The sequence below is a fragment of the Kribbella solani genome, assembly GCF_014205295.1.
GTDB classification, from domain to species: Bacteria; Actinomycetota; Actinomycetes; order Propionibacteriales; family Kribbellaceae; genus Kribbella; species Kribbella solani.
In genome coordinates, this window is the sequence record NZ_JACHNF010000001.1 from 1,717,823 (window position 1) to 1,772,968 (window position 55,146).

At 68.3% G+C, this 55,146-nt stretch carries 58 protein-coding genes (2 of these 58 only partly in view); 18 read left to right on the forward strand and 40 right to left on the reverse strand.

The features are described 5' to 3' along the window. Positions 1 to 694 carry the 5' portion of a class I tRNA ligase family protein gene (locus tag HDA44_RS07560; protein WP_184832458.1) on the reverse strand. 815 nt of this gene lie to the left of the window's left edge, so the window shows 694 of its 1,509 coding nt (coding positions 1-694); it begins with the start codon at positions 692 to 694; its stop codon lies off the left edge, out of view. Between the two features lie 202 nt (positions 695 to 896). Between HDA44_RS07560 and HDA44_RS07565 the strand changes: the two genes are divergently transcribed. After that, positions 897 to 1,436: a GNAT family N-acetyltransferase gene (locus HDA44_RS07565; protein ID WP_184832459.1), complete on the forward strand. Its 540-nt coding sequence runs from the start codon at positions 897 to 899 to the stop codon at positions 1,434 to 1,436. 87 nt (positions 1,437 to 1,523) lie between these two features. Continuing rightward, a complete protein-coding gene (locus HDA44_RS07570) occupies positions 1,524 to 2,270 on the forward strand; it encodes a class I SAM-dependent methyltransferase (RefSeq protein WP_184832460.1) in 747 nt (248 codons plus the stop codon). 78 nt (positions 2,271 to 2,348) lie between these two features. Here the strand turns inward: HDA44_RS07570 and HDA44_RS07575 are convergent, their stop codons facing one another. From HDA44_RS07575 to HDA44_RS07605, 8 genes are all read right to left on the reverse strand, one after another. Next, positions 2,349 to 3,089 (reverse strand): dienelactone hydrolase family protein, encoded by a 741-nt coding sequence (locus HDA44_RS07575; RefSeq protein WP_184832462.1) that lies wholly within the window; start codon positions 3,087 to 3,089, stop codon positions 2,349 to 2,351. Between the two features lie 743 nt (positions 3,090 to 3,832). After that, entirely contained in the window at positions 3,833 to 4,192 is a 360-nt protein-coding gene (locus HDA44_RS07580; RefSeq protein ID WP_184832464.1) for a methyltransferase domain-containing protein, read from the reverse strand. A 194-nt stretch (positions 4,193 to 4,386) separates the two neighbouring features. Next, a complete protein-coding gene (locus HDA44_RS07585) occupies positions 4,387 to 5,565 on the reverse strand; it encodes a serine hydrolase domain-containing protein (protein ID WP_184832466.1) in 1,179 nt (392 codons plus the stop codon). Between the two features lie 40 nt (positions 5,566 to 5,605). Then, positions 5,606 to 5,776, reverse strand: coding sequence for a DUF3626 domain-containing protein (locus HDA44_RS38830; RefSeq protein WP_202887990.1), 171 nt, complete (start codon positions 5,774 to 5,776; stop codon positions 5,606 to 5,608). Further along, positions 5,736 to 5,945: a DUF3626 domain-containing protein gene (locus HDA44_RS38835; RefSeq protein ID WP_202887251.1), complete on the reverse strand. Its 210-nt coding sequence runs from the start codon at positions 5,943 to 5,945 to the stop codon at positions 5,736 to 5,738. The genes HDA44_RS38830 and HDA44_RS38835 overlap by 41 nt, the downstream gene beginning before the upstream one ends. 73 nt (positions 5,946 to 6,018) lie before the next feature. After that, a complete protein-coding gene (locus HDA44_RS07595; protein WP_184832468.1) occupies positions 6,019 to 6,429 on the reverse strand; it encodes an NUDIX domain-containing protein in 411 nt (136 codons plus the stop codon). Further along, the gene (locus HDA44_RS07600) at positions 6,429 to 6,824 is read right to left on the reverse strand and encodes a tautomerase family protein (RefSeq protein WP_184832471.1); all 396 of its coding nucleotides are present in this window, start codon (positions 6,822 to 6,824) and stop codon (positions 6,429 to 6,431) included. Before HDA44_RS07600 ends, HDA44_RS07595 begins: the two co-directional genes overlap by 1 nt. A 35-nt stretch (positions 6,825 to 6,859) precedes the next feature. Beyond that, positions 6,860 to 7,699, reverse strand: coding sequence for a phosphotransferase (locus HDA44_RS07605; RefSeq protein WP_184832473.1), 840 nt, complete (start codon positions 7,697 to 7,699; stop codon positions 6,860 to 6,862). 73 nt (positions 7,700 to 7,772) lie between these two features. Between HDA44_RS07605 and HDA44_RS07610 the strand changes: the two genes are divergently transcribed. Further along, positions 7,773 to 8,747 carry an aldo/keto reductase gene (locus HDA44_RS07610; RefSeq protein ID WP_184832475.1) on the forward strand — a complete coding sequence of 325 codons (975 nt, stop codon included), beginning with the start codon at positions 7,773 to 7,775 and terminating at the stop codon, positions 8,745 to 8,747. Here the strand turns inward: HDA44_RS07610 and HDA44_RS07615 are convergent. The 3 genes from HDA44_RS07615 to HDA44_RS07625 form a co-directional block, all read right to left on the reverse strand. Continuing rightward, positions 8,737 to 9,291 carry an isochorismatase family protein gene (locus HDA44_RS07615; protein WP_184832477.1) on the reverse strand — a complete coding sequence of 185 codons (555 nt, stop codon included), beginning with the start codon at positions 9,289 to 9,291 and terminating at the stop codon, positions 8,737 to 8,739. The two genes, HDA44_RS07610 and HDA44_RS07615, sit on opposite strands and share 11 nt — an antisense overlap. Before the next feature lie 110 nt (positions 9,292 to 9,401). Next, entirely contained in the window at positions 9,402 to 9,692 is a 291-nt protein-coding gene (locus HDA44_RS07620) for a DUF1905 domain-containing protein (protein WP_184832479.1), read from the reverse strand. Positions 9,693 to 9,714: 22 nt separating this feature from the next. Next, positions 9,715 to 10,662, reverse strand: coding sequence for a helix-turn-helix transcriptional regulator (locus HDA44_RS07625; RefSeq protein ID WP_184832481.1), 948 nt, complete (start codon positions 10,660 to 10,662; stop codon positions 9,715 to 9,717). Positions 10,663 to 10,757: 95 nt separating this feature from the next. Between HDA44_RS07625 and HDA44_RS07630 the strand changes: the two genes are divergently transcribed. From HDA44_RS07630 to HDA44_RS07640, 3 genes are all read left to right on the forward strand, one after another. After that, a complete protein-coding gene (locus HDA44_RS07630; RefSeq protein WP_184832483.1) occupies positions 10,758 to 11,696 on the forward strand; it encodes a helix-turn-helix transcriptional regulator in 939 nt (312 codons plus the stop codon). Between the two features lie 124 nt (positions 11,697 to 11,820). After that, the gene (locus tag HDA44_RS07635; RefSeq protein ID WP_184832485.1) at positions 11,821 to 12,708 is read left to right on the forward strand and encodes an LppU/SCO3897 family protein; all 888 of its coding nucleotides are present in this window, start codon (positions 11,821 to 11,823) and stop codon (positions 12,706 to 12,708) included. 488 nt (positions 12,709 to 13,196) lie between these two features. Further along, a complete protein-coding gene (locus HDA44_RS07640) occupies positions 13,197 to 13,985 on the forward strand; it encodes a sugar nucleotide-binding protein (RefSeq protein ID WP_184832487.1) in 789 nt (262 codons plus the stop codon). A gap of 25 nt (positions 13,986 to 14,010) precedes the next feature. On the opposite strand, the gene HDA44_RS07645 is transcribed toward HDA44_RS07640, so the two are convergent. The 3 genes from HDA44_RS07645 to HDA44_RS07655 form a co-directional block, all read right to left on the reverse strand. Then, on the reverse strand, positions 14,011 to 14,439 hold the full coding sequence (locus tag HDA44_RS07645) for an OsmC family protein (protein ID WP_184832489.1): 429 nt from the start codon (positions 14,437 to 14,439) through the stop codon (positions 14,011 to 14,013). 34 nt (positions 14,440 to 14,473) lie between these two features. After that, complete coding sequence (locus HDA44_RS07650) at positions 14,474 to 15,124, reverse strand: SDR family oxidoreductase (RefSeq protein ID WP_184832490.1); 651 nt, start codon at positions 15,122 to 15,124, stop codon at positions 14,474 to 14,476. A gap of 96 nt (positions 15,125 to 15,220) precedes the next feature. Then, on the reverse strand, positions 15,221 to 17,128 hold the full coding sequence (locus tag HDA44_RS07655) for an acetate--CoA ligase (RefSeq protein WP_272956406.1): 1,908 nt from the start codon (positions 17,126 to 17,128) through the stop codon (positions 15,221 to 15,223). A gap of 17 nt (positions 17,129 to 17,145) precedes the next feature. Here HDA44_RS07655 and HDA44_RS07660 point away from each other — a divergent pair, with 17 nt between their 5' ends. Further along, positions 17,146 to 18,066 (forward strand): threonine/serine dehydratase, encoded by a 921-nt coding sequence (locus HDA44_RS07660; protein ID WP_184832491.1) that lies wholly within the window; start codon positions 17,146 to 17,148, stop codon positions 18,064 to 18,066. A gap of 10 nt (positions 18,067 to 18,076) precedes the next feature. Here HDA44_RS07660 and HDA44_RS07665 read toward each other — a convergent pair whose 3' ends face one another. Then, positions 18,077 to 18,703 carry a rhomboid family intramembrane serine protease gene (locus HDA44_RS07665; RefSeq protein WP_184832492.1) on the reverse strand — a complete coding sequence of 209 codons (627 nt, stop codon included), beginning with the start codon at positions 18,701 to 18,703 and terminating at the stop codon, positions 18,077 to 18,079. Between the two features lie 109 nt (positions 18,704 to 18,812). On the opposite strand from HDA44_RS07665, the gene HDA44_RS07670 reads away from it, so the two are divergent. Beyond that, on the forward strand, positions 18,813 to 20,012 hold the full coding sequence (locus tag HDA44_RS07670; protein WP_184832493.1) for a Cmx/CmrA family chloramphenicol efflux MFS transporter: 1,200 nt from the start codon (positions 18,813 to 18,815) through the stop codon (positions 20,010 to 20,012). Here the strand turns inward: HDA44_RS07670 and HDA44_RS07675 are convergent. Further along, complete coding sequence (locus tag HDA44_RS07675) at positions 19,954 to 21,360, reverse strand: APC family permease (RefSeq protein WP_184832494.1); 1,407 nt, start codon at positions 21,358 to 21,360, stop codon at positions 19,954 to 19,956. The two genes, HDA44_RS07670 and HDA44_RS07675, sit on opposite strands and share 59 nt — an antisense overlap. A gap of 124 nt (positions 21,361 to 21,484) precedes the next feature. On the opposite strand from HDA44_RS07675, the gene HDA44_RS07680 reads away from it, so the two are divergent. After that, complete coding sequence (locus tag HDA44_RS07680) at positions 21,485 to 22,465, forward strand: DUF389 domain-containing protein (protein ID WP_184843073.1); 981 nt, start codon at positions 21,485 to 21,487, stop codon at positions 22,463 to 22,465. A 191-nt stretch (positions 22,466 to 22,656) separates the two neighbouring features. Continuing rightward, the gene (locus tag HDA44_RS07685; protein ID WP_184832495.1) at positions 22,657 to 23,631 is read left to right on the forward strand and encodes a helix-turn-helix domain-containing protein; all 975 of its coding nucleotides are present in this window, start codon (positions 22,657 to 22,659) and stop codon (positions 23,629 to 23,631) included. Here the strand turns inward: HDA44_RS07685 and HDA44_RS07690 are convergent. From HDA44_RS07690 to HDA44_RS07700, 3 genes are all read right to left on the reverse strand, one after another. Then, complete coding sequence (locus HDA44_RS07690) at positions 23,628 to 24,269, reverse strand: HNH endonuclease family protein (RefSeq protein WP_238352388.1); 642 nt, start codon at positions 24,267 to 24,269, stop codon at positions 23,628 to 23,630. The genes HDA44_RS07685 and HDA44_RS07690 overlap by 4 nt on opposite strands. Positions 24,270 to 24,374: 105 nt before the next feature. Further along, positions 24,375 to 25,136 (reverse strand): peroxide stress protein YaaA, encoded by a 762-nt coding sequence (locus tag HDA44_RS07695; protein WP_184832497.1) that lies wholly within the window; start codon positions 25,134 to 25,136, stop codon positions 24,375 to 24,377. Then, positions 25,133 to 26,077, reverse strand: coding sequence for an aldo/keto reductase (locus HDA44_RS07700; protein ID WP_202887257.1), 945 nt, complete (start codon positions 26,075 to 26,077; stop codon positions 25,133 to 25,135). The genes HDA44_RS07695 and HDA44_RS07700 overlap by 4 nt, the downstream gene beginning before the upstream one ends. 34 nt (positions 26,078 to 26,111) lie before the next feature. Here HDA44_RS07700 and pepN point away from each other — a divergent pair, with 34 nt between their 5' ends. Then, complete coding sequence (gene pepN, locus HDA44_RS07705; RefSeq protein ID WP_184832499.1) at positions 26,112 to 28,565, forward strand: aminopeptidase N; 2,454 nt, start codon at positions 26,112 to 26,114, stop codon at positions 28,563 to 28,565. 250 nt (positions 28,566 to 28,815) lie between these two features. Then, a complete protein-coding gene (gene sepH, locus HDA44_RS07710; protein ID WP_184832501.1) occupies positions 28,816 to 30,774 on the forward strand; it encodes a septation protein SepH in 1,959 nt (652 codons plus the stop codon). Between the two features lie 119 nt (positions 30,775 to 30,893). Here sepH and HDA44_RS07715 read toward each other — a convergent pair whose 3' ends face one another. Continuing rightward, a complete protein-coding gene (locus tag HDA44_RS07715) occupies positions 30,894 to 31,322 on the reverse strand; it encodes an MFS transporter (protein ID WP_202887259.1) in 429 nt (142 codons plus the stop codon). Continuing rightward, positions 31,319 to 32,152, reverse strand: coding sequence for an oxidoreductase (locus HDA44_RS07720; protein ID WP_184832503.1), 834 nt, complete (start codon positions 32,150 to 32,152; stop codon positions 31,319 to 31,321). The genes HDA44_RS07715 and HDA44_RS07720 overlap by 4 nt, the downstream gene beginning before the upstream one ends. 144 nt (positions 32,153 to 32,296) lie before the next feature. Here HDA44_RS07720 and HDA44_RS38840 point away from each other — a divergent pair, with 144 nt between their 5' ends. Continuing rightward, on the forward strand, positions 32,297 to 32,998 hold the full coding sequence (locus HDA44_RS38840; protein ID WP_184832505.1) for a GbsR/MarR family transcriptional regulator: 702 nt from the start codon (positions 32,297 to 32,299) through the stop codon (positions 32,996 to 32,998). Positions 32,999 to 33,293: 295 nt separating this feature from the next. Continuing rightward, entirely contained in the window at positions 33,294 to 33,731 is a 438-nt protein-coding gene (locus tag HDA44_RS07730; protein WP_184832507.1) for a hypothetical protein, read from the forward strand. A gap of 155 nt (positions 33,732 to 33,886) precedes the next feature. Here the strand turns inward: HDA44_RS07730 and HDA44_RS07735 are convergent, their stop codons facing one another. Next, positions 33,887 to 34,318, reverse strand: a complete 432-nt coding sequence (locus tag HDA44_RS07735; protein WP_184832509.1) for a winged helix-turn-helix transcriptional regulator — start codon at positions 34,316 to 34,318, stop codon at positions 33,887 to 33,889. A gap of 56 nt (positions 34,319 to 34,374) precedes the next feature. Here HDA44_RS07735 and HDA44_RS07740 point away from each other — a divergent pair, with 56 nt between their 5' ends. Continuing rightward, a complete protein-coding gene (locus tag HDA44_RS07740; protein WP_184832511.1) occupies positions 34,375 to 35,172 on the forward strand; it encodes an NAD(P)H-binding protein in 798 nt (265 codons plus the stop codon). Positions 35,173 to 35,182: 10 nt separating this feature from the next. Here HDA44_RS07740 and HDA44_RS07745 read toward each other — a convergent pair whose 3' ends face one another. The 7 genes from HDA44_RS07745 to HDA44_RS07775 are packed head-to-tail and all read right to left on the reverse strand — an operon-like array spanning position 35,183 to position 42,391. Continuing rightward, on the reverse strand, positions 35,183 to 35,740 hold the full coding sequence (locus HDA44_RS07745; protein WP_184832513.1) for a GNAT family N-acetyltransferase: 558 nt from the start codon (positions 35,738 to 35,740) through the stop codon (positions 35,183 to 35,185). Then, positions 35,737 to 37,005: an ROK family transcriptional regulator gene (locus tag HDA44_RS07750; RefSeq protein WP_184832515.1), complete on the reverse strand. Its 1,269-nt coding sequence runs from the start codon at positions 37,003 to 37,005 to the stop codon at positions 35,737 to 35,739. The genes HDA44_RS07745 and HDA44_RS07750 overlap by 4 nt, the downstream gene beginning before the upstream one ends. 46 nt (positions 37,006 to 37,051) lie before the next feature. Then, on the reverse strand, positions 37,052 to 38,305 hold the full coding sequence (locus tag HDA44_RS07755; protein WP_184832517.1) for an enolase C-terminal domain-like protein: 1,254 nt from the start codon (positions 38,303 to 38,305) through the stop codon (positions 37,052 to 37,054). A gap of 1 nt (position 38,306) precedes the next feature. Then, complete coding sequence (locus tag HDA44_RS07760) at positions 38,307 to 39,182, reverse strand: NAD-dependent epimerase/dehydratase family protein (protein ID WP_337905713.1); 876 nt, start codon at positions 39,180 to 39,182, stop codon at positions 38,307 to 38,309. Further along, the gene (locus HDA44_RS07765; RefSeq protein WP_184832519.1) at positions 39,179 to 40,060 is read right to left on the reverse strand and encodes a carbohydrate ABC transporter permease; all 882 of its coding nucleotides are present in this window, start codon (positions 40,058 to 40,060) and stop codon (positions 39,179 to 39,181) included. Before HDA44_RS07765 ends, HDA44_RS07760 begins: the two co-directional genes overlap by 4 nt. Next, positions 40,057 to 40,932: a carbohydrate ABC transporter permease gene (locus tag HDA44_RS07770; protein ID WP_337905714.1), complete on the reverse strand. Its 876-nt coding sequence runs from the start codon at positions 40,930 to 40,932 to the stop codon at positions 40,057 to 40,059. The genes HDA44_RS07765 and HDA44_RS07770 overlap by 4 nt, the downstream gene beginning before the upstream one ends. A gap of 55 nt (positions 40,933 to 40,987) precedes the next feature. Beyond that, on the reverse strand, positions 40,988 to 42,391 hold the full coding sequence (locus tag HDA44_RS07775; protein WP_184832523.1) for an ABC transporter substrate-binding protein: 1,404 nt from the start codon (positions 42,389 to 42,391) through the stop codon (positions 40,988 to 40,990). A 193-nt stretch (positions 42,392 to 42,584) separates the two neighbouring features. Between HDA44_RS07775 and HDA44_RS07780 the strand changes: the two genes are divergently transcribed. After that, positions 42,585 to 43,061: a GNAT family N-acetyltransferase gene (locus HDA44_RS07780; RefSeq protein ID WP_184832525.1), complete on the forward strand. Its 477-nt coding sequence runs from the start codon at positions 42,585 to 42,587 to the stop codon at positions 43,059 to 43,061. Here the strand turns inward: HDA44_RS07780 and HDA44_RS07785 are convergent. The 3 genes from HDA44_RS07785 to HDA44_RS07795 all read right to left on the reverse strand — a co-directional run bounded on the left by HDA44_RS07785 (position 43,058) and on the right by HDA44_RS07795 (position 45,942). Next, the gene (locus HDA44_RS07785) at positions 43,058 to 44,161 is read right to left on the reverse strand and encodes a DUF4185 domain-containing protein (protein WP_202887260.1); all 1,104 of its coding nucleotides are present in this window, start codon (positions 44,159 to 44,161) and stop codon (positions 43,058 to 43,060) included. The two genes, HDA44_RS07780 and HDA44_RS07785, sit on opposite strands and share 4 nt — an antisense overlap. Positions 44,162 to 44,393: 232 nt before the next feature. After that, entirely contained in the window at positions 44,394 to 45,212 is an 819-nt protein-coding gene (locus tag HDA44_RS07790; protein WP_184832527.1) for a sulfurtransferase, read from the reverse strand. 76 nt (positions 45,213 to 45,288) lie between these two features. Next, entirely contained in the window at positions 45,289 to 45,942 is a 654-nt protein-coding gene (locus HDA44_RS07795; RefSeq protein WP_184832529.1) for a thymidine kinase, read from the reverse strand. A 99-nt stretch (positions 45,943 to 46,041) separates the two neighbouring features. On the opposite strand from HDA44_RS07795, the gene HDA44_RS07800 reads away from it, so the two are divergent. Next, the gene (locus HDA44_RS07800; protein ID WP_184832531.1) at positions 46,042 to 47,685 is read left to right on the forward strand and encodes a S8 family serine peptidase; all 1,644 of its coding nucleotides are present in this window, start codon (positions 46,042 to 46,044) and stop codon (positions 47,683 to 47,685) included. On the opposite strand, the gene HDA44_RS07805 is transcribed toward HDA44_RS07800, so the two are convergent. The 6 genes from HDA44_RS07805 to HDA44_RS07830 all read right to left on the reverse strand — a co-directional run bounded on the left by HDA44_RS07805 (position 47,682) and on the right by HDA44_RS07830 (position 54,256). Next, positions 47,682 to 48,806, reverse strand: coding sequence for an alkaline phosphatase family protein (locus HDA44_RS07805; protein WP_184832533.1), 1,125 nt, complete (start codon positions 48,804 to 48,806; stop codon positions 47,682 to 47,684). The two genes, HDA44_RS07800 and HDA44_RS07805, sit on opposite strands and share 4 nt — an antisense overlap. 4 nt (positions 48,807 to 48,810) lie before the next feature. Beyond that, positions 48,811 to 49,422 carry a DUF5998 family protein gene (locus HDA44_RS07810; RefSeq protein ID WP_184832535.1) on the reverse strand — a complete coding sequence of 204 codons (612 nt, stop codon included), beginning with the start codon at positions 49,420 to 49,422 and terminating at the stop codon, positions 48,811 to 48,813. A gap of 68 nt (positions 49,423 to 49,490) precedes the next feature. Continuing rightward, complete coding sequence (locus tag HDA44_RS07815; protein WP_238352389.1) at positions 49,491 to 51,131, reverse strand: FtsX-like permease family protein; 1,641 nt, start codon at positions 51,129 to 51,131, stop codon at positions 49,491 to 49,493. 5 nt (positions 51,132 to 51,136) lie between these two features. Then, the gene (locus HDA44_RS07820; RefSeq protein ID WP_184832539.1) at positions 51,137 to 51,859 is read right to left on the reverse strand and encodes an ABC transporter ATP-binding protein; all 723 of its coding nucleotides are present in this window, start codon (positions 51,857 to 51,859) and stop codon (positions 51,137 to 51,139) included. Positions 51,860 to 51,975: 116 nt separating this feature from the next. Further along, positions 51,976 to 53,199 carry a cytochrome P450 gene (locus tag HDA44_RS07825; RefSeq protein ID WP_184832541.1) on the reverse strand — a complete coding sequence of 408 codons (1,224 nt, stop codon included), beginning with the start codon at positions 53,197 to 53,199 and terminating at the stop codon, positions 51,976 to 51,978. After that, on the reverse strand, positions 53,192 to 54,256 hold the full coding sequence (locus HDA44_RS07830; protein WP_184832543.1) for a P1 family peptidase: 1,065 nt from the start codon (positions 54,254 to 54,256) through the stop codon (positions 53,192 to 53,194). The genes HDA44_RS07825 and HDA44_RS07830 overlap by 8 nt, the downstream gene beginning before the upstream one ends. Before the next feature lie 54 nt (positions 54,257 to 54,310). On the opposite strand from HDA44_RS07830, the gene HDA44_RS07835 reads away from it, so the two are divergent. Next, positions 54,311 to 54,823, forward strand: coding sequence for a DUF2087 domain-containing protein (locus HDA44_RS07835; protein WP_184832545.1), 513 nt, complete (start codon positions 54,311 to 54,313; stop codon positions 54,821 to 54,823). Here the strand turns inward: HDA44_RS07835 and HDA44_RS07840 are convergent. Continuing rightward, positions 54,816 to 55,146 carry the 3' portion of a GNAT family N-acetyltransferase gene (locus HDA44_RS07840; protein ID WP_184832547.1) on the reverse strand. The gene runs 2,372 nt beyond the window's last position, so only the last 331 of its 2,703 coding nucleotides appear in the window; its start codon lies beyond the right edge, outside the window — the gene reads right to left on this strand; the stop codon is at positions 54,816 to 54,818. The two genes, HDA44_RS07835 and HDA44_RS07840, sit on opposite strands and share 8 nt — an antisense overlap.

The following is a 55,146-nucleotide window of genomic DNA, read 5'->3' on the forward strand; positions in this document are numbered from 1 at the left end:
GGGCATCCCACCAGACGTAGATCACCTGACTGGGGTCGTGGGGGACAGGGATGCCCCAACCACCCGCGCGGGCAGCTGGGCGGGAGACGCTGAAGTCCTGCAGCCCCCTGTCGAGGAGCGCGAGGACCTCGTTGCGCTTCTGCGGCGGGTTGATCGTCAGAGCTCCGGTGGTGATCGCGTGCTTGATCTGATCGCGATAGCGGGTGAGGCGGAAGAACCAGTTCGTCTCAGTCACTCGCTCCAGCTCGGTACCGTGTTCCGGGCAGACGCCACCGATCAATGCGTCCGGCTCGTAGAACTGCTCGCACCCGACGCAGTACAGGCCCGTGTAGGTGTGCTGGTAGAAGTCGCCGGCGTCGGCGCAGCGCTGCCACAAGTACTCGACGCCGGGGCGATGTCGCGGGTCCGATGAGGTACGGATGTAGTCGTCGCAACTCAGATCGAGCAGCCCCTGAAGCGCCTGGAAGCGGTCGGCAGCACGATCGACGAAAGCGGCGACCGGCGTACCGGCGTTCCGGGCGGCGAGGACGTTCTTCAGCGCGTGATCATCAGTACCCGACAGGAATCGGACCGGCCGCCCGCGAAGCCGTTGATGGCGAGCAAGCACGTCCGCCTGCACAAACTCGAGCGCATGACCAAGATGCGGCGCCGCGTTCACGTACGGGATAGCGGTGGTGATGTAGTACGGGTTCACAGGTGGGTGTCCTTCCCTGTCAGATCGGCAGGGCCCCACACCACGTCGAGCCCACTACCACGGGGCTCGACCGGCGAGTTCAACGCACGACGAGAAGCCCCACAAAGGGGCCCATCATTCGCCGCACACTCAGCATAGACACAAACCCTACGTCCACTTCCGACCTCCGGCCACTTCGTTTGCAACAGGTACGGTCGGCCAGGTGATCGAACTCAGACCTCTGACCGCGGCAGACGCGGAAGCCCACTGCGCGGGGGAGGACAAACACACCGTCCGCTGGCTAACCGGAGGCTACGGCGACGTCAAAGGCACCATAGAGTTCTTCAACTGGCTCGCCGGCAACGCCGCCGCGGGGGCAGGCAAACGCGGCTTCGGAATCTGGAAGTCCGAGGGCGGCGCCGGCGCGGTTCCTACCGTCCCGGCGCGACTCTGCGGATACATCGACTACACCCCAGATCTCGACGACGGACTCGACCCCGACGACGTGGCGCTCGCCTACGCCGTACACCCCTGGGCCCGCGGCCAAGGCATCGCACCGGAGGCCGTCCGGCTGATCTGCGACGTCCTCCGTACCGACAAAACCGGGACGCGCGCCGCCATCCGGGTCGAACCGGAGAACTCGGCATCGATCCGCGTAGCGCAGAAGGCCGGCTTCAGATACGTCCGGGACTTCCCATCCAACCGAGACACCCACCCAGACGGCACACCAACCACGTTCAGCCTGTACTTACTGGACCTGTAGTGCGAAGTGACAGGCACGGGAAATTGAGCAGCCGGGAGGTAGCGCCCGGACAGTGGTGTTGCTTCGGGCCTGGCAGACTGGTTTGGCATGACCTCTGAGTCGCAGACCGCCGAGCAGCAACCGGATCACTACGACGGCTTCGGCGAAGCGTACGCACGGGAGAACGAGAATGGTCTGTTCAACCGGTGGTACGCGCGGCCGGCGGTGCTGGACCTGCTGGGTGACGTTGCCGGGCGGCGGATCTTGGACGCGGGCTGCGGTTCAGGGCCGCTCGTCGCGGACCTGAAGGAGCGCGGAGCGAGCGCCGCCGGGTTCGACGCGAGCCCTGCGATGATCCGGCTCGCCCGGGAGCGGCTCGGCGACGACGCCGACCTGAAGGTTGCCGACCTGACCCAGCCGCTTCCGTACGACAACGAGGCCTTCGACGACGCGTTGGCCATGCTCGTGCTGCACTACCTCGAAGACTGGTCGGGCCCGCTGACCGAGCTGCGCCGGGTACTGAAGCCTGGCGGTCGGTTGATCGTGGTAGTCAACCACCCGGTCATCCCACCGGTGATGTACCCCGAGGTCGACTACTTCGCGACCGTACCGAACGAAGAGGACTACGACTTCGACGGCGTCTCCGCAACCCTCACGATCTGGTACCGCTCACTGAGCGCAATGTCCGATTCGTTCACCGCCGCAGGCTTCAGGATCTCCGCAATCAGCGAGCCGCCGGTATCACCAGACACACCACCCGAGCTGCTGCCTCCCAGCGAAACCGACCCCACCCGCTTCCTCGGCTTCATCTTCTTCACCCTCGAGGCAGTTCCTGCTTCCACGCCTGTCAGCTGAGCCGAATTACTCCGCGTGGGATCAGCGGAAGGTACGGCGATAGGTGTTCGGGGGTACGCCGACGATGGCGGCTCGGCCTCACTTCAGGTGTCGGTCGAAGAACTGGGCCGCGACGTCTCCCGCGAACTGCGGGACGCCGGCGTGCCCGCCCATATTGGCGTGCAGGGACTTCTCCTTGGAGCCGAAGGCGTCGAACAGGTCCAGGGCCGCTTGCCGGTCGTTCCCTTCGTCGTCCCACTGCAGCAGGACGTGCAGCGGAATGGTGACCTGACGGGCCTCCTCGAACATGACGCGAGGCACGAAACTCCCGGCGAACAGAACGGCGGCCGCGATGCGCGGTTCGACCACCGCCAGCCGGATGCCGATGGAGATCACTCCACCCGAGTATCCGACCGGGCCGCCGATCTCAGGCAGCGAAAGGAGGGCGTCCAGGGCGGCCTGCCATTCCGGAACCGCCTCGTCGACCAGCGGGAGGACGAGGGCGTCGACGATCTCGTCGCTGACCGGCTCATTGGCCTCCATCTCGCGGCGCAGGTCGGCGTGGGCCCGCGCGGCAGCGGCCCGACGGGGCCGGTCGCCGCTTCCGGGGAGCTCGATGGTGGCCGTGGCGAAACCCTCCGCCGCGGCGTGCCGGGCTCGGGCCACCAGCCGGGGGTACATCTTGCTCAACCCGAGCGTAGGGTGGCCGAGCAGGATCAGCGGCGCCGGTGCGGATGCAGATGCAGATGTGGTCATCCACAGGATGCCGGGGATCTCGCCGAGGATGAATCCACGCTCGATGACGCCGTCGTCGAGACGCTGCTCAGAAGTGAATTGCATGGTCGTGCCTTTCGGGAGTGCTCAGAGCGGCGCTCCCGGACGCCTGTCTATCGTCCGACCGTGACCCCGCAGGGGAGCACCCACATCAATACTGCGTTCACGGGTACCACCTCCTCGTTGTCTCCCACGGCCTACGGCAAAGGTAGCTGTGGTCACCGTGGTCCGCCAAGATGTTTGCCGAGTCAGGGGTGTGGCGTCGATCGTGGCAGGGGAGTAGCCGAGCACCTCGGCCAGGATCCCGACGGTGCACGCTTGGTGAGCTCGTACAGCGTGCCAAGTCCGCGGCGCGTGACCTGGGCGATTCGTCAGGTATTAGGTCAAGGATGCGGCGGGATCTGAGCCTGGGTGCTCGTCATCGGCGAGAGGTCAGCGGCGGTTGGCCGCGCCTTGGCGTGAAGCTCAACAGTCCTGGCTGTAGCCGGCTGGTGCACTGCGCCGCAGCGCCGATAAGGGACATTATGTCAACTAGTGGCTGTGAGGAGGTAGGTAGCGGGCAGGTTTTGTGCTTGCTCCCCTAGGGCCGGGTACGTCTCTAGGGCCGAGGATTCCTGGAGTGAGTGGATGGCCGGCGGTGAGGACTGCGGTGACCACGCTGACGATGCTCCAGACGAAGCTGTGGTGTGGGACATCGGGTGTGCCGATTGTCCGGGTGATCTCCGGGGCTTTCAGCGGGTCCACGTATCCGTCGCGGTTCTTGCCGAAGTAGTCGTCGCTGACTGTGAGCGCGCCTTCTCCGCGTACTGTCAGGATCTGTAGATCAGGTCGAACCCGGTCACCTCCGGGTCCAGGGTCATCATGTCCTGCCGGATGAAGTTGACATTCACAGCCAACGCCTCGGCCTTGGATCGGCCGGTTGCCAGGTGTGGATGGGCAATGTCTACAGCGGTTACCTCCGCGCCGTGCAGTGCGAAGGACAGCGCCTCGTCGCCAACTGAACACGCCAGGTGGAGTACGCGGCGGCCGCGCAGCTCCCCCGCGGCTGCCATCTCTTCGTCTGTCAGTGCATTACCGCCGTCCAGGAAGAATTCAACTGGCTCGGCGTGGCGATGGGGTGCCAGCAGTTCCCAGTACGCGCTGTTCTGAACTACAACCTTGTCGGGCACAACAGGGAAGATACTCGGTTGCGGGGTGGTTTGGCGTGGTCTGACGAAATGGTGCTTGAGTGGCATCATCAGCGGACCTGGGTTCGGGATGGGGCGCTGGGGTGGGAGCGGGAGGAAATCGATTGGGTGCGCCGGAATCGGGATCTCATCGCCGCTCCCCTGGGTCGCCAGATGAGACTTGGTCTCCTGGGTCGCTAGATTGGGCCGAGGACTGTTTCGCGTTCCTGGGTGATTATGGCGGGGATGTCCAGGTCGTAATTGCAGAGGATTACGCCGATCCAGTTGGTGTCTCGGTAGATTGTCCAGTTGGTGTTGCCGCCGGCGATTCCACCGCCGTGGCTGGTCAGGCGTTGGTCAGCGGTGATTCCGGCGAGTGGGCCGTACGCCGCGAATTGGTGACCTTTGGGTGGCGGTCCGCCGTTCAGTGGTGATTGTGGGTATTTCGCGCTCAGATAGACCTCGGTGTACGCGGCGCTCAGCAAGGTTCCGGGGCGGGCCAGGGCCTGGGCGAATTTGAGCAGGTCGGGAGCACTGGAGAATCCCCCACCGCCGCCCGACCCCAGGAATGCTCGCGCCGCGTTGGTTCCCTGGCCGCCGTTCAGTACGGCACCGGCGTCGAGATTGCGTACGCCGTCGACGCGCGTGCCGTCGGACTGGTAGATGTACGGGTGCGCGATCCGCCGATTGGTCAGCCAATCGGGTCGCGTGTAGTACGCGGAACTCGTCATGCCGGCCGGCCGGAAGATGTTTCGGCGTACGTACTCGTGGAATGCCTGACCGCTGATCTTCTCGACGAGTTCACCCAGGATCGAGAATCCGGTGCTGCTGTACGAATGTTGACTGCCTGGCGTGAATTGTGGAGTCGCCAGGCGATTCCGAGAATTGTGGTACGCCGTTTCCTCGGCGATGCTGTTGGTGACGTGCTTGATGTCGCCGGAGTCGGGGAAATTTGCCAGACCGGAGGTGTGGGTGAGTAATTGGTGAATCGTCACTTGAGCGGTGGCGGCTGGGTAACCGTCCAGGTATTTGCCGATCGTGTCGGTGAAGCGGAGGCGGTTCTGCGCGGCCAGCTGGACGATCGCCAGGCCGGTGAATGGTTTCGCGGCGGAGGCGAGGTTGTAGATGGTGTCGATCCGGTTCGGGATTCGACGTTCTTTGTCTGCCATTCCGTACGCTCGGGCGAGTACGGGGCGGCCGTGGTGGGTGAGCAGTACGGTGCCGGAGAACTTGTCCTTTGCGGCGAGGTCTTTGAGGTAGCGGTCGTAGTTGCCGGCCGCGGTTGACGGGCTGGCGTTCGCGGACAACAGGTTCGTGGTGGCGAGCGGGATGGCGCCGAGCAGACCGAGCGCCGTACGCCGTGTTGTCGAAGTCATGCGGATGATGCAACCGGAGGCGGCGTTTCCTTGCTGTTTCTCAGCTGGTACGCCCGAGGCAGTGCCCGACGGGGGTGCCGGCGAAGGACGGGTCCAGGACAACGGCGGCCACGTCGGTGTCGAGGCGTACTGGACCGTGGATGTGCGCTTCGATGTAGTCGTCCAGGTCGTCAGCTGTCGCCTCGTCCCCCGCGCGACATAGCTCCGTCAGGCTGGATTGATCGCTGACGTCGGTCGCTGCACGCGCCCTGGAATGCTGTCAGTCCCCCGTTGGAAATGCCGGTGGTGAATTGCGACCGATAGAAGCCGTCTGTTGCCATTGAATCGATCACCGTTTCACCCTTGTGTGGCCAGTTCGGGTGGAAATGCAGGGTGATCATGGGAAGGGGCCGGTGGTGGTGTTGGTTGGGGTGATGGTTAGGTGGCGGAGGGTGTTGTCGTGGCGGCCGGTTTTTAGCCAGTGGGGTAGGACGTAGCGGGCGCTGGGCGGCATTCCAGGGTGGCTGGGTCGAGGGTCAGGTCGAACCAGCGCAACTCCCCCTCGGCGCATTCCGCTGGGATGGGGGCGTTGGGGTGGAGGTCGGCGGTGAAGTAGTACGTGGTGCGGAGTTCGGTGCCGGTGTCGCGGAGGGCTACGTACCGCATCGAGAGGTTGGTCAGTTGGTCGGGCGTGACCCCGATCTCCTCGTGTAGCTCGCGTAGGGCCGCGGCAGTCGGGTCGGTGTGTTCGTGCGGTTCGACGTGGCCGCCGATGCCCACCCACGAGTCGGCGATCACGCGGGAGCCGCGGCGGAAGAGCAGCAGTACTCCCCCGGCGCGGACGAGGAACACGGACGTCATGTGCCGGGTCGAACGGAGTCCCATCAGACGGTGATGGTGAAGCCGAGGTCGAGATCGCAGGCCGCGTGACCGCCGCGCAGGCCCCAGTTCTCGGTGGCGAGGTCCCGGACGACGATCGTGACGTGGTCGGCCGGGATGTTCAACGGCTGCAGATTGTCGACAATCGCTGCGTACAGGGCGCGCTTGGCGTCGACCGAACGACCGGCGAAGCAGTCGATGGTGACGAGCGTGAAGTACTCCGGCGTACTCAACCGTGGCGAGCAGGCGAACCGGTGTGGTGCGTGCACGACCAGCCGTACGTTCTTGTCCTGTGCCGGGATCTTGAAGGCGGTCACCAGCGCGTCATGAACCGCGTCGATCAGTGCGACCTCCTCTGCCTCGGTGTACGGACGACGAACCTCGATGAGCGAACTCGGCATGACGCATCCTTCCGTGATCGAGCCGGCGTGACGGCTCACTGGCGAATTGTGGCGAGGGCCTCGGCGATCATGCGGTGGCCTTGTTGTTCGAAGGTTTCGTCGCCGACCTGGTACGCCCAGACCGCGGTACTCACCGCCTCGCGAAGACGCGTGCGCACCCAGGCATCCGGGTCACGCGGGTCCTTGCCGTACCCCTCGATAAACGCCGGCTCGAGCGCGGGCTTGGTGCGGAACTGTTGCGCGGCGAGCCGGGCCAGGTCCGTGTACGCGGGGCGCAGGTCGGCGCGGCCGAGGTCGATGACGCGTACGGTGCCGTGGTCGATCAGCCAGTTGCGCGGCTGCCAGTCGCCGTGCGTCGGTACGAGGGTCGCGGGCGGCGTCGGCCAGGCGGTGATGATCACGCGAAGCCGTTCGGTGAGATCCGGTGCGATGCGGTGCTTGGCAGCGAGGTAGGTCAGCGCTTTGCCGTTCTCGACCGTCTCGTACTCGGCGTCGTCCACGGCTGATTGCTGGTGGAACGCGGCGAGTAGTTCGCCGGCCTGGTAGTACGTGTCGGCTGTCCACTCGTACGGCGAACCCTGAACCAGCTGCCCCGGCAGGTAGCGGGTGAGCAGCAGCTTGGCGTCCGCGTCGGCATGTACGAGCTGCGGCCCCCTCCCCTGCGCGGTCCACGGACGCAGCCACTCGCGATGGGCGCGGAGTTCGCGGGCGAGGTGATGGTCGGTTTCGTCGCCGGCCTTCGCGATGTACCGGTCGCCGCCCTGGCGAAGCTCGAGGACGAGGGTGCCGAGGACGCCCCAGCTGTGGTCCTTGACGACCTCGGCGGACGGCAGCCAGCTGGCGAGCAGCTCGCGCTGCCGATCGGTGAGTCCCACGGGCAGCAGAATAGCCGCAGAAAATACCCGGGAAAAGCTGGACGAAGGTCCGAAATGGCTTTATCCTGGCCGAATGCAGAATTCACAGGAATATGCGCCGTTACCAATAAACCTATCATCGGGAATTGCGGAAAGCAAGTCCGGGGAATTCTGGCGGCTCGGGGAGGTCGAGGTCCGGCGGATCGGCTTCGGCACGAAGCGCCTGGCCGGCGGAGCCTCCAGGCCCGACGGCACCGACGGCACCGACGGCCCAGGCGGTGCAGCAGGCAGCGATCCGCAGCAACGGGCGGTCGCGTTGCTGCGGCGGGCGGTCGAGCTGGGCGTGAACCATCTCGACACGGCCGCGTTCTACCCCAGTCACGGGCGGCACGGTCAGACGAGCTTCGAGAGTCTCGGCTGGGCGAACGACGTGATCCGGCGGGCGCTCGCCCCGTACCCGACGGGGCTGGTGATCGCGACAAAGGTCGGCCCGACGGCGCACGGAATGGCCCGCCCGGACGAATTGCCGGGTCTTGTGGACGACGAGTTGCGCGTACTCGGCGTGGAGGCGCTTGACCTGGTGTACCTGCGGCAAATGGGATTGCCGTCGATCGCGGAACATTTCGGCGTACTCGCGGAACTGCGTACGCGGGGAAAGATCCGCGAGCTCGGGATCTCGAACGTCCGCGTCGAGCACCTGGCCGAAGCGCGGGCGATCGCGCCGGTGGTCGCGGTGCAGAACCGGTACGGCGTTGGGTTCGGGCGGACGAATGACGAGATGCTGCGGCTCTGTGGCGCGGCCGGGATCGCGTTCGTGCCGTTCTTCGCGCTGGCCGCCGAGGCGCGGGAGGCCGGTGGGGTGACCGAGTCGGCGGCGATTCTGGAGATCGCCGAGCGGCACGCGGCGACGACGGCTCAGATCCGGTTGGCGTGGACGTTGAGCCGTGGCGATCATGTGCTCGCGATTCCGGGCACCTCCAGTACGCACCACCTTGAGGAGAACTTGAAGGCAGGCGAGATCGCGCTCTCCCCCGCGGACCTCGCCACGCTGGACAGCATCACCGACTGAAGGTCACCTCGTCGGTGGTTTGGACGCCGGCCTTGCGGTCAGGGGCGCGGTGGTACTGCCAGTAGAGGTTGGTGTGGGCGATCACCTTGTCGGGCGTCGGGGCGCCGTACTCGCTCAGGTCCTCCGTGGTGTGCGCGTCGCCGACCAGGGTCACGTCGTAGCCGCGGGCGATCGCGCCGTGCAAGGTTGAGCGGATGCACTCGTCGGTCTGGGCGCCGCTGACGATCAGGTGACTGACGCCGGCCAGGGAAAGGACCTCTTCCAGATCGGTGGCTTCGAAGGAATCGGGGTAGGTCTTGTGGACGAGCCGCTCCGGCTCCTCGCGGGTGAGCTCCGGGACGAACTGCCACTCGTCGCTGTTCATGGGCAGGTTCTCACTGGAGTGCTGGACCCAGACGACCGGTACGTTGCCGGCGCGCGCCTTGCCGACCAAGGTGGCAATGTTCGCGACCACGCGGTCGCGCTCGTGTGCGCCGGCGACGACACCGTTCTGGACGTCGACCACCAACAGAGCTGTGTTCGGCCGATCGGGCAACGTGGACATGTACCGCTCCTCCCAGACTCCGGATGTTGGCGAAGACGCTATCCCCACCCACCGACAGTTTCCGGCCGCCCTGAACCCGCTCTGCCAACCGGCGCCGGATCAGACCCTGATCAGACCCGCAAGCGCAAGCGAACAGTCGGTACGTCGCCGTCGTCGAGGTCCTCGGCCCGGCGAACCGCCGCCTTCACCGGCAGCAGGTACCGCCCGTCCTTCGGAAACATCGAGGTGTCCCACACACTCCCGCCGATCTCTGCGACCACCGGGATCATCCCCCAGCCGTAACTGACGACGTTCCCTTCCAGCTCGAAGTACGCGCACTCCTCGTCCGGCACGGTGATGAAATACCACGGCGCCGGCCCCCGCCAGTACCAGATCTCCCCGGAAAACACGACCTCGTTCATCGTCCAACGGTCGCACAGAACGTCAGATCAGGGTGCTGGCGGCTATTAGGCGTTGGCCGAGGGTTTGGGCGGCGGTCTGGAGTTCGGGGCCGGCGAGGATTCGGTAGGGGGCGTGGAGGGCGGTCAGTTGGGCGGCGTACCAGTCTGGTTCGTCGGTGCTGGCCAAGAGGCGGGTGTGGGTGGCGTCGATGGGTTCGAGGCGGCCCATGCTGCGGCGGATCCAGTGGGCGACCTCATCCAGCGGGGCGTCGATTTCTACCTCGATGGGGTACTTCCAGCCCATCGCGAGGTGTTCTTCGACGACGGCCAGCGCGTCCAGGTCGGGTGGGGTGGTGAACTCGGCGGCCTGCGGTTCGACCTTGGTGATCTTGTCGACGCGGAGCACGCGTTGGGCGTCCTTGGTGTGCGACCAGCACAGCAAGTACCAGCGGCCGCGGCGTACGACGACCGCCCACGGGTCGACGTCCATCGGCCACTCGTCGTGGTGCCGGCGGTAGTGGATGGTGATCCGGTGGCCGGCCGTGCTTTCGGCGACGAGGGCGGCGGTGATCTCGGGGTCGGGCGTACGCGCGCCGGGATCCGGGCCGCGGGCACTGACCCGGCGGATCGCGTCCGTGGAGCGGGCGATCGGCTCGGGCAGTACGCGGATGATCTTGCCGAGCGCGTTCTCGACCGGGTCGGCGGCGCCGCGTGGTCCTTCGAGGACCGCCATCACCAGGCCGAGCGCTTCGGTTGTACTGAACATCAGTGGCGGCAATCGCAGCCCGCGGCCGACGCGGTACCCGCCGTACGGGCCGCGCATCGACTCGATCGGGATGTCGGCTTCGCGGAGGATCGCGACGTACCGGCGGGCGGCGCGTTCGGAGACGCCGAGCTTGTCGCTGAGCTGGTCGGCGGTGATGCCGGGGGTGTTCTGGATCAGCTCGAGCACCATCAGGGTCCGCGCGGTCGGGCTCTCGTCGTACTTCATCGCTCACCATTCCGGAAGGCGTCCGTCCGGAACCAAGGCTAGCGTGCATAGATAAGTGCTCACCGGTTGAGCGGTTTGTCTGCGACGATCGGGGCATGCGTGCGGATCGGCTGGTAGCGGCGCTGTTGCTGATGCAGGCGCGGGGCCGCGTCACCGCCGCCGAGCTCGCCGACGAGCTGGACATCTCGATCGCGACCGCACGCCGCGACCTCGAAGCGCTGTCCACCGCCGGCATCCCCGTTTATCCACAGCCCGGACGCAACGGTGGCTGGCAGTTGGTCGGTGGTGCGCGTACGGATCTGAGCGGACTGAGCGCGACCGAAGCGCAGGCGCTGTTCCTGCTGGTCGGCCCGGCCGCGTCGATCGCCCCGGACGCGAAGGCGGCGCTCCGCAAGCTCGTCCGCGCGTTGCCGCAGACGTTTCGTGAACACGCGGAGGCCGCCGCCGAGGCGGTGGTGATCGATCCGGCGCGGTGGGGCGAACACGTGAAAGAGCGGCCGGAGCTCGTACGCCGCCTGCAGGATGCGGTCGTACGCCGTCACCGGGTTCGAATGGTCTACGGCCGCGCGACGACCGAGCGGCTCGTGGACCCGCTCGGGCTCGTAGATAAGGACGATGTCTGGTACCTGGTTGCCTGGACCGAGCAGGGGCAGCGTACGTTCCGCGTGGATCGGATCGTGTCGGCCGAGGAAACCGCCGAGGAGTTCACCCGGCCGGACGGATTCGACCTCGCGGTCGCGTGGAGCGAGATCGTCGAGCGGATGGAGGAACGCCGTTCCGGGCTGACCGCGACCGTGCTGATGGAGGAACGCCACGTCTGGGTGATGCAGGACCGCCTCGGCCGGAACTGCCAGGTCGACGGGATGGACGGTGAGCGGGCGCGGCTGTTGATCACCGCGCCGACGCCATTGATGATCGCGCAGCAGCTGGCCGGGTGGGGCGGTTCGATCGAAGTGGTCGGACCGCCTTCCGTACAAGCCGAACTGGCGCGGCTCGGGCAGGAACTCGTCGATCGGTACGGGGCCACCGGCTAGTCACTGTTGGTAGGTGGCCGGAATCCGAAGGTGAACATGCCCCGGCGTGCGGCCGAATGGACCACGTGGGTGAGTAAGGTGCCATGGTTCAGCGTGTCCCGACCAAGAGCTACAGGAACCATTCGTGACCACATCCCCTCCCGAGCCGCCGCAGAACCCGTACTCCGGGCAGCCGAGCGGCTACGGTCCGCCGCCGGAGCAGCAGTTCCCACAGTACGGCCAGCAGCAGCAACCCCAGTACAACCAGCAGCAGTCGTACGCCGGTGAGCAGCAGCAGTACCAGCCGTACCCCCAGCAGGGCCAGTACCCAGGCCAGCAGGGTCAGTACCAGCAGTCGTTCCCACAGCAGGGACAGCCGCCGCACGGTCAGCAGCAGGGCCAGCAGGCGTTCGCGCCGCAGGGCCAGATGATCTGCCGGTTCTGCGGTGGGTTCCCGGCGGTCGACGCGACCGTTCGCGGTCACCAGGGCCTGATCATCATCATGCGGTTCCTGAAGCTGCAGGGCCCGTTCTGCCGTACCTGCGGGATGGCGTCGGTCCGTGACATGACCACGAAGAGCCTCTGGCAGGGCTGGTGGGGTATCGGTTCGTCGATCATCAACCCGATCACGATGCTGATGAACATCGGCCCGATGCAGAAGTTCAAGAGCCTGCCGGAGCCGCAGCCGGGCCCGGGCCGGCCGATGGACCCGGGCAAGCCGCTCGTCCAGCGCCCGGCGATGCTGATGCTGCTGCTCCCGATCGTGTTCATCGGCCTGATCGTGTTCGCGAACCTGAACTCGACCGAGAACAAGGCGACCGTCGGTGCCTGCGTGGTCAACAAGGGCACCACCAGGAACCCGGACGTCAAGGTCGTCGACTGCAGTTCGTCCGACGCCGCGTTCCGGATCGTCGGCCGGATCGACGACTCGACCGACGACAGCCAGTGCGACCAGTACGCCGACGCGCAGGCGTCGTACTACTACCAGCACGGCTCCACCAAGTACACGCTCTGCCTTGCACCAGTGAAGTAGCCCAGGCGCGGGTGCCGATCCGTCGATGACCGGCACCCGCCCGGGAAAGTCCGTGGCCGAGCTCGATCAGAGATGACAGCGTTGGCCGGATGCTGACCGTGCTGGGCGTCGACGTCTCCCCCGATCTGCTGGATGGCTGGGTGGTACGCGATCGACTCCCGGTCCGCGTACACGGCCTGGTTGAGTGAGGATGCGTACGGCGAACTGCCCGTGACGACCCGAGCCGGCCTGGTACGGGCGCAGGTGGACTGTGGGCGCGCGCCGTGCCGACCGTTCGGCGCTGGGCGGGTGTGGTCGGGCCGGATGTGCGTCGGCAGGCCGACGGGCATCGGTTCGTGTGGTGGAAGTCGTTGCTACGCGAGCCGTTCGAGGATGCTGCACAAGCCGTCGCAGTCGTGGATGACACCACGGAAGGTGCGTACGGTCGCCGAAGTGAAGCGCGCCACGCGGACCGCCGGGTGGCGGCTGGAACGGCATAGGGTTCTTGGGTGAGGTTGCTAGTCACTGGTGCCGCCGGACTGCTGGGGCGGGAGTTGTTGCGGTCCGGCCCGCTGTGCGGCCATGAGGTCGTGCCCGCGTACCACTCGGCGGTGGTCGCGGGTGGCGTACGGCTCGACGTCCGGCGGCGAGATGCGGTACGGGAGGTGATCCGTACGGTGCGGCCGGATGGGATCATCCATGCCGCGTACCGGCAGGACGACTGGGCGACGACGGCTGACGGCGCGGTGAATGTCGCGCTGGAAGCTGATGGTGCGCGGCTGGTGTTCGTGTCGAGCGATGCGGTGTTTTCGTCGCGCGAATCCAGGTGGACGGAGGACGAGCCGCCGCGTCCGGAGACTGCCTACGGCGCGGCGAAGGCAGCCGCCGAAACCGCAATCCGCGCGTTGACCCCAGCTGCGGTGATCGCACGAACGTCGATCATCGTCGGCTCGGACGGCACCTCGGGCGAAGAACTTCGAGCACACCAATTGGCAGGCGGAGAGCCAGGATCGTTCTTCACTGACAACATCCGGTGTCCGGTTCATGTCGCCGACCTTGCGGCCGCGCTGCTCGAGTTGCTGGGGTCCGGCATCAGCGGAGTTGCCCACCTGGCCGGACCCGAAGCCCTGAGCCGGTATCAGCTCGGTCGGCTGATCGCGATCCGCGACGGCCTCGACCCGGATGCCCTGCGATCCACTCCAGGTGTCCCGTCGAACATCCTCCTGGACGCCCAACGCACCCAGGCAACCCTGACCACCCACCTCCGCCCGCCCTCGGAGTTCCTGAAGGACAGGTAGTGACTACCTGCCCTTCAGGCTCAAGTCAGTCGTTGACGGTCGTGGTGACCGCGGTGCCCAGCTCGACCGTGCGGCTGACCGTGCAGAGGCGGTCGTGCGACATCTTCACCGCTCGCGGCAGGGCCTCCCGCGCCTTGTCGCCGTCCTCGCCCTCGGGGAACCGGATCGTGAACTCGACCGCCAGGTTCTCCATCCGGTTGCCTTCCTCGGCGTCCCGGATCTTGTCGCCGCGCACCACCGCGGTGAACTCGTCCGGCTCGGCCCGCCGGCTGACCACGACGTCGACGTCGATCGCCGAACAGGTACCGATCGCGGCCAGCAGCAACTCCACCGGCGTGAAGTCGGTGTCGGCGCCACCGGAGCCGACCCGGATGCTCCCGCCGCGGGCGTTTTTCACCTCGTAGCTGCTGTTCGCCAGGCGCTCGAAACTGACCTGCCGCAGTGTGTCTGCCATATCTGCCCGAACCATTCTGTTGCTTGTGGCAACTTCAGAGGGACTCGAGCGCCGCCGGCACCGCGGTGTCGCCGGCGATCAGCTCGAGCGTCCGGCCGATCGCGGCCGGAGTGTCACAGAGACCGGCCAGGACCAGTGCCACGTCGTCGCGGCTGATCCGGCCGTTCCCGGTCTTGTCCGCCAGGTACACCGATCCGGTGCCTGGGTCGTCGGTGAGGCCGCCGGGCCGGAGGACGGTCCAGTCCAGGTCGCGGGCGCGCAGGTCTTCCTCGGCCGCCCATTTGGCCTTCAGGTACACGGTGAACGTCGAGTCGTCGGTGAGCGATCCGGCCCGGTCGGCGCCCATCGAGCCGACCTGGAGATGCCGCCGTACGCCGGCCTGCTCGGCCGCGTCGGCGAACAGCGCCGCCGCGCCGCGGTCGACGGTGTCCTTGCGGGCGTTGCCGCTGCCCGGTCCGGCGCCGGCCGCGAAGATCGCGACATCCGCGCCTGCCAGCACCTCGGCGACCGCGCCGGCGTCGGTCTGTTCGAGATCGAGCACGGCGGTACGCCCACCGGCTGCCGCGACGTCGGCTTCATGCGACGGATTGCGTACCAGCCCGATGACTTCGTGCCCGGCACCGCTCAGCAGCTTCGTCAGCCGTAGCGCGATCTGCCCGTGCCCACCCGCAATCACGACTCGCATACCCTGAGCTTAACCGCCGGGCCCAGTCGGTGGGTTAACCCCTCAGCTTGCCCCTTCACCCCCCGCACGCGCGGCGTGAAGGGGTGATTTCGGAGGTTAACCTCTCAAGATCGGGCGGAGGGCGTCCAGGACGGCGGGGTCCTCGATCGTCGACGGTACGGGTTCGTCGCGGCCGTCCGCGATGCCGCGCATCGTCTTGCGGAGGATCTTCCCGGAGCGGGTCTTCGGCAATGCGTCCACCACCGACACGTCCCGGAATGCTGCGACCGGTCCGATCTCCTGCCGTACCGTGGCCACCAGTTCGTCCCGCAGTACTTCGGGCTGCACCGTCGCGCCGGCCTTGAGTACGACGAATGCCCGCGGCAACTGTCCCTTCAACGCGTCCTGCACCCCGATCACCGCGCATTCGGCAACCGCCGGATGCGCCGCCACCACCGCCTCGATGGATCCGGTGGACAACCGGTGCCCGGCCACATTGATGACGTCGTCGGTACGCCCCATCACGAAGATGTACCCGTCGTCGTCGAAGTAACCGCCGTCGCCAGTCAGGTAGTACCCGTCGTAAGACTTCAGGTAGCTGTCGATGTAGCGCTGGTCGTCGCCCCACAACGTCGGCAGCGCACCCGGCGGCAGCGGCAACCTGATCGCGATCGCACCTTCTTCGCGCGGCTCGAGTTCCTTGCCCGACGCATCCAGGATCCGGACGTCCCAGCCCGGCATCGGCACGGTCGCCGAGCCCGGTTTGGTCGGCAACGGTTCGAGCCCACGCGGGTTCGCGGCGATCGGCCAGCCGGTCTCCGTCTGCCACCAGTGATCCACGACCGGTACGCCGAGGTGCTCGTGCGCCCAGTGGTACGTCTCCGGGTCCAGCCGCTCGCCCGCGAGGAACAGGGTCTGGAAGCTGTCCATCGGATACCGGGCGAGTTCGCCGGCGTCCGGGTCGAACTTCTTGATCGCCCGGATCGCGGTCGGCGCGGTGAACAGTGCCTTCGCGCCGTGCTCCGAGATGACGCGCCAGAACGCGCCCGCGTCCGGCGTACCGACCGGCTTGCCTTCGTACAGGACCGTCGTCGCCCCGACCAGCAGCGGCGCGTACACGATGTACGAGTGCCCGACGACCCACCCGACATCCGAAGCGGTCCACCACACGTCGCCGGGCCCGATGTCGTACACGTTGCGCATCGTCCAGGCGAGCGCGACCGCGTGCCCGCCGTTGTCGCGCACCACGCCTTTGGGCCGCCCGGTCGTACCGGAGGTGTACAGGATGTACAGCGGGTCGGTCGCCGCGACCGGCACCGGATCGGCCGGTGCCGCATCAGCGATCAGCGCGGCCCAGTCGAGGTCGTGCGGGCCGAGGTCGGCCGGTGCCGCGGGCCGCTGCAGGATCACGGTGTGTACGGGCTGGTGCCGCGCGAGCCGCAACGCCTCGTCGATGATCGGTTTGTACTCGACCACGCGCGCCGGCTCGATCCCGCAGGACGCGGCCACGATCACCTTCGGCGTCGCGTCGTCGATCCGGGCCGCCAGCTCGCGCGGCGCGAAGCCGCCGAACACGACCGAGTGGATCGCGCCGAGCCGGGCGCAGGCCAGCATCGCCACGACCGCTTCCGGGACCATCGGCAGGTACACGATCACCCGATCGCCCTTGCCGACGCCGAGCGATGCCAGCGCCCCGGCGAAGGTCGCGACCTGATCGCGCAGTTGCGTGTACGTGAACGATGTGCCGGCGCCGGTCACCGGTGAGTCGTAGATCAGCGCGGTCCGGTCGCCGTACCCAGCCTCGACGTGGCGGTCCAGCGCGTTGTACGACGTGTTCAGCTCGCCGTCCGGGAACCAGCGGTAGATCGGTGCGTCCGTCGCGTCGATCGCGTGGGCTGGGCGCCGCGTCCAGGTGATCGCGTCAGCCGCTTCGAGCCAGAAGCCGTCCGGGTCGTCCAGGCTCCGCCGGTAGATCTCGTCGTACGCGCCCATCGGGTGGCCTCCAGTCCGTCGCCTGTTCTCCATCGTGGCAGGGTTGAGGCATGACGGTAAGTATCGATGACGTCCGGGCGGCCGCGCAGCGCATCGAGGGGCGGGTCCGGCGGACGCCGGTGATCGAGGTGGCGCCGGGACTGACGTTCAAGCTCGAGTTGCTTCAGCACACCGGGTCGTTCAAGGCGCGTGGCGCGTTCAACCGGTTGGTGGCGGCGAAGGATCGCGGTGAGATGACCGGTCAGGGCATTGTCGCGGCGTCCGGCGGCAATCACGCGCTGGCGGCGGCGTACGCGGCGCGGGAGCTGGGCGTACCGGCGCGGATCTTTGTTCCGGAGACGACGCCCGCGGCGAAGCTCGGCAAGCTGCGGACGCTCGGTGCGGAGATCGTTCTGGCCGGTAGTGAGTATGCCGAGGCGTACCAGGCGGCGGAGACGGCTCGGGACGAGTCGGGTGCGTTGCTGGTGCATGCGTACGACCAGCCCGAGATCGTGGCGGGTCAAGGCACCGTCGGGCTTGAACTGCTGGATCAGGCAGGTGCGTTCGACACCGTGCTTGTTGCCGTTGGTGGTGGCGGTCTGATTGCCGGTATCGCGACCGCGATTGGCAGGAACGCGCAGGTCATCGGGGTGGAGCCGGTGCTCGCGTCGGCAATGCATCGCGCGCTGGAGGCCGGTGCGCCGACCGATGGGCCGGTCGGTGGGGTGGCCGCGGACTCGCTTGGTGCGCGGCGGCTCGGTGAGTTGGCGTTCACGGCGGCGCGGGAGCACGGCGTACGGTCGGTGCTGGTCGAGGATGACGCGATCGTTGCCGCGCGCAAGGAGTTGTGGCGGGGTCATCACCTGGCGGCCGAGCACGGCGGCGCGACGGCGTACGCGGCCCTGACCTCCGGTGTTTACCGCCCGGCGGCCGATGAGCGGGTCGTCGTGGTCGTCTGCGGCGCAAACACCGACCCCAGCACGCTCAGCTGAGCATCTCGGCTCAGCTGAGGCTTCGGCCGGTGGTGACCTGTTGCTGTTTGTCGTCCGACAACACCCAGGCGGCGAGTACGCCGGCGATGCCGCCGAACAGGTGGCCCTGCCAGGAGATTCCGTCCTGTGGCAGCAGCCCGCCGAGCAGCGCGCTCCCCCACACGACCACGACCAGTACACCGATGAGTACCTGGCTGATCCGCCGGTTGAACAACCCGCGCAAGATCAGATACGACGCGTACCCGAACACCAGACCGCTCGCGCCGATCGTGATCGTGTTCGACGGTGAGACCAGCCAGGTGCCGAAGCCGCCGATCACCGTCACGATCGCGGTCACCGCGAACAACCGGGCCGCGCCGCTGATCGCGATCAGCGCGCCGAGGGTGACCAGCGGCAGCGTGTTCGAGATCAGGTGGCCGAAGCCGAGGTGCAGGAACGGCGCGGTCAGGATGCCGATCAGGCCGCGCGGTTCGCGGGCGATGATCCCGTACTGGTCGAGGGCGCCGTGGGTCGCGGTGTCGATGATTTCGCTGAGCCACATCAGCCCGACCAGGACGCCGAGCAGCTTCAGTCCACCGCCTACCTTGGCAGTGTCCACAGCCCGCCCGGTGCGCTTCGCCGGAGTCTGAAAGCTCATGTAACAACCATGCCGTACGAGCCCAAGTCTCACCCAGTGGCAAGCGCGGCGACGACGGAAAGTGATCTCTGCGATACTGCGAGTGGCTGTCGTCAAGTGAGGGGGAACGATGCCGATCGCCGTCTACGTCCTTGGCCTGAGCATCTTCGCGCAGGGCACGTCCGAGCTGATGCTCGCCGGGCTGCTGCCGGAGCTGGCTGCCGATCTGCACGTCACGATCCCGCAGGCGGGTCTGCTGATCTCCGCGTTCGCGGCCGGCATGCTCGTCGGCGCGCCGGTGCTGGCAGTCGTCACGCTCACCTGGTCCCGGCGTACGGCGCTGCTGGTATTCCTGACCATCTTCGCGCTCACCCATGTCGCCGGTGCGCTGACGCCCAACTACACGGTGCTGCTGGTGACCCGGATCGTCGGCGCGTTCGTGTACGCCGGGTTCTGGTCGGTCGCCGCCGTCACGGTGGTCGCGCTCGTACGCTCCGGCAGCCGCGCGCGGGCGATGAGTATCGTCACCGGCGGCCTGACGATCGCGACGATCGTCGGTCTCCCGCTCGGCACGGTTCTCGGTCAGCATCTCGGCTGGCGATCCGCGTTCTGGACCGTCGCCGGGCTCTGCGTACTCGCGATGGCGGGCGTGGTCACCACGGTTCCGGCCGGGCGGCCCGATCCGGCGACCGCGCCCCGGCTCGCCGATGAACTGCGGGCGCTGGTGAACGCGCGGCTGTGGCTCGCGTTCGGGACGACCGCGCTGGTGACGGCGACGATCCTGGTGCTGTTCAGCTACCTCGCGCCCCTCCTCACCGGCGCGACGCACCTGCCGGCCGGAGCAGTCCCCGGCGTACTGGCGCTGTACGGCCTCGGGTCGTTCATCGGAATCACTCTCGGCGGCCGCTTCGCCGATGCGCTGCCGTTCCACACCCTGTTCATCAGCATCAGCGGCCTGATCGTGCTGTCCGCCGTCCTCGCGCTGGCCGCGGGCTCGCCGCTGGTCGCGATCCCGGTGATCGTGCTGCTCGGTGGGTTCGGGTTCGCGGCCAACCCGGCGCTGAACGCGCGCGTCTTCAGCCTGGCCGGCGACCGGTCCACGCTCGCGACCGCGACGAACTTCTCCGCGTTCAACGTCGGTATCACCGCCGGGCCGTGGCTCGGCGGGATCGCGATCGACGCCGGCACCGGGTACCCGGCCCTTGGCTGGATCGCGGTCGCCACCGGAACCGCTGCCCTCGCGACCGTGCTGGTCGCGGTCTTCCTGCCGGTCAGTTCACCGGGCCTTGCGGGTCGAGGTGCGTCGGATCGAAGTCGGCGCGCCGCTTGAACACGTACTTGTTCAGCACCCAGGTCAGCGCCCACAGCACGACGCCGACCAGCATCAGCCACCCGGCCACCTTGTAGTCCGCCGAGTCCCGGCCGGACAGCGGGCTGGCCAGGTACACGCACAGCACGATGCCGAGCACCGGCAGCGCGGTCGGCGCGTGGAAGTGCTTGTGCTCGACCTTGTCCTTGCGCAGCACCAGCACGGCGAAGTTCACGATCGCGAACACGCACAGGAGCAGGAACGCCGTCGTACCACCGAGCGCCGCCAGGTCCGCGTACCCGATCAGGACGAACGCGAGCAGCGTGGTGAAGAGGATCGCGATGTACGGCGTACGCCGCTTGTGCAGCACCCGCCCGAGCGGACCGGGCAGTACCTTCTCGTGCGACATCCCGTACAGCAACCGGCTCGCCATCAGCATGTTGATCAGCGCCGAGTTGGCGACCGCGAACATCGTGATCCAGGCGAACACCTCGAGCGGGAACCCGGGCGCGCCGGCCTGGACGACCTTCAGCAGCGGCGTCGCGCCCTTGTTCAGCTCGTCCGGCGAGACCAGCGCGACGGCGGAGATCGCGACCAGTACGTAGATGACGCCGGTGATGCTCAACCCGATCAGCATCATCCGCGGGAAGATCCGGACCGGGTCCTTGGTCTCCTCGGCCATGTTCACCGAGTCCTCGAAGCCGACCATCGCGAAGAACGCCAGCGCGGTCGCGGCGGTGACCGCGCCGAACGGCGACTCGCCGTCCGGGACCTTGAACTCGGTCAGCCGGGAGGTGTCGCCGTCGCCGCCGATCAGCGCCCAGGCGCCGATCCCGATCACGATCAGCAGCCCGCTCAGCTCGACCAGGGTGAGTACGACGTTGGCCTTGACGCTTTCGCCGACGCCGCGCAGGTTCACCAGCGCGATCAGCGTCATGAAGCCGAGCGCGGTGATCATCAGCAGCGCGCCGCGGCCGGGGTCGAGGTGCGCGGCGGAGAAGAAGTTCGCCGCGAACGCCTTCGACGCGCTGGAGGCCGAGGTGAGGCCGGAGCACATCACCGCGAAGGTCAGCAGGAAGGTGAGGAAGTGGATGCCGAACGCCTTGTGCGTGTACACCGCGGCGCCGCCGGCCTTGGGGTACTTGGTGACGAGTTCCAGGTAGCTGGTCGCGGTCAGCATCGCGACGATGAACGCGCACAGGAACGGCAGCCAGACCGCGCCGCCGACCTCGCCCGCGACCTTGCCGGTCAGCGCGTACACGCCGGTGCCGAGGATGTCGCCGACGACGAACAGCAGCAGCAGCCCGGGCCCCATCACCCGCTTCAGCTCGGGGCGCTGACCGGTCTGCGGAACGGCAGTGTCACTCATCGTGCCTCCCTGGATTCGGTGCGTCAGTGGACCATATCCACACCGCCACCGCCAGCGGTACGGCGTGTGCGCCGGTGTGCCGTGGCCGGATGGTGACCTCCGGGCTGGGAACATGGCGCCCGTGATGCACCTTCGTCTGATCGTTCCGCCGGACCGCAGCGAGCGGGTACTGGACGGGCTCGTCGCCGATCCCGGCGTGTCCTGCGTGACCCGCGTACCCGGGGCGGCGCATCGCCCGGCCGGCGATCTGATCGAGTGCGACGTGACCCGCGAGGCGACGTCGGACGTGCTGGTCCGGCTTAAGGCGGAAGGCCTGTACGACGACGGCTCGGTCGCGCTGACGTCGGTGGATTCCGCGCCGTCGAGGAACGCCCAGGCCGCGGAGAAGGCGGCGCCCGGCGCACCTGACGACGCGGTGATCTGGGATGTCGTGGTCGACCAGGCGTACAACGAGGCCGGCGGGTCCTGGGTGTACTACGTGTTCCTCACGCTGGCGACGATGATCGCGTCGGTCGCGGTGGTCACCGACTCGTCGATCCTGGTCGTCGGGGCGATGGTGGTCGGACCCGAGTTCGGCGTGGTGGCCGCGCTCGCCGTCGGGTTGTTCCTGCGGAAGGGCGGTCTGACCAAGCGGTCGTTGATGCTGCTGGTGAAGGGGTTCGTGCTGGCGATCGTACTGACCGCGATCGCGGCGCTGCTGGCCCGCGCGGTCGGGTGGGTGGACGCGTCCGACGTGACCGCGGCCCGCCCGCTGACCGGTTTCATCTGGCGGCCGGATCGCTGGTCGGCGGTGGTCGCCGTACTCGCGGGAAGCGCCGGGGTGCTGTCGCAGACGGCCGGGCGGGGCAATGCGCTGGTCGGGGTGTTCATCTCGGTGACCACTGTCCCAGCCGCGGGTGATCTGGCCCTGTCGGTCGCGTTGTGGGCGCCGCATCAGATCGGCGGTTCGGCCGCGCAGCTCGGGATCAACCTGGCCGGGATGACGGCGGCCGGTGTGGTGACGCTGCTGCTGCAGCGCGTGATCTGGCGCAGTTACCTGCGGGTAAAGCAGGTCCGCGGCGTCGCTGGTCCGCTGCGCGGGCGATCCGAGAGCGGGCAGTCCTAGGGCGGGCGCGCGCGTTGAGGCTTGACCGGACGTCCCCTGTCCGATCCGCGCGCGCCCGGCACAGTCACACTTACCCCATCCCGGGGGTGCCCGCACCTGGCCCTGTGCCGGATTGCGCTGGCTTGTCCCGGACATGGCGCGAAGTCGCCAAACAGGTCGAGCGTGTCCAATCGACGAGATAGCCTGATCGGATGCTGGAGACGGTGGGGGTGGAGCCGCCCGACGAAGAGGCCTACCGGGCGCTGCTGACCGCGCCGGGCTGTGACGTCCGTGAGCTCGCCGGGCACCTCGGCCGGGACGAGCAGGAGCTGGCCGCGACGGTCGAGCGGCTGGAGAAGCTCGGTCTGCTGACGGTCACCTCCGACGACCCGGTGCGGTTGCTGCCGACCCGTCCCGATGTTGCGGTCGACGCGCTGGTCGCGGTCCGGCGGGCCGAGCTGGACCGGGTCCGCGCCGAAGCCCGGGTGCTGTTGTCGGAGGTGCGCGCCCAGGAGCAGCACCGCCCGGAGAATCTGGTCGAGGTGATCGTCGGCCAGGAGGCGATCGCCGCCCGGTTCGCCCAGTTGCTGAACGGGACGAAGAACCAGCTGCTGGTGCTGGACCGGCCGCCGTACGCCGCGCAGGCCGAGAAGTCCGACACCACGGTCCGCGGGCTACTCGGCGAGGGGGTGGTGGTCCACGGCATCTACTCCCCCGATTCGCTGGACATCCCCGGCGGCGTCGACGAGGCGTACAGCGCGGCCGATGCCGGCGAGACGTCCCGCGTACATCCGCAGCTGCCGATGAAGCTGGCCGTGTTCGACGCGAAGGCGGCGTTGTTGCCGCTGTCGGTGGATCAGTTGACCGACAGCGCGCTCGTCGTACACCCCTGCGCCCTGCTGGACGCGCTGATGGAGATGTTCTGGCTGCTGTGGGACCAGGCCGTGCCGGTCGTGCCGACGGCGAAGGCGGACCCGACCGACGCGCGGCTGATGACGCTGCTCGCCGCCGGGTTCAAGGACGACGCGATCGCCCGGCAGCTCGCGCTGAGCAGCCGGACGGTCGGTCGGCGGGTCGCGGAGCTGATGGAGACGCTGGGCGCGCGGACCCGGTTCCAGGCCGGGATCCACGCCCAGCGCCGCCACCTGCTGGAAGACGACCAGCGGACGACCAGCGCGGGCGACTAGCAGGTCGCCAGCATCTGCTGCAGCGCCGTCTTCTCCGCCGACTGCAGCGACAACTTGTACGTGTACTTCACCCAGATCCACTCCCGCGCGTACACGCAATGCACCGAGGTGTTGGTCGGCTTCCACTCGGCCGGGTCGCGGTCGCCCTTGGAGCGGTTGCTGGACGCCGACACCGCGATCAGCTGCGAGATGGTCAGGTTGTTCGCGAACTCCTGACGCTTGGCCTGGGTCCAGCCGCTCGCGCCGGACTTCCATGCCTCCGCGAGTGGCACGATGTGGTCGATGTCGACACCGGACGAGTCGTTGATGTACGTGGCGTCGTACACGCTGTACCAGCGGCCGGCCGTCGGCTGGCAGCTGCTGTCGACGGTCACGCCGGTGCCGTCCCGCTTCAGCACCTGCTCACGGGTGTCACAGGTACCCGACTGGTTGATCCAGTGCGGGAACTTGTCCCGGCTGTAACCCGTCGTCGACCCTTCCGCCTTCACGGTCAGGCCGGCCAGCTGGGTAGCCGCGGTGCTCGCCGAGGGCGGGGTCGGCGGGGCTGCGAGTGCCGGTCCGGCGCTCAGTGTCCAGGTGGTCGCTACGGCTGCCACTGTGGTGGCAAGGGCGGTGATGCGCGACATGGTGCGGGACATCGGTCAGGCCTCCGAAGGGTTGGGCGGTCCCCCTGACGTACGTCCCTCAGCCTTCCCTGGTCACGCAGGGTAGGAAACCACTCACCAGTTACAGTCGGGTGAACGTCAGTCGTGTTCGACCACGGTGAGCGTCCAGCCGGTGGCCGCGCGGTCCAGCTCGGCGTTCCAGCGTTCGCTGATCAGCTTGTGCAGTGACTTCGGGGTGCCTGGGTCCTTGCCGGATTCGAGCAGGTGCCGGGCGACCAGGCCGCGAGTGTGCTTCGCGTTGTGCGACACGACCGTACGGACGCCGTCGCGCTCCCGGACCACGTTCACGGCCACCCATTTCCCGGCTTGGCCGCCGGTCGGGCGCCACGCGGCCACGTACGTCGACGAGCGGCAATCCACGATCACGCCGTCGACATCGGCGAGGGCATTGCTCAGCGGATCGCGCCAGACCGAGGCGAGCGGTCCGTGGCCGGGCAGGGTCGTACCCATCGACAGCCGGTACGGCGGGACGCGGTCCGCCGGGCGGAGCGCACCCCACGCGGCGGAGACGACGAGCAGCCGGTTCGCGGCGCGGCGCTTCGTACCGGCGGAGAGGGTGGCGTAGCCGAGCGCGTCGTAGAGGACGCCGGAGTACAGCTCCGAAACCGGCACCGACGGCTCCGTACGCCAGCGGGTGTTGCGTTCGACCTCGGGCTGCAGCGAGGCGCCGACATCGAGTACGTCGAACGCGTCGGCCGACGCGGACACCTTCGCCAGCGTCTCCAGCACCTGCTCACGGACCGGGTTCAGCTCCGGAAACGACAACGTGGCGAAATCGACGGCCCGGCCGCGGGACCGGCCGCTCTTTCCTTCGGACGGCGGCAGGAGGATAAGGGTCACGTCAGGTCGTCCAGGGCGGCGAGGTCGGCGGGGGTCGGGTCCCAGGCGCCGGCGGCGACGTTCTGGGCGATCTGCTCCGGGCTGGTGGCGCCGGCGATCACGGACGCGACCGCGGGCTGCGCGGCCAGGCCGCCGATCGCGATGTCGATCATGGTCAGTTCACGCTCGGCCGCGAACGTGTCGAGCGCTTCAAGCTTGTCGAAGTCGGCCCGCGCCAGCCGCTCCGGCTGACCCGCCAGCCGGCTGCCGTCCGGCGCGTCGGCGCCGCGCTTGTACTTGCCGGTGAGCAGACCGGAGGCCAGCGGGAAGAAGGGCAGGATGCCGAGCCCGAGCTGCTCACAGGCCGGTACGAGCTCGTCCTCGACGTCGCGTTCGAGCAAGGAGTACTGGTTCTGGGCGCTGATGAAGTGCTCCAGGCCGTTGGACCGAGCAGTCCAGTCCGCGTCCACCACCTGCCAGGCGGCGAACTGCGAGCTGCCGAGGTACCGGACCTTGCCCTCGGCAACGAGCTCGGACAGCGCGGCCAGGGTCTCCTCGATCGGGGTGACCGGGTCCGGGAAGTGCAGCTGGTAGAGGTCGATCCAGTCCGTACCGAGCCGTCGAAGGCTCGCTTCGACCGCCTTCCGGATGTACCGGCGCGAGCCACGTACGCCCCAGTCCGGGCCGTTCGCACCCTGCATGTCGCCGCCGAACTTCGTGGCGATCACCACCTCGTCGCGGCGCGCACCGAGCGCCTTGCCGAGCAGTTCCTCGCTGAACCCGTGCTCGCCGCGGTAGATGTCAGCGGTGTCGAACAGCGTGATCCCCGCGTCGACCGCGGCATTCACCACCGCGTCCGTACGGGTCGCGTCCAGCCGCCGACCGAAGTTGTTACAGCCCAGCCCAACCACACTGACGGTCAGCCCCGAATCACCCAACTGCCGATACTTCATATCGCCCATGTGCTCAGCCTAATCACGGCATACAGTGGCACTCATGCCGAGTCTCACCGTCGACGGCGCCCGTACCCGGGCCGCCGCGCTTTCCGTCCAGTCGTACGACGTCGACCTCGACCTGACCCAGGGCGAGCGGACGTTCGGATCCAGGACCACGATCAGGTTCGCCGCGACCGCGCCGTCGAGCTGGGTGGACGTGAAACCGGACGAGCTGATCGCGGTCACCTTGAACGGCACGGCGGTCGACGTCGCGGGTCTGAACGACGGCCGGCTCGAGCTGACCGGGCTGCAGCCGGAGAACGAGCTTGTCGTGGTCGCCACCATGCTGTACTCGCACGACGGCGAAGGACTGCACCGGGCCGTCGATGCCGCGGACGGTCTCGCGTACACGTACGCGATGTCCTTCCTCGACGCCGGGCCCCGGATCTTCGCGTGCTTCGACCAGCCGGACCTGAAGGCGCCGTACCGGTTCAAGGTCACCGCGCCCGAGGACTGGCTGGTGCTCGGCAACGGCGCCGCCACGCAGGTGTCGCCCGGTCGCTGGGAGCTGGCCGAGACCAAGCCGCTGTCGACGTACTTCGTCACCATCGTCGCCGGCCCGTACCACCAGCTCACCGACTCCCACGACGGGATCGCGCTCAGCGTGGTCTCGCGGCAGTCGCTGAAGGACGCGCTGGACCGTGAGGCCGCGGACATCTTCGAGGTCACCAAGCAGTCCTTCGACGAGTACCACCGGATGTTCACCCATCGGTACCCGTTCGGCGAGTACCACCAGGCGTTCGTACCGGAGTTCAACGCCGGCGCGATGGAGAACCCGGGCTGCGTGACCTTCCGCGACCAGATGGTGTTCCGGTCCGCGGTCACCGACGGCGAGCGCAGCCAGCGGGCGCGGACCATCGTGCACGAGATGGCGCACCAGTGGTTCGGCGACACCGTGACGATGCAGTGGTGGAACGACCTCTGGCTGAACGAGTCCTTCGCCGAGTACATGGCGCACCGGGTGTCGACGAGCGCCACCCGGTACACGGACAACTGGATCGACTTCGCGTACATGCGCAAGTGGTGGGGTCTGCAGGCCGATCAGCGGTCGTCGACGCACCCGGTCGCCGCCGACGCGGTCAAGGACGCACTCGCCTCACTCGACGACTTCGACGGCATCTCGTACGCCAAGGGCGCGGCCGTGCTCAAGCAGCTGGCGGCGTACCTCGGTGACGACGTGTTCCTGGCCGGGGTGAACGCGCACATCGCGGCGAACGAGTTCGGCAACGCCACCTTCGCGGACCTGCTGGCCAAGTGGACCGAGGCCGGCGCGGTCGGGCTGGACGACTGGGCGCAGGCGTGGCTGCGTACGCCGGGACTGGACACGATCAGCGCGACGCGGACCGCGACCGGGATCAAGCTACGGCGGACTGCGCCGGCGGCGTACCCGGTGGCGCGGCCGCACAAGCTGACGGTGGCCGGGTACGACGCGGACGGACGCGCCACGACGGTCGACGTACTCGTCGACGCGGACGAGGTGGACGTGGAACTCGACCCGTCGCTCGCCGTGGTGATCCCGGACGCGGGTGACGACAGCTGGGCGAAGATCCGGCTCGACGCGGAGAGTCTGGCGAACCTCGCGGCGGTGCTGCCGAAGATCGAGGACGGGGTGACGCGGGCCGTCGTACTGAACAGTGTCCGGGACGCGGTGGCGGACGCCGAGCTGGATCCGAAGGTCGGGTTCGACGTGGTGCTCGGGATGCTGCCGAGTGAGCAGAGCGACATCGGTGTTTCCACCTTGCTCAACTGGGCGAGTACGCATCTGCTGGGCGTGTACCTGCCGTACGAGCCGTACCGTGGTCAGCTTGCTTCAGTGCTTGGTGCGCGGCTTGAGACGGTTGAGCCGGAGAGCAGCGTGCAGTTGTCGGTGGCGCGCGGGTTCGCGCGGTTCAGCGACGACGCCGAGCGGTTGCAGGGGTGGCTCGCGGGCTCCGGCGTACCCGCTGGGGTGACGATGGATGCCGACCTGCGGTGGCTGGTGACGCTGCAGCTCGCTCGGCTCGGTGCTGTTGGTGATGCGGACATCGACGCTGAGCTCGCTCGGGACTCCTCGTCCGAGGGTGTCGTGCATGCGACCCGGTGCCGGGCCGCGCTGCCGACCGCCACGGCCAAGGAGCGTGCCTGGACGCGGATCATGACCGACGCCGACCTGCCGAACTACGAGCTGTACGCGGCGTGCGAAGGGTTCTGGCATCCGGCGCAGGAGTCGCTGACCGCGGCGTACGTGGACAGGTACTTCGCGGAGATCGCCGGTACCGAGAAGCTGCGCTCCGGTTGGGTCGTGGCGACCTGTGCGCGGCTGGCGTTTCCGCGGTACGCGATCGAACAGCGGGTGGTCGACCGGGCCGCCGGGCTGTTGGCGGACGAGTCGGTCGCGGCCGGGATCCGGCGGTCGATCGGCGACAGTTCGGACGATGTCGCGCGGGCGCTCGCGGTGCGTTCGGCGTACCTGTGATGGGTGCCTGGGGTGGGTGCCGTGATGGGTGCTTGGCGTGGCCTTGGCTGAGTACGCGCTGAGTCGTTGCCGGTGGTCACGCGGCGTTGTGACTAGTGTGACTGGTGTGACCAGGAGGACCCTGGTGACCAGGCAAGATGTGATTTCGTGACGTAACCTCCACAATGACCGGACGGCACGGCGCGCCGGTCTTGGTCAGGCAGCACGTCCCGGGAGAGACTGTCGAGAACCGCACAGGAGAACAAGGTCAATGCGCGAGGCGAGGCTCGTCGGTCTGAGCCAGGACGGAAAACAGCTCGTCCTGGCGATGGCAGAGACGGGTGAAGAGTTCGCCGTACCGGTCGACGACCGGTTGCGTGCGGCCCTCCGCGGCGACCGTGCCCGACTCGGCCAGCTGGAGATTCAAATGGAGAGCGCGCTGCGCCCACGAGACATCCAGGCCCGGATCCGGGCCGGCGAAAGTCCCGAGGCGGTGGCCGCCGTCGCGCAGATGCCGATGGAACGCGTGATGGCGTTCGCCGGCCCGGTCCTGGCCGAGCGGGACCACATCGCGAACCTCGCCCAGCGCGCCTCCGTCCGCCGCCGCGGCGGCGGCGACGCGCCCACCCGCAACCTCGGCGCCTGGGTCACCGACCGCCTGCGTACCCGCCACATCGACCCGGCATCGGCCGAATGGGACGCCTGGCGCCGCGAGGACGGCCGGTGGGCGGTGCGCGTTTCGTACTTCGTCGAGTCCGAGGACAGCGACGATTCCGAGGCGGAGGCGAAGGACGAAAAGGTCGCCATGTTCGCGTACGACGCCCCCGGCCGGTACGCGGTCCCGGACGACGACGAGGCCCGCTGGCTGGTAGGCGAGCAGCCCCAGGTCGTACCCGCACCCGTCCAGCCCCACCCCGGCGAACGCCGCCTCACCGCGGTCGCCGACATCGACCCCGCCCTCGCCCCCGACCACGGCGCCGACAGCTACGAAGCCGGCTTCGAAGACACCATCGCCCTCCGCCGCCGAAACCACCCATCCTCCCGCGACACCGAACGCTATGAACCCGAAGCCGGCCGGGACGGCTCGGGCTTTGGACGTGACGGTGGTCAGGACGGGCGCGGGTTTGCCCGGGAGGCGGGGCGCGACGACAGCGGGCGTGACTTCGGCGTGGAAGGCCGTCGCGACGGTGAGGCCGGCCGGAGCGCGGGACCTGACTTCGGGCGCGACACCGGCGAGCGAGCTACCGGGCGTGAGTTCGGGCGCGACACCGGCGAGCGTGGTGCGGGGCGTGAGTTCGGGCGTGAAAGCGCGCGCGATGGTGCACGGGGTCCGCGGCGGGTGCATTCGGTGCCTGACCCGGACGAAGAGCCGACCCTGATCGACGTACCTCTCGACCAGCCCCCGGCCCCCCGCCCATCGGTCCGCGCCGTCGAGCGCCCCACCGATCCCCCCGCCTTCGCCTCCCCACCAGAAGACCACACCAGCGACCAGTCCCCCCGTACACACCACCAGCCAACCCGCAACACTCACCCCACCGAGGCACCCCACTCCTCCGACCACTCGGATCCCCACACCCCCGCCGCCCACTCAACAGACCGCCGCCCCACGGATCCACGCACCTCCGACCCCACTCAACCCGCTCCCCGCCCAGCATCCCCACACCCCGCGGAAGCACACACCTCCGAGCCCACTCGGACCGATCCGCGCCCCGGGGAACCACGTACGTCCGAGCCCACTCCGCGCCCCCCGGAAGCACGTACGTCCGAATCCACTCGACGCGTCGCGGAACCGCACGGATCCGAGTCACCTCGGACCGGCCCGCGCCCCGCGGAACCGCATGCGTCCGAGTCTGCCCGGACTGCTTCACGCCGCGCGGATGTGCGTACTGCTGAGGCCGGTCAGGCCGGTGCTCGCTCAACCGACCGTCGCCTCGCGGATCCCGCCGAGCCGCGTAACACCGAGCCAGGCAGCGCCGAGCCGCGTAACGCCGGTCCGCGCCCAGCCGATCCGCGTTCCGCGTCAGCCGGTTCCCGCCCAGCTGATCCGCGTACGCCTGAGTCAGCTGAGGTCGACGCCCAGCCGACGCTCCCGGACGGCACCGACACGTCCGCGACGGCGAACCCACCCGACGACACCCCAGCCGAGCCGAAGAAGAAACCGGCCCGCCGGAACAAGCGCGCCAGCGTACCCAGCTGGGACGAAATCATGTTCGGCAAGAAAGCCGACTGACCCCCGACCGAGCACGAACCGGTCAGCCGACTGCCGGCGGCGATCCGTCGGCTGACTGCTGGCATCCGGCAATCAGCGGACCTCCGACGACGAACAGCCGGCTGGTTGGTGGTGGATGGCTAGCTGGGGACGGATGTGGGTTGATGCGAGCGGTCTACCGTGCCGGGCAGCCACGCGAGTGCCAATACCAGGCCGAGCACCGCCAGACCGAGTACCGCGCGTGCTCCGATGAACATGCCGGTCGAGTTCGCGTACGCGGCGGCCAGCGAACTGATGCCGAAGATGGCCAGCGCGGCCAGGAGCGTCTTCTTGCGCCCGAGCCGGTCGCCGATCATGCCCGCCGGGATCATCCCGGCGGCAAGCACGAGCGTGTAGACGGCGACGAACCACTGCAGCTGCGAGTTGCCGGCGTTCAGGTCTTCGGCCATCGTCGGCAGCGCCAGGTTCAGAATCGTCGCGTCGAACCCGACCGCCAGCGAAACCAGCACCAGCGCGGCCAACGCCCACCACCGCCGCGGATTCGGCTCCCCGCCTGATTCGCGGGTCATTTCGGCGTCTCCTTGCCGGCGTCGGTCAGGAGCTTGTCGAAGTCGCGGTCGGACAGCGATCTGTTCAGGTCCAGAAGTTCGGTCGCCATGAAGCCCACCGGGTAACGCGTCTCGGGCCTGGCGGATTCGACCGCCTGCAGGATCGCCGCGGCGACAACGCTCGGGTCGCTGCCTTGACTGTTCTCGCCGAGTTGCGCCTCGGCCCGCCGCGCCATCGATTCGGCCATTTCCGCGTACGCGGTAGTACCGGAGATCGCGCGAAGATCCGCAGCCGTACGATCCTCGAAACCGGTCTTGACGATGCCCGGCTGGACGATCACGACATCGATGCCGAACGGTTCGACCTCCATCCGGAGCGTGTCGGAGTACGCCTCCAGCGCGTGCTTGGTCGCGTAGTACCAGCAGCCGAGCGGAAGCGCGATCTCGCCGCCGACCGAGGAGATGTTGACAATCGTGCCGGAGCCGCGATCGCGCATCTGTGGCAGGACGAGCTGGATCAGCCGGGCGGGCGCGAAGACGTTGACCTCGAACTGGTCGCGCGCCAGCTCGAGCGGGATGTCCTCGGCCGCGCCGTGCAGGACGGTGCCGGCGTTGTTGATCAGTACGTCGAGCCGGCCCTGCTCCGCGATGATCGTGGTGACGACCCGTTCCAGGTCGTCGGGCCGGCGCACGTCGAGCTCCAGCGCACGGCCACCGGCGGCGACGATGTCGTCCATGTTGGGCAACCGCCGCGCGGCGCCGTACACGATGTGCCCGGCACGGCTGAACTCGAGCGCGGTGGCCTTGCCGATTCCCGCGGAAGCGCCGGTGACGAGAACGACCTTCTGCATCTGTTCTTCCTCTTCGTGGTCTCTCCAGGAGGTTAGGTTTGTAGAGCGAAGTGAACAAGTCAGCTATCTTGTTTGCGCAGGTCAGAGCACAAATGTTGGTGCAATGATGATGTAGCTGATTGCAATTCGACGGAGGGTTGGCAGATGCCTGGGGACCGATTGACAGCCGATCAGCGGCGCCGGATCGCCGACGGACTGACGTCCGGGCTGACGTACGCGGAGATCGCCCGGCGGCTGGGGCGTCCGACCTCGACCATCACCCGTGAGATCGCGCGGAACGGCGGCCCGCACGCGTACCGCGCGGCGCGGGCGCAGTTGGCGACCAGTTGGCGCGCGCGGCGCCGCAAACACCCGTCCGCCGCCGGCCTTCCGGCCGCCGTGGACGGTGAGCCCCCGTCGGTACGGGACTTCGAGGCCCGGTTCGTGACGTTGATGACCGAGACCGGGATGGCTCCGATGACCGCTCGGGTGTTCGTCGCGCTTTTCATCAGCGAAGGTGGCAGTCTCACGGCCGGGGAGTTGATGCACCATCTGCAGGTCAGCCCCGCGACGATCTCGCACGCGATCCGGTGGCTGGAACAGCGGGAGCTGGTCTCCCGGGAGCGCGAGGCCCGCCGGGTCCGGTACATCGTCGACATCGATGCTTGGTACCAGGCTTGGACGGTCAGCGCCCGCTCGATGGTGCGCTGGGCCGACACCACCCGGCAGGGCGCCGACATCTTCGGCGCCGACACCCCCACCGGCGACCGCCTCCACCTCACCAGCCAGTTCCTCGAACACCTGAGCCAAGACATGCTCCGCGCCGCCGAACACTGGCGCCACACCTTCACCCGACAACGCACCTGAACCGGCCCACGACAAACACGATCCTGCTCCCCAGCACCACGGCCGAAGTCAGGTGCCATCGGCACCCTCCCGCGTTCCTCCGCGGCGACCCTTGCTGACACATCACGGACAGTCGTCCCAGATTGCGGACGGTGTTTGGTGATCGGGTTGGGGTGCTGTCATGATCTTGCGCATGCAGATGCTGTGTTGTTGCTGTTGTCAGTGTTGTCACTGACGCGCGCCGGCGACTCCGGCGCGCGCGGCCCTGACCCTTTCCGTGGCCCGCCCGCCGACACAGCATTCACAGGAATCCCGCATGAATCTCCCGGCTCTCGCCGACCTGCTCGCATCCCGTGGCCTCCGGCTGCTTCCCGGTTCGTACGCCGTCCCGGTCGAGCTGCTGGTCCAGTTGCCTGACGCAACAATCGCGCACTTCACCGCCCGCGGCACCATGCTCCGCCTGCGTACGTACGCCCCGGACGCGCTCACCACCATCACCATCCCCGCCGAATGCGGCTGCGGCGACCACCACCCACAAACCGGCCCCACCCGGGTGGTCCTCAGCCGGTACGCGACCCCACTCGAGGAACGCACCGTCCACGGCGACCACGCCTACAACTGGCACCACCACGAAGCCGGCCTACTCCCCCTCCCCGCCGCCACCCACCACTTCCTCGCCCTCCTGTCCACACTCCCCACCTCCACTCCCGACTCCCCCGCTCCCACCCCAGCCCACTCCCTGGTCCCAGCCTGAGGCTCGCCTGCGCGGGGCTTGCCTGCTCCGCTGGAGGGTTGCCCCCTGGAAATTCGGAGGGGCAACCCTCCACCTGCGGGGATACCCCTTCAAAGGGAGGGTTCGGCCCGTCACCCACAAGGCGGGCGGGGTACGGGGTGCGCGGTGGGGCGGGGTTAGGGGCGGCGGTGGGGTGGTTGGGTGGTGTCGTAGTGGTGGCGGGCGGCTTCTACCTGGGTGAGGTTGGGGGACCAGGTGGCCAGGGAGTGGAAGAGGGGGGCGAGGGTACGGCCCAGGGGGCTGATCTCGTATTCGACGCGGGGTGGGACCTCGGCGTAGTAGGTGCGGGTGATCAGGCCGTCGCGTTCCAGTTGGCGGAGGCGCTGGGTGAGGACCTTGGGGGTGATCGAGCCGATCCGGTGCTGGAGTTCGACGAAGCGCTGGCGGCCGTACTCGTTCAGGGACCAGAGGATCGGCGTGGTCCAACGGCTGAAGACCAGGTCGACCACCGGCGCGATCGGACACGCCTGTACGGGGTCGACGGCGGCTGAATCTACTGTCCCAGCTGTGGCTGCCGCGGGGGTGGTGGGGAGAGTGGGGTCGGTCACAACGGCGATACTATCCTCTAGGTACCTACTATCCGTGGGCGATTAGCGTTGTGGGCATGATTGTTGTTACTGGAGCTACTGGGAATGTAGGTCGTCCGCTTGTTGGTGCTCTTCGGGGTGTGGGGGAAGAGGTGCGTGCGGTGTCGCGGCGTGGGGGTGAGTATCGGGTGGATCTGACGGAACCCGAGAGCCTGGCGCCGGCGCTTGCGGGTGCGAAGGCTGTTTTTCTGCTGACTGCTGCTGATTTCCTTGCTCGTGGCAACCTCCAGGACGTGGTCGACGTCGTCCGCGCAGCGGGGGTGCCGCGGGTGGTGTTGCTGTCGTCGCAAGGGGTCGCGACCAAGCGGCATCCGTCGATTCATGAGGATGCCGTGACTGGGTCGGGGCTGGAGTGGACCATTCTGCGGCCGAACAACTTCGCCAGCAACGCGTACGCGTGGGCCGACTCGATCCGGACTCAGCGCGTGATGGCGGCACCGTTCGTGGATGTCGCACTCCCTGCCGTTGACCCGGCCGATATCGCGGACATGGCGGCGGCCGCGCTGAGCGGCGACGGGCACGTCAACGCGGCGTACACGCTCACCGGCCCGGCCGCGATCTCGCCCCGGGAGCAGGCCGCGACCATTCAGGAGGTACTAGGTACGCCGATCCAGCTGATCGAACTGACCCGAGACCAAGCCCGTGAAGGCATGCTCGCCTACATACCGGCGCCGGTCGTCGAGTCGACCCTCGACGTACTCGGCTCCCCCTCGCCGATCGAGCAACAGGTGAGCCCGGACATCCAGCGCGTACTCGGCCGCGCGCCGCGTACCTTCGCCGACTGGGTCAGCCGCAACGCCGCGGCGTTCAGCTGACCCGGCATGATCAGGCGCCAGGCTCCCGCGAATTGAGAATCCGCTGGTACAGGTTGCAGTCCTGCCAGTACCCGTCGATATGCAGGTACGTAGGAGCCATCCCGATCTGCTGAAAGCCAGTGCGCTCCAGAACACGCTGCGATGCGGCGTTCCCAGTGAGCGTACTGGCTTCGATCCGATGCAGTTTCAACTCGGAATCGGCCACCGAAGCCACCGCCTCGACCGCCAGCGTCGCCAATCCACGACCAAGCGCGTCCGGCGCCAGCCAGTACCCCAAGCTGGCACTGCGGAACGGCCCAGGCACCAGATCGCTCAAGGTGATCGCACCGACGATCCGGGCACCTTCCGCCAGTACCCACGGAACGGCGTGCCCGGTCTGGTAGCGATCGAGTTGGTACACCAAACGCTCCAACTGCCCGTCAGTAGTGAACCAATGCTCGGTCCGCACCGGCTCCCACTGACGCAGGTGCTCGCGGCTCCGAACCTGGGCGTCCGCGAGCGCGGCAGCGTCATCGAGCGTGGAAAGCCGAAGCTCGACCTCGGCGGTCAACAGGCGGGGTGCGATCACTTCGGCAGCCTACGGGCCTGACTCGAGCCGGAAACCCGTGGGGTGAACGCGTCGTGGAAGATCGTCGACGCCGCCCCGATCGCCGCCGCGTCGGTCTGCAGGATCGACTCCTCGACCTCCACCGGCCGGGTCTCGCGGGCCAGCGGGTGCGCGTTCACCGCGCGCCCGATCTCGGCGAGGAAGATCGCCGAGATCTCCGGCATGAACGCCGGCCCGCCGAGCACCACCAGATCGATGTCGAGCAGATCGACCAGACCGACCGCGCCCTGACCGATCACCCGCGCGATCTGCCTGACCGCCTGCACCGCGGCCTCGTCCCCGTCGGCGACCGCCTTGCACACCGCTTTGTACCGCTTCGCCTCGTCGGTCGCGTTCGCGTCCTTCTCCACGTACCCGAACTCGGCCGCGATCACCGGCAGCGATGCGGTCGGGTTGCATTCCGGTACGAGCCGCGGGCCGTTCTCCGCGTCCCACTCCCCCACCCGCAGGGCCGCGATCTGCCCGAACTCACCGGCGTTCGCCGTACCGCCACGGTAGATCGAGCCGTTCAGGATCAGCCCGGTGCCGACGCCCGTACCGAGGTAGAGGTACGCGAAGTCCCGCGCCCGCGCCGACCGGCCGATCCAGCGTTCGCCGGTCGCGGCCGCCGTGCCGTCCTTTTCCACCAGCACCGGATGGTTCAGCCGTTCGTGCAGCAGCTTGCGGATCGGCAGCCCGCGCCAGGCCGGCTGCAGCGGCAGCGCGAGCAGTGACCCGTCGGCGTCGATCGGACCTGGTACGGCGACGCCGACGCCGAGCATCGAGGCCGGATCGACCTGGCTGATGCTCAACGCCGATGTCACTGTCGCCGCGGTCAGGTCGACGAGCTTCCCGGCCTGCAGGTCCTTCGCCAGATCGACCGTCTCGCGGCGCACGATCGTTCCGTCCAGGTCGACCACCGCGACGGTCAGCAGCTCGGGGTCGATGTGGATCCCGACCGCGTGCGCCGCCTTCGACCGGAGCCGGACCGGCGTCCGTGGCTTGCCTAGCCGTTCGGCACGCTCCTGCGCCTGCTCGACCAGCAGACCTTGCTGGAGGAGGATACGCAGGATCCGCGACACCGACTGCTGGGTGAGACCGGTCCGGTGGGAGATCTCGGTCCGGCTGATGGTGCCCGCCAGCCGGATCGTCTCGATGATCACTGCCTCGTTGAACGACCCCAGGTCGTACTGGTTCGCGCCCGCCTGCCGCGGCCCGTCGACGACCGGTCCAGCTGACTCGCTCATCGCACCGCCCCCTCTCAGCCGCGATAGTACTGCGGTCGAGTACCGATCACGGTGCTTCGAGCGCCCCGTCGGGACGTCGCACCCCGGCGGCCCACTCGTCATGCCCGGACAACTCGGCCGGGTACCGCGCGGCCGCCTCCAGGTCGAGGTCGATACCCCAGCCCGGCGTCTCGTTCGGCCGCAGCCAGCCGTTCTCGATCCGCAACGTGCCGGGGAACACCTCGTACGTCGCGTCGTTGTAGACGTGCCCCTCTTGGATGCCGAAGGCAACAGACGTGACGTCCAGCGCGACGTTCGCCGCGGCGCCGATCGGCGACGTGTCACCCGGTCCGTGCCAGGCGGTGCGTACGCCGCAGAGCTCCGCGAGGTCGGCCAGCTTCCGGGCGGCGGTCAGCCCGCCGATGTCCGAGACGTGCGAGCGAATGAAGTCCACGCCGTGGTCCCGGATCAGCCGCACCGCGTCCGTCATCGACGTGGTCAGCTCACCGACGGCCAGCGGCACCGGCGACGCCGCTCGTACCTCAGGCAACCGGTCCCAGTACTCCGGCGCCAGCACGTCCTCCAGGAAGAACAGCCGGTACGGCTCGAGTGACCGCGCCAGCAGCACGGCCTCCTTCGGCGTCAGCCGGGAGTGCACGTCGTGCAGCAGCTCGATGTTGTCCGGCAGCACCTGACGCGCCTCGGCGAACAGCTCCGGCGTAGTGCGCAGGTAGTCCCGCGCCGACCAGCCGTTGCGGTACGGCGCGTCCGGGTAGAGCGTCGGCACCTGCGGCGCCCCGTACCCGCCGCCGCCTGGCGTCGAGACCTGCAGCCGGATGTGCCGCAAGCCCTGGTCGATCAGTGTCTTCGCGTGGTCGAGCGTGTCACCGATCGTCTTGCCGCTGGCATGCAGGTACGTGTCGGCGGCGGCGCGGACCTTGCCGCCGAGCAGCTCGTACACGGGCATGCCGGCGCGCTTGCCGGCGATGTCCCACAGCGCCTGGTCGACGCCGGAGATCGCGTTGTTCGTGACCGGTCCGCCGCGCCAGTACCCGGAGAAGCCGATCAGGCGGGTCAGGTCGCCGATGTCACCCGGGTAGCGGCCGACGAGCAGCCGGGACACGTGCTCGTCGATGAACGTCTGGACCGCCTTCCAGCGCTGGGTGAATGTCGCGCACCCGAGCCCGTACAGGCCGGGCTCGGTGGTGTCGATCTTCACGATCACCAGCGGGATGCCTTGCGGGGCGGTCACGATCGCCTGGACCGAGCGGATTCGCAGGTCGTCCCGGGCCGGCCACGGCTGGTCGAAGTTCGAGGGCATGTCAGGGCTCCAGAGAGAGGGTTGGCAGGTCGAGTTCGTGCCGGGCCTCGAAGCCGAGCACGGTACGGACGGCGGTCAGGTCGATCGGTACCTCACGCCCGGCGAAGCGCCTCCGTCGCGGCACCTCCGGCGCGTACGCGTCGAGCAGATCCTCGGTCGGGTACGGGGCGTTGGTGGTGCTGGCGGCAACGAAGAACGGCAGTGCGCCGGTGAACGGGGCGGTCAGCCCGAGCTCGACCGCGTACGCCGCGTCCCGGGTGTCCAGGTAGGTCCAGGCCTCGCGCAGTCCACTCTCCGGCTTGATCCGGATCAGGTCCGACATCCGTTGCAGCTCGTCGGCCGAGTTGACGTGCGGGAACCGCAAGGCGACCACGTCGATCCCCCACCGGCGCCACGCCATCCGCGCGGTGTTCTCGTCGTTCTGTTTCGACAGCGAGTACCAGTCGCCGATGTCGCTCGGCGCCGTTTCGTCCCAAGGGAAGTACGGCGGCCGGATCTCGTGCGGGTTGAACGGTACGCCGGTCGCGTTGATGCTGCTCGCGATCACCGCCCGGTCGATGCCCAGGGCACCGGCCTGCGCGAGTACGTTGAAGGTCGACACCACGTTGGTCGTGTACACCTCGTACGGCGTACCGGCCGAGGGATGTGGAAGCGCGGCCAGATGTACGACGTAGTCGGCGCCCTCCAGTGCCCGGGCCACGTCCGACTCGGAGCGGGTGTCGCCGATCAGCACCCGATCCGCCTTCAGCTCCGGGTCGTCGACATTGGACAGGGCGGTCACCTTGGCGCCGAGCGCGTTCAGATGCTCGACCGTGACCAGCCCGATCCGGCCGGCGGCCCCCGTCACCAGCACCCGCCGGCCGTTCAATGCACTCACTCCTTGATCCCTCCGGACATTCCGACCCCACGCAGGAACTGTTTCTGGAACAGCAGGAACAGCACCACCGGTATCAGCACCGCGAGGAACAACCCGCTCATCTGCAGCGAGATCTCGGTGGTCTTGGCCACCCGCGGCAGGGCCACCGAGATCGGCTGCAGGCTCGGGTCGGGCAGCACCAGCAGCGGCCAGAGGTAATCCTTCCACGAACCGATCACGGTCAGCAGCGCGACGACGCCGACGATCGGCTTCGACAGCGGCAGGATCAGCGCGGTGAACATCCGGACGTTGCCGGCGCCGTCGATCCGGGCCGCCTCGATCAGCTCGCGCGGGATCGAGTCGAAGTACCGTTTCATGATCAGTACGTTGAACGCGCCGGCCGCCTGTGGCAGCCAGACCGCCCAGAACGTGTTCTGCAGACTGATCCCGAGCAGCGGCAGCTTCAGGATCGTCATGTACAGCGGCACCAGCGAGATCACCCCGGGCAGGAACAAGGTGGCGAGCACCGCGCCAGTGACGACCGGCCCCCATTTCGGCCGCAGAATGCTCAGTACGAAAGCCCCCGTCGTACACACGAACAGGGTCGCCAGCATCGAGCCGATCGCGATGAACGCGGTGTTGCCCAGGTACGCGCCGATCTGCACGCGGTTCCAGGCATCGGGGATGTTCTTCAGCTGAATGCCGGACGGCCACAGCTGCATCGGGCCGGAGAGGATGTCCTGGCTGGTGGAGACTCCGGACTTGAGCAGCCAGAGCAGTGGACCGACCCCGGCGATCAGGACCGCGACGAAGATCAGCACCTGGATCGCGGGCAGGCCGAACCGGACGATGCCACGCTGCCGGTCCGCCGTCGAGATGATTCCGCGCTCATGGCTCATGTCGTACTCCAGCGGCGGGTGACGAAGTGGTAGACGATCGACAGCGCGCACAGCACGCCGGCGAGCAGTACGCTCAGCGCGGTCGCGGCACCGAAGTCGCCGTTGATGAACGCGTACCGGTAGATCAGCAGCAGGATCGTGGTGGTGGCGTCGTTCGGGCCGCCGCCGGTGAACAGGAACGGTTCGGTGAAGACCTGGAACGTCCCGATCAGCTGCAGCAGCATCATGATCAGGATGATGCCGCGGATCTGCGGCAGCGTGACGTGCCAGACCCGGCTCCAGATCCCGGACCCGTCCAGCTCGGCCGCCTCGTACAGCTCGGTGCGGACGCCGGTCAGCGCGGCCAGGTAGATGATCGACGTCGCACCGGCACCGGCCCAGGTCGCCTCGAGCACGATCGCCGGCATCGCCAGGCTCTGTGAGTTCAGCCAGGCGAACGGCCCGATCCCGAACCAGCCGAGGATCGCGTTGAACACGCCCGCGCCGCTCGGGTCGTAGAAGAACTTCCACAGCAGGATCGCGGCCACCGGTGGTACGACCGCCGGCAGGTAGGACAGCACGTTGTAGAGCCATCCAGTACGCCGCAACTCGCTGACGAACACGGCCAGGAACAAGGGCACCGGGAATCCGAAGAGCAGGGCCAGGAAGGCGAAGTACAACGTGTTGAGTGCTGCTTGCGGGAGTTGCGGGTCGGTCAGCACGTAGCTGAAGTTCGCCCAGCCGACCCACTCGGCCGGTGCGACCAGGTTGTTCTTCTGGAAGCTGAGCACCAGGCCGCGGACGATCGGCCCCCAGGAGAAGTACAGGAAGATCAGCAGCAGCGGCAGGACGAAGAAGACGCTGCTCAGTCCGCCGGAGCGGTACCAGGTCACGATCGACCTGGTACCACCGCGGCTCTGCCTCGACGTACGGAGCTGGAACATGGCGCTACCGGGCCAGACGCGCGTCGACCTTCGAGGCGGCGTCGCTGACCAGCTTGCCGACATCCGCGTCCTTCTTCGTCAGCACCTGCTGGACCAGCGGGTCGAGCAGCGAGTAGACCTCCTGGCCCTTGTTCGACGGTTCCGGCAGCAGCTTCAGCGACGAGGTCGAGTCGATGTACCCCTGGAACTGCTTGACCGGCACGTTCACGTACGGCTCACGCCACTTGTTGTACTGGTCGTACCTGTCCTGGCTCAGCGGCGTGATGCCCGGCCGGCCGACGAAACCCTTGTCGGCGATCGTCGTCTTCGCGTCCGCCACCGCCGACGCCTCGGTCGTGTACTTGTCGAACTGCTCGAACTTGATCCACTTCAGCGCCGCGACGATCTCGTTCTTGGTCGCCTTCGGGCTGATCATCTTCAGCGCGCCACCGGTCAGCGTGCCGTGCGGTCCGCCGTCCTGCGGCAGCGCGCCCGCGCCGAAGTCGGCCGGCTTCATACCGAAGTTCTTGACGCTCATGTCGTACGCGTCCGGTGCCTGCATCAGCATGCCGATCTTGCCGGCCGCGAAGTCCTGCCGGATCTCTTCCTGGTTGTACAGGAACTTGCTGCCCATCGAGTTGTCGGTCCAGCGCATGTCCTTGAGCAACTGCAGCGCCTTCTTGGTCGGCGCGTCGTCGAACGTGGACTTCTTGCCGTCGGCGCTCTCGATCGTGCCGCCCAAGCTGTACGTCATCGTGGTCAGCATCCAGCCGCCGGTGTTGTTGGTGGTCAACTGCGCGTACCCGGCCTTGCCGGTCTTGTCCGCGATCTGCTTCGCGTACTGGCGGACCTCGTCCCAGGTCGTCGGCGGCTTGTCCGGATCGAGGCCGGCCTGCGTGAACAGCGCCCGGTTGTACGCCAGTCCGACCGAGAACACGTCGATCGGTACGCCGTAGATCCGGCCCTTGCCGTCCTGGACGATCTTCAGCACGTTCGGGTTCAGGTCCTTGGTCAGGTCGACCAGCTTCAGCTCGTCGGTGATGTCCGGGAGCTGCTTGTTCGGGATCATGTTCGCCGGTTCGGTGAAGCTGATGCTCATCACCGTCGGCAGCGTGCCGCCGGCCACCTGGGCCTGGAACGTCTGCGCCTGCCAGTTGGTCTCGGTCGACTTGACCGTGATGTTCGGGTACTTGGCGGTGAAGTCCTTGATCTTCTGGTCCAGCGCCTTGATGTCGTTCGGTTTGTCCGGCGTCGGGCGGTCGCCGACAGTGATCGTCACCGGCGCGTTCTGGTCGACCTCCCCGCCGGCCGCGCCACCGGTGCCACCGGCCGCGTCCGGGGTGGTCCCCTTCGCGCAACCCGCCACCAGTACCAGCCCCGCCACGCCGAGAGCAGCCCCGTACCGGGCCCACCTGCTCGCACTCGTCATCGGAACTCCTCAGGTTTCCGGATGCCGCCGATGTGCTCCAAGCCACACACCGGCCAGGTCCCGAGTAAGTTAAACCAAGCGTGTTACTAACTCAAGAGCTTGCTGCGCGGTAGCGCGATAACGCTTTCGCAAACGTCGGCAGGCGCCCGGTAAACCGGTGGAGGCGCGGCTCGCCGGGCGCAAGGATGGGGACATGCACCTGCGCCCCGCGACCGCCGCTGATCTTCCGTTCCTGATCGAGATGATGCTCGAGGCCTGCAACTGGGACGGGACGCCCTGGTTCGACGAGGCCAAGGTGCGGTCGGAGGACCAGGTCTGGCGGTACCTCGTGGGCTGGCCGCGCGACGGTGACTTCGGGGTGATCGCCGAGCTGGGCGGCTCCCCGGCCGGCGCGACCTGGGGGCGGCTGCTGACGCGAAACCGTGCGGGGTACGGGTACATCGCGGACGACGTACCCGAACTCACCCTCGGCGTATCCCCCGCGTTCCGCCGTCGCGGCGTAGCACGTGCGGTGCTGACCGAGCTGGTCGCTCAGGCGCGCGCGGCCGCGTACACCCGGCTTTCGCTCAGCGTCGACCCGGGCAACCCGGCGCGCACCCTGTACGAGTCGCTCGGCTTCCGGAAGGTCGGGGTCGTGGGTACGTCCGACACGATGCTGCTGGAGCTTTAGCCGAAACCGCGGACGCGGAACTGCATCACCCGGTACGGCCACCCGTTGTCGGTGTTCCACTGGCTGACCGACAGGTGCAGGTCGGACAAGGTGGAGCCCGGGATGACGTACCCGCCGTACAGCTGGGCCACGTGGTTGTCGTCCTCGGAGCCCCACGCTCCCCCGTAGATCAGCGGCTGGCGGTACGCGGTGTACAGGTTCGAGGTCGGGGTGTCCATGATCATGCCGTCGATCCGGTAGTCGCCGGCGTTGAACCACGTCAGGATCCATTTCCCGCCGAGCGGCCGCAGGCTCATCTCGCCGAAGCTGCCGGTCAGGATCGGCGTGGCCGGGTTGCCCCAGGCCCACGCCCCGTCCCGGTACCCCCACGGCTCGTACGCGCCCGGGTTCGCGATCTGTTCCTGGCGTACGCGTTTGAGGATGATCGGCTTGTTCCGCTGAAAGCCGGTCGAGTAGACGTACACGTAGCCGTCGTTGCCGAGGCCCCAGGTGAGCAACTGGAACAGGCCGCCGTCGAGGTTCGGGTCGAACTTCGCGCCGGTGTGGTACCAGCTCGCGCCGGAGTTGTCGGAGCGCCAGATCTCGGTCCAGACCACGTTGCCGAGACCCTTGTTCACCATCGCGTGCAGGTACATCGACCCGCCGATGGTGATCACGTCGGACGGCAGCACGGTCGAGAACGTCGGGTTGTCGTGCGGGTAGTCCCACAGCTGCTGCGCCGCCGCGCCACCGACCGCGCCGGACCACTTGACGCCGCCGGCGAGGTTCGTCGTGGTGGACCACAGCGCGACCGGCGAACGCCACCAGCCGCCACCGACCGCGGGCTGCTCGAACGTGTCACCGAACATGAACAGCAACCGCCCGTCCGGCGTACGCGCCGGGATCCCGAGGTCGGTCGCCGCCATCCGGAACCGGTCGGTCAGTCCCGGACCGGTCAGGTCGGCCACCTTGCTGGTCTGGATGGCTTGCGGGCGACGGCACTTCTTCGCCGCGGCGCCTGCCTGGGTGGCAGCTTCGGTGGCGGCGAAGGCACTCGCGGGCGTGGCGGCGAGGACACCGGCGCCGACCGCGGCGCGCAGGAACGTGGATCGCTTCATCATCTGCTGACTCCCGGCATCACGAGGGGGCGGACTGATGGGAAATCGATTTCTGCCAAACGATCCCGCAGCCCCCCACCAAAGTCAAGGCCGCCCACCCCGCCGCGGGTTCTCCACTCTTCTTGCGGGTTATCCACTGGCGTACGGGTGGAGAACCCACAAGACGGGTGGATATCCACTCCTGTCGCGGAGCGCGGCTGGGCGCTCCGGCGGGCGGCGGACGGGTGGTGGGTGGTCAGTGGGGGCCGGTGGCGATGGGGCGGGTCGGGTCGGTGATCCACTCGGACCAGCTGCCGATGTACACCGTCGCGGGCAGGCCGGCGGTTTCCAGGGCGAGGGCTTCGTGGGCGGCTGTGACACCGGAGCCGCAGTACACGCCCACCTCGGTGCTGGGCCTGATGCCTAACGCAGTGAACCGCTCCTGCAGCTCGGCGGCCGGCAGAAAGCGCCCCGACTCATCGACGTTCGCGGCAGTCGGCGCGTTCACCGCACCCGGGATGTGACCAGCCACCGGATCCATCGGTTCGACCTCACCCGCATACCGCTCAGGAGCACGCGCGTCCAGCAGGATCCCACTGGAAGCAACCACGGCCGTCCCCGCCGCATCCAGCAACGGCAAATGCCCCGCGGTAGCTACGTACGCATCAGCTGTCCCAGTCGGCGGGATCTCGGTAGTTGTCTCGCCGCCGGCCGCCTTCCAGGCCGCCAGCCCGCCGTCGAGTACGCGAACGTCCGTCAACCCGAAGTACCGGAACACCCACCAGGCCCGCGCGGCGGCCATCGAGTTCGCCGCGTCGTACACGACCACCGGTGTGTCCGCCGACCTGATCCCCAGCCGCTGGAACGTCGCCGTCACGGTGGTTGCATCAGGCAACGGATGCCGCCCCGGACCAGGAGCAGCCGCCAGCTCGGTGTCGAGGTCCACGAAGTGCGCTCCCGGCAAATGCGCGGCCTCGTACGCCTCGCGCCCCGGCGGGCCGGCCAGGTTCCAGGTGACATCGGCGAGCACCGGGCTCGACCCACGCAACGACTCCGCACTGATCAACGAACTCATCCACGTCCTCGCTTCGCTCCGGGCGCGGATGAGGCACAAACCGCACTGTGTTGTTTGATGAGCTCGCTGCGCTCTCTCATGAAGCGGTTCCTCCGAACGGTAGGACCTCGGGTGACAGGGTGGCCCGGGCGCGGGCCTGGGTGAGGCGGCGACGGTGGTGCCGGCGGCAGAGCACCTCGTACGCGGGCTCGTGGTCCCGTGTCACCATGTCACCCACCACCAGCTGTTCGCCCTCGGTCACCATCTCCCCACCGATCGTACGGGCGTTGTGGGTGGCCCGTTCACCACACCAGCACAGCGCCTCCACCTGGAGCAGTTCCATCCGGTCCGCCAGCTCGACCAGCCGCGCCGACCCGGGGAACAGCGTGGCCCGGAAGTCGGTCAGGATGCCGAAGCAGAACACGTCGATCTGCAGCTCGTCGACCAGCCGCGCGAGTTGCTCGATCTGCAGCGGGCTGTAGAACTGCGCCTCGTCGCACACCACGTAGTCGATCCGCCCGCCGTGGGTCAGCTCGTTCACCACGTAGTCCCAGAAGTCGAACTCCTCGCGTACCTCGACCGCCTCGGCCGACAGCCCGAGCCGCGACGACAGCACCGACTCCCCCGCCCGGTCGTGGCTGGTGAAGATCCGCCCGCGCCGCCCCCGCGCCTTGTGGTTGTGATCCATCTGCAGGGCCAGCGTCGACTTGCCACAGTCCATCGTCCCGGTGAAGTAAAGGAGCTCAGCCACGGGCGCACATCCTGCCAAGTCAGAGGTTCGGGGCGCACGCCGGGGTGTGTCGGGAGGGGGTGGGTTGGGTTCTGAGCCTCCGGCCGGTTTGAATGGACCGTGCGCAAAGCTCTGCTGCTCGCCCTCGCGGCCTGTCTGACCCTCGCTGCTTCCGCTCTGCCGGCCGTCGCCGGGCCGGTCCGGGCCGAGGCGGGGTCACGTGCGTACTTCGTGATCACCGACCCGAACCAGACCGGCAAGGTCACCGGCGCGATCACCCAGAACAACGGCAGCGTGTACGCGACGTACGACCCGATCGGGGTGATCGTGGTGCACTCGGCGAACCCGGACTTCGCTGCCTCGATGCGCGGCGTCGACGGGGTCCGGAAGGCGGGCGCGACGCGTACGTCGGACCTGCCCGCCGATGCGACCGCGCCGGCGATCCCGGCCGCGGTCCCGGAGACCGCGACCACCGCGCCGGAGACGGATCGCGCGGACATGACCCAGATCGGCGCGGACCAGGCCTGGCAGAAGAACCTGGGCTCGAAGAACGTCACCGTCGGCGTACTCGACACCGGCGTCGACGACCAGCACCCGGATCTGAAGGCGAACTTCGACGCGGCCAAGTCGGCCTCGTGCGCGTACGGCAAGGCCGACACCCGGCCCGGCGCCTGGCGGCCGGTGGGCGAGCACGGTACGCATGTGGCCGGCACGATCGCGGCGGCGAAGAACGGGATCGGCATGATCGGGGTCGCGCCGGGCGTGAAGGTGTCGTCGATCCGGGTCGCGGAGCCGGACAGCGAGCTGTTCTTCCCGGAGAACACGGTGTGCGCCTTCATGTTCGCGGCCGACAAGGGCGTCTCGGTGACGAACAACAGCTACTACGTCGACCCGTGGCTGTTCCTGTGCCCGAACAACCCGGACCAGGACGCGATCGCCGAGGCGGTCCGCCGCGCGGTCGCGTACTCCGACAGCAAGGGCGTCGTGAATGTCGCGGCGGCCGGCAACGAGGACTACGACCTGGCCGACAAGTCGGACGACACTTCCAGCCCGAACGACTCGACCGCCGCGCCGCGGGCGATCACCAACGACTGCCTCAGCCTGCCGACCGAGCTGCCGAACGTGGTGGTCGTCGCGTCCGTCGACCCGACCGGCCTGAAGTCCCGGTTCTCGAACTTCGGTCAGAACAAGATCAGCCTGGCCGCGCCGGGTGAGGCGGTCTACTCGACCGTCCCCGGCGGCGGGTACAAGATGCTGGAGGGTACGTCGATGGCGTCGCCGCACGTTGCCGGAGTGGCGGCGTTGCTGCGGAGCGTCAACCCGAAGCTGACCCCGGCGCAGGTACGGGCGCGGCTCGCGCAGGAGGCCGACGACATCGCCTGCCCGCCGGCGGCGTCCGGCGAGTGCACCGGCTCGGCCGCGAACAACTCCTACTACGGCGAAGGCATGGTCGACGCCGCCGAGGCCGTCGGTGCGGCGGCCGCGCAGCCGAAGGGTTCGATCGCGATCACCGAGCCGACCGAGCAACTCGGCTTCGGTGGCATTCCGGCGATCCCGCTGCTGCTCAAAGGCACCGGCGGTACGGGCGGCATCAGCTACTCCGCCACCGGTCTCCCGCCCGGGCTCACGATCGACCCGGAGCGTGGCTGGATCACCGGCGTACTGACACCGGGAGCCGGTCGCTACAAGGTCACTGTGATCGCGCGTGACGGTGACGCGAAGTCGGCGCGCACCACCTTCTTCTGGGACGTATGGAGCTTTTAGCTATTGGCGTCGACGAGTAATGGGATCAGCATCTCGTCCGGCGTCAGCGAACCGTGCATGCCGATCAGGCCGGCCTCCTGGGCGTGGCGGCGGCTGGCGACGAGCGCGACCGGTCCGAGAGCGGCGATGATCACGTCACCAAGCCGCGGCGCTACCCGTTCCTCCACCGCGCCGAACCAGCCTTGCGCGACGGCATCCGAGCGTGACAGCACCAGCGCCTTGTCGCCGAGACGCTCCTGGTAGGTCGCGATCACGTCGGCTTCGGCGCCCGGAACGCAGTACAGGTGCCGGAAGCGCGATTCGCCGCCGACGATGCGTACGCCGTCGGTGAGCGCCGGCTCGGAGTCGATGTCGACCCGGTGCTCCGGCTGGATGTCGATCATCCCGTGGTCCGCGACGACGAGCAGCACGGCGTCACGCGGCAGCGCGGCCCGTACGCGCTGGGCGAACTCGTCGGCGGCCGCGAGTTCCTTGCGCCACTGCGTCGAGTCGCTGCCCTGCTGGTGGCCGATGTAGTCGAGCTGCGAGTCGTACACGTACACGACCGACGACTGGCCTTCGCGGCTTGCGAACCGGGTGGCGTCCAGCCGGTCCTCGATCGTGTCGGCGCCGCGATGACGTGTCCCGCGGAACGCGGCAGCGGTCAGGCCGGAGGTCTCGAAGCGCGCCTTGCTCACGTTGCGGGCGGCGACGCCGGCCGCGGCCATCCGGTCGAAGACAGTCGCGTGCGGTTGCCAGCGGCGCGGGTCCACCGGTACGTCCCAGGCGAGCGCGTTCAGCAGGGCGTCACGCTCCGGTACGAGGGTCGTGTAGCCGACGATGCCGTGCGCGCCCGGCGGCAGGCCGGTGCCGAGGCTGGTGAGGCTTGTCGCGGTTGTCGACGGCACTCCGGCGGTCAGGCTGCGACTCGCCGGCATCAAGGACGACAAGTACGGCGCGAACTCGGCGTACCGCTGCAGCAGGTTCCACCCGAGGCCGTCGAACAACAGCACGGCGTAGCGCGCGGCCGGTGGGAGGTCGAGGCGGTTGGTGTCCCCCGGCACCGACAGCGCGCCGGCGATCGAGGGCAGTACGTCGGCGAGCGATCCGCCGCCGTACTCGGGGGCGACGGGCACGATCACGGCACTACCTGCTGGTGGCGAACGAGAGCGCCTTGGCGAACTCGAGCACCTGCTGGATGCCGGCCGGGCCGTCCGCGGCGGAACTGATCCGCAGCGAGATGTCGTCGGCGGCGACCGACCCGGTGTAGCCGTGGTCGGCCTCGCAGTTCGGGTCGGCGCAGACGGCCGGCTCGAGGTCGATCCGGTTCACCATGCCCCACCCGATGGTCAGCACCACCTCGCCGCCGCCGGCGATCGCCGGGTCGGCCTTGCCGGCGCCGTAGCCGGCCGGGTTCGGCACTACCCGGTTGACGACCACCGCGTTCACCCGGTGCAGCGGGATCGCCTCGGTGGACGTCGACGCGTACGGCGTCCGGATCACTTCGTCGGCGGCGTGCTCGTCGGTGTGCCCGACGATCAGCCGGCTCGGGGTCAGCGCCAGGATGGTGATGTGCCGCCGGACCTCGTCCCGGTCGAAGGTGGGCTCGTGCTGCAGCATGTAGGCCCGGATCGGTTCACCGGCGATCGCCACCTCGAGCGAGTCCGTCACCACGTCGGGGTAGTAGCCGCACCGGTCGATCGCGGCGCGCAGGTCTTCCGACGCGTCCACGAGCTCCGGTGTATTCAGGTCACGCATACCCTCATCCTCGCACGACCCCGGCCCCGGCCGTCCCACCCTGCGCCTTCTCCTGTGGACAACCGCGATCAGTTCGCGCTTGCCTTTCGCAGCACCGGCGCACCGGCAGCACCCGCGACGGCCACCAGGACAAGGCCCGCGACCACCTGCCCGAGCAGGAGAATGACGCCGGAACTCCCCTGCGTGATCACCTTGCCGCCGCTCAGCGCCAGCCCGCAAAGCGCACCGAATCCGACGACCGGCAGGCCGACGCCGATGACAGGTACGACTGCCGCCAAGCGCGAGGCACGTTCGATCACTCGCAGTGGTACGCCTGAACGCCGCAGGGCACGGGCAGGGGCGGCCTGATCCAGCGCCGTACCGACCGCACCCGCTGCGGTGGATGCGGCAACAGTCAGGAACACCAGGGACAGCAGCAGAGCTACGCCGATCCGCATGTCGGTGAAACTCGGGTCGTCGTCACCAGGTGGCAAGAAGACCGAGATGAATCCGGTGACGAAGCCGGACAGCACCAGCGCGGCCACTGGGCGGAAGGCACCCTTGGGGTCATCGACCAAGCGGCGCCCGGCCAGCAGTGCCACCGGTCCGTTGGCCAGGTTCGCCATCGTACGACCGACCAGCTGCACCGCCCACGGTCCCATGACGCGTACAGCAAGCGCCGCGAAGCCGACTCCGATCAGCAAGGGCAGTAGCGCCGCCCGCATCCCGTAGTACGCCAGCACGATTGGGCCGATCAGTAGCAGTCCCAGGCGAAGGACACTGACGCCCTTGCGCGTTTGCCCGCGTACGACGCCCAACGGGGTGATGCTGACGCGGCCGAGCCCGATCAGTGCGCTCACGACCGACAGCACCGGTACCGCGACCAGTACGACGAGAACGGTCCACCAGGTCACGGTGATGTCGCCGACGTACCAGCGTCCGCCGCCTAGTGGGATCTGAGCGATCAGCGGACTCAGAGCCGTGTAACCGAGCAATCCGATCACTGCGCCGGCCGCGCCAAGCACTGCTTGTTCTACTGCGCTCAGCCACAGCACCTGCATCCGCGTGGCACCTGCCAGGCGCAGTGCGGCCAGCCGGTGTTCACGACGCTTGGCTGCTACGCCGGCGGCCTGGCCGACCAAACTGAGGATCGGGAAGAGTACGAGCGTGATGCCGAACGCCACGGCGATCAGCAGCGCGACCATGCGGCTGTCCCACATCTTGTCGTTCCAGGTACTCACGTGCTGGGGATGTCCTTCGGTGGAGACCTTCTCCACGCCGCGGATGATGATGAACTCTTCCGGCGACGACAGGCCCTTGCTGGTGATCACACCGGTCGGCTCCGCGAGACCGTACTGCTTGCTGAGGCTGGACCAGTGTTTGGCGACCTCAGGGGAGACAAACACCTCGCCTGGTTTCGGGGTATGGCTCAGGCCTGGCGGCGGTGCTTGCTCGTTCGGTCGGAGCACTGCGAGCTCCAGTACGGACAAGCGGTGGCCGTCGACGTGCTGCCGGTCGTCCAGGTTCAGCATGCCGATCGCGGTTGCCGGGTCGGCCTTGTCCGAGCTGCGCCAGCCGATCCGGTCCGAGCGGTGCGCCAGGCCGAGCGATCCGGCGATCAGGAAGGTGACCAGCAGCGCGACGACCGCGGTCGCACCCAGTGCGGCCAGGTTGGCCGCCCGCCCACCTGGCCCCGGGCGCCGGACGAACCGCAGGCCGAGGTCAGTCATCGGGTTCACTGCTGGACTCCCGTCCATGCAGCTCCGGTGGCAGCGGGTGCACCAACTCGGCCGTCGACGATGTGGAGAGTCCGGTGGCAGCGTGCGGCTACCGCGTTGTCATGGGTGACCACTACTACGGCCGCGCCTCGGTGGGTTGCGGCACCGACGAGCAGGTCGATGACCTGTGAGCCGGTGGCGGCGTCGAGTGCGCCCGTGGGCTCGTCGGCGAACACCACCTGTGGTTCGCCGACCAGTGCACGGGCGATCGCGACCCGCTGTGCCTGACCACCGGACAGCTCCCCCGGCCGCCGTCCGGCCTCAGCAGCCAAGCCGACCTGTGCCAGCGTCGTACGCGCCCGACCGACCGCCTCCCGGCGGCTCATCCCGTCCACCATCAGCGGTAGCGCCACGTTCTCGTCCGCAGGCAGCTCGGCAAGCAGCTGGTTGTCCTGGAAGACGAAGCCGAGGCGGCGACGGCGCAGGACGGTCCGGCCGGCGTCGTTCAGTTGGTCGACCCGCTCACCGCCGAGCCACACCTCACCCTGATCCGGCGTGAGGATGCCGGCCAGTACATGCAGCAGAGTGGTCTTGCCGTTCCCGCTCGGGCCCATCACGGCAAGCGCCTCGCCGGACCGGACAGCTACGTCGACGCCGGCCAGGCCGACCACGGGACCGTAGTGCTTCACGAGGCCGTGTCCGCTGAGCACGACCTGCGATTGGGGACTCTGGAAGTTCATACCGCAGAGCCTTCCGTGAACCCGTCCTCACAACGTCGGACCACGGACCGGTCTTCGCGTCGCCTTCGGGTGCCTTTCGGCGCTCGCACGTACGACTTGAGTCGTACGTGCGTGAGTCAGACGACGATGGTCACGTCGGCGCCACTGAACAGCAGGTCGCGGCCTCGCGTTCCGGGTGTGTCGACCAGCTTCGCGTCCGGTGCTGCCGCGTGCAGGTCCTGCAGGAACACCTCGATGGCGAGGTTGGCCAGTTGCTTACCGGGACAGACGTGCCGGCCGAACCCGAAGGTCAGCGGCAGCTTCCCGCGGCTGTCCAGGTCGTACGGATCGCCGAACGCCTTCGGATCCCGGTTGGCTCCGGCGAACAGCGCCAGCACCTGCCCCTTCTCCAGCCGGGTCCCGCTGCTGAGCGTGACGGGCTTCGTGATGCGCCGCTTCCAGGCGACCAGTCCTGGGTCGAGCTGGACGATCCGGCTCGCTACCCGCCTGGCGCCGGCCGGGTCCTTGAGCGCGGACCACCAGCTACGGTCCGGGTTGTCCAGCAGGCGCTGCACACCTTGCTGGATGGTCCCCGCGATCGTGTGAACGCCGGCCGCGAGTGAGTTCGCCATCGCGGACACGGCCACCCGGTGTGGGATCCCCGATTGTTGCAGCCGAGACGCGAAGGTCCGCTCGCCGTCAGCGCCGCGGACCGTTCGGGCACTGACCGAGAACAGCTGGCCGAGCCCTTCGACCGCATCAACAAGCTCACGCCCGCGCTGCTTCCGGCCGAGCAATCCTGACTGCGCGCCGCTCCAGACCGCGACGCGCGGCCAGTCCGCTGGCTGCAGGCCGACCGCCGAGCCGGTCACTCGCGCCGCGAACGCGATCGACAACGCCGTCACGTCGAGCCGGCCCTGAGCCGGGAAGCGGTCAAGCTCGGCGGCGAAGTGGCCGTGGACTTCCTGCTCGCGGGCCGGTCGCGCGTCCGCCGCGACGGTGAAGTGACCGGTCGGGCCGGCCATCGCGTCCCACACCGACTTGTGCAGGTCCTCGTCGGCCAGGTTGGCGGTGGCTTTGGCCGGCAGCGGAACCAGATGCCGCAGGAACGGCGGGATCGCGCCCGGTGTCGCCATGATCCGCGGATACCCGACGAGTGGGTCGAGGGAGTTCGCGTTCGAGATCTCGGGCCGGGCGGCTTCGAGGACCTCCTTCACGTCGTCGTACTGCCAGACCATGACCAGGCCTGACTCGTGCCGGAAGGTCGGCTCCGGCCAGTCGTAGAGCTGCGTCAGTCGAAGGTCGCGTTGCCGCCAGGAGAGCTCGTTCAGCGTCAGTTCGGCAAGCGGGAACTCAGGCATTGGCACTTCCCTCGACGGCAGCGAAAGCGGACGGGAACGCGTCCCGGTAGCTCGGGATGATGCCGGTCGGTGTCTGCACCGACTCGGCGTTCAGCATCGCGTGCACGATCGCGCGCGACAGCGTGCGGGCACCAGCGGCGTACACGGCCTCCAACTGGGCGAGAGCGGCCGGATCGGTAACACTCAGCCTCGGCTGATCCGTCGTCGTGGACAGGGCGAAGATGCTGTCGCCGTCGACCAGGGTGTGGATCGGGTCGAGCGCGCGGGCCAGGCCGTCGTGCGCGACCATCGCCATCCGGGTGGTGGCCGCCTTGTCCAGCGGTACGTCGGTGGCGACGACCGCGATCACGGTGTTCATCGGCGGGCCGGGGATCAGATTGCGTCCGGGCGCGGCGGCCGGTGGTGGCTCGGTCGGCGTACGCAACTGGCTGAACTCGTCGCCGAGCCCGAGCCGGGCGGCGTACAGGTTGCCGTCGGCGTCGACCGTCGAGCCGGCCGCGTTCACGATCACCAGCGCGCCCACCGTACTGCCGTCGTCCAGCCGCACGCTGGCCGAGCCGACGCCGCCCTTGAGCGAGCGGGCCCGGGCACCGGCCCCGGCGCCGTGGTTGCCCAGGGCAACCGGTCCGTCGGTGGCGGCGGCGATCGCGTCGGCGCCCCAGGACGGTTCCGGGCGGGCGGTGAAGTCGCCGCCGCGGGCCAGGTCGAAGATCACCGCGGTCGGCACGATCGGGACCACGTCGTACTCGCCCTGGCCGACCCGGACGCCCTCGCCGCGCTGCTCCAGCCAGCGCATCACGCTGCCGGCGGTGTCCAGGCCGAAGGCGCTGCCGCCGGTCAGTACGATCGCGTTCACGCCACCGTTCGAGTTCACCGGCGAGAGCAGATCCGTCTCGCGGGTACCGGGCGCGCCGCCGCGGACGTCGACGCCGGCGACCGCGGTCGCCGGCGCGTACACCACCGTCGTACCGGTCAGGTACGGCGGATCCAGACGCTCGACCTGGCCGACCAGGATTCCAGGGACATCGGTGATCGCGTTCTGCGGTCCAGGCTGCATGCGCAGATTTTGCCATGCCGAAATCCGGTTGCCACCGGCGATAGCGTGAAACGCATGAACGCCGATCAGCTCTGTGGTCTGCTGGCCGAACCGTCGAGGTTGCGCGCGTACTCCGCGATCGTCCTCGGCGCCACCACTCCCGAGCAGATTGCCGGCCGCGCCGGGCTGCCCGCGCCGGTCGTGACGAAGGCCCTGCAGCGGCTGACCAAGGGCGGGCTGATCGCGGCGAGCCGGGACGGCTTCAGCGCGGACGAGAGCGCGTTCAAGGACGCTGTTCGCGAAGGGCGGCCGGAGCGCGTGCCGCTGGATCCCGATCCGGCCCGGGACAACGTTCTGAAGTCCTTCATCCGGGACGGCCGGCTGACGCACTTCCCGACCTTCCCGGAGAAGCTGCGGGTCGTGCTCGAGTACCTGGTGCTGAGCTTCGAGACCGGCCGCGCGTACCCGGAGACCGAGGTCAACGAGATCCTGAACCGCTGGCATCCCGACCATGCGGCGCTTCGGCGCGAGCTGATCGAGGCGCGGCTGCTGGACCGCGAGAACAGCGTCTACACGCGGCCTAGGTGAGCCTGCGGGCGGGCGTGTCCTGCCGGGGCTTCTCGTTCGGCGCGATGCGTACGCGGGTGTCGAGCACGGTCGCGCCCTGAGCCGAGACCAGTACTGAGCGCAGGTCGAGCCGGACGACCTCTTCCAGGTCGAGCGTGAGCCGGGAAACCCGGTGCAGCAGGTCCTCGATCGCCGAGATGTCGACCGGGTCCGAGCCGCGGTAGCCGTACAGCAACGGCGCGGCCTTGACCTCGCGGACCATCTCGGCCGCGTCCCGCGTGGTCAGCGGCGGCATCCGGTACGACCGGTCGCCCAGCAGGTCGGTCGCCACACCGGACAGCCCG

Excerpts from the sequence above, each read along its gene's own strand:
- HDA44_RS07570 (WP_184832460.1), top strand. The coding sequence starts at position 1,524 with ATGACCTCTGAGTCGCAGACCGCCGAGCAGCAACCGGATCACTACGAC.
- HDA44_RS07575 (WP_184832462.1), bottom strand. The coding sequence starts at position 3,089 with ATGCAATTCACTTCTGAGCAGCGTCTCGACGACGGCGTCATCGAGCGT.
- HDA44_RS07585 (WP_184832466.1), bottom strand. The coding sequence starts at position 5,565 with ATGACTTCGACAACACGGCGTACGGCGCTCGGTCTGCTCGGCGCCATC.
- HDA44_RS38835 (WP_202887251.1), bottom strand. The coding sequence starts at position 5,945 with ATGATCACCCTGCATTTCCACCCGAACTGGCCACACAAGGGTGAAACG.
- HDA44_RS07595 (WP_184832468.1), bottom strand. The coding sequence starts at position 6,429 with ATGGGACTCCGTTCGACCCGGCACATGACGTCCGTGTTCCTCGTCCGC.
- HDA44_RS07600 (WP_184832471.1), bottom strand. The coding sequence starts at position 6,824 with ATGCCGAGTTCGCTCATCGAGGTTCGTCGTCCGTACACCGAGGCAGAG.
- HDA44_RS07610 (WP_184832475.1), top strand. The coding sequence starts at position 7,773 with ATGCAGAATTCACAGGAATATGCGCCGTTACCAATAAACCTATCATCG.
- HDA44_RS07615 (WP_184832477.1), bottom strand. The coding sequence starts at position 9,291 with ATGTCCACGTTGCCCGATCGGCCGAACACAGCTCTGTTGGTGGTCGAC.
- HDA44_RS07620 (WP_184832479.1), bottom strand. The coding sequence starts at position 9,692 with ATGAACGAGGTCGTGTTTTCCGGGGAGATCTGGTACTGGCGGGGGCCG.
- HDA44_RS07625 (WP_184832481.1), bottom strand. The coding sequence starts at position 10,662 with ATGAAGTACGACGAGAGCCCGACCGCGCGGACCCTGATGGTGCTCGAG.
- HDA44_RS07630 (WP_184832483.1), top strand. The coding sequence starts at position 10,758 with ATGCGTGCGGATCGGCTGGTAGCGGCGCTGTTGCTGATGCAGGCGCGG.
- HDA44_RS07645 (WP_184832489.1), bottom strand. The coding sequence starts at position 14,439 with ATGGCAGACACACTGCGGCAGGTCAGTTTCGAGCGCCTGGCGAACAGC.
- HDA44_RS07650 (WP_184832490.1), bottom strand. The coding sequence starts at position 15,124 with ATGCGAGTCGTGATTGCGGGTGGGCACGGGCAGATCGCGCTACGGCTG.
- HDA44_RS07655 (WP_272956406.1), bottom strand. The coding sequence starts at position 17,128 with ATGGAGAACAGGCGACGGACTGGAGGCCACCCGATGGGCGCGTACGAC.
- HDA44_RS07660 (WP_184832491.1), top strand. The coding sequence starts at position 17,146 with ATGACGGTAAGTATCGATGACGTCCGGGCGGCCGCGCAGCGCATCGAG.
- HDA44_RS07665 (WP_184832492.1), bottom strand. The coding sequence starts at position 18,703 with ATGAGCTTTCAGACTCCGGCGAAGCGCACCGGGCGGGCTGTGGACACT.
- HDA44_RS07670 (WP_184832493.1), top strand. The coding sequence starts at position 18,813 with ATGCCGATCGCCGTCTACGTCCTTGGCCTGAGCATCTTCGCGCAGGGC.
- HDA44_RS07675 (WP_184832494.1), bottom strand. The coding sequence starts at position 21,360 with ATGAGTGACACTGCCGTTCCGCAGACCGGTCAGCGCCCCGAGCTGAAG.
- HDA44_RS07680 (WP_184843073.1), top strand. The coding sequence starts at position 21,485 with ATGCACCTTCGTCTGATCGTTCCGCCGGACCGCAGCGAGCGGGTACTG.
- HDA44_RS07685 (WP_184832495.1), top strand. The coding sequence starts at position 22,657 with ATGCTGGAGACGGTGGGGGTGGAGCCGCCCGACGAAGAGGCCTACCGG.
- HDA44_RS07690 (WP_238352388.1), bottom strand. The coding sequence starts at position 24,269 with ATGTCCCGCACCATGTCGCGCATCACCGCCCTTGCCACCACAGTGGCA.
- HDA44_RS07700 (WP_202887257.1), bottom strand. The coding sequence starts at position 26,077 with ATGGGCGATATGAAGTATCGGCAGTTGGGTGATTCGGGGCTGACCGTC.
- pepN (WP_184832499.1), top strand. The coding sequence starts at position 26,112 with ATGCCGAGTCTCACCGTCGACGGCGCCCGTACCCGGGCCGCCGCGCTT.
- sepH (WP_184832501.1), top strand. The coding sequence starts at position 28,816 with ATGCGCGAGGCGAGGCTCGTCGGTCTGAGCCAGGACGGAAAACAGCTC.
- HDA44_RS07715 (WP_202887259.1), bottom strand. The coding sequence starts at position 31,322 with ATGACCCGCGAATCAGGCGGGGAGCCGAATCCGCGGCGGTGGTGGGCG.
- HDA44_RS07720 (WP_184832503.1), bottom strand. The coding sequence starts at position 32,152 with ATGCAGAAGGTCGTTCTCGTCACCGGCGCTTCCGCGGGAATCGGCAAG.
- HDA44_RS38840 (WP_184832505.1), top strand. The coding sequence starts at position 32,297 with ATGCCTGGGGACCGATTGACAGCCGATCAGCGGCGCCGGATCGCCGAC.
- HDA44_RS07730 (WP_184832507.1), top strand. The coding sequence starts at position 33,294 with ATGAATCTCCCGGCTCTCGCCGACCTGCTCGCATCCCGTGGCCTCCGG.
- HDA44_RS07740 (WP_184832511.1), top strand. The coding sequence starts at position 34,375 with ATGATTGTTGTTACTGGAGCTACTGGGAATGTAGGTCGTCCGCTTGTT.
- HDA44_RS07750 (WP_184832515.1), bottom strand. The coding sequence starts at position 37,005 with ATGAGCGAGTCAGCTGGACCGGTCGTCGACGGGCCGCGGCAGGCGGGC.
- HDA44_RS07755 (WP_184832517.1), bottom strand. The coding sequence starts at position 38,305 with ATGCCCTCGAACTTCGACCAGCCGTGGCCGGCCCGGGACGACCTGCGA.
- HDA44_RS07765 (WP_184832519.1), bottom strand. The coding sequence starts at position 40,060 with ATGAGCCATGAGCGCGGAATCATCTCGACGGCGGACCGGCAGCGTGGC.
- HDA44_RS07775 (WP_184832523.1), bottom strand. The coding sequence starts at position 42,391 with ATGACGAGTGCGAGCAGGTGGGCCCGGTACGGGGCTGCTCTCGGCGTG.
- HDA44_RS07780 (WP_184832525.1), top strand. The coding sequence starts at position 42,585 with ATGCACCTGCGCCCCGCGACCGCCGCTGATCTTCCGTTCCTGATCGAG.
- HDA44_RS07785 (WP_202887260.1), bottom strand. The coding sequence starts at position 44,161 with ATGATGAAGCGATCCACGTTCCTGCGCGCCGCGGTCGGCGCCGGTGTC.
- HDA44_RS07790 (WP_184832527.1), bottom strand. The coding sequence starts at position 45,212 with ATGAGTTCGTTGATCAGTGCGGAGTCGTTGCGTGGGTCGAGCCCGGTG.
- HDA44_RS07810 (WP_184832535.1), bottom strand. The coding sequence starts at position 49,422 with ATGCGTGACCTGAATACACCGGAGCTCGTGGACGCGTCGGAAGACCTG.
- HDA44_RS07815 (WP_238352389.1), bottom strand. The coding sequence starts at position 51,131 with ATGACTGACCTCGGCCTGCGGTTCGTCCGGCGCCCGGGGCCAGGTGGG.
- HDA44_RS07820 (WP_184832539.1), bottom strand. The coding sequence starts at position 51,859 with ATGAACTTCCAGAGTCCCCAATCGCAGGTCGTGCTCAGCGGACACGGC.
- HDA44_RS07825 (WP_184832541.1), bottom strand. The coding sequence starts at position 53,199 with ATGCCTGAGTTCCCGCTTGCCGAACTGACGCTGAACGAGCTCTCCTGG.
- HDA44_RS07830 (WP_184832543.1), bottom strand. The coding sequence starts at position 54,256 with ATGCAGCCTGGACCGCAGAACGCGATCACCGATGTCCCTGGAATCCTG.
- HDA44_RS07835 (WP_184832545.1), top strand. The coding sequence starts at position 54,311 with ATGAACGCCGATCAGCTCTGTGGTCTGCTGGCCGAACCGTCGAGGTTG.